The following is a 57,671-nucleotide window of genomic DNA, read 5'->3' on the forward strand; positions in this document are numbered from 1 at the left end:
CGAGACTGTCAATCCCTGACAAAGCATTTTCCAGATTATCCAGCATTCCTTTAAAATCACTTTGTTGTAGAATCTGAAATAACCGTTCGCTGGTAGATTGTATGGTTGGAATTTCCGGTACCCGTTCAGTTGATTGCCTCAGGTTCACCGTTGTATCCGGATGGAAACCTAGTTCAATCATAAGTTGACCTGTAATAAAGCTTTGCAAGGTAAGTACGCCCCTTAATCCTTTATCAATTAACTTTGGCAGCGAATCGTGTGGGTCCATACGCTCATCCCCATCCATGATCTGCACAATATCGGGCTCAATTGCAATGTAGACGGGAATCATGTACTCATAATTTTTATGATCAGCGATCATGACGATTTTTGTAACAGATCCAATCTTCACACCATTAAATAATACCGGCGCCCCAACGTTGAGTCCTTTAATAGAGGTGTCGAAATGGAGTACAAACTCTTCGGTTTGTTTGAAGAATTTGCCGGAACCAAACAGCACGATACTGATCGCTAAAAGAAAAACAGCAATCACGACAAAGCCGCCTATCATCATTGTGTTAGCTTGTTTTGCCATTATTTCCACCAAAAAATTAGGTTAGTTTTTCTCCCCGGGTCAAAAACATGTGCAAGGTCGGATCCCGACTTTCAGCAAGCAATTTGTTTGGGTCTCCTGTTGCGGTCATGGTGCGTTGAGAAACATCAAGAAAGACAGAATTGTCACCGATCGCAAAAATACTAGCCAGCTCATGTGTTACAATAACCATCGTCGTTCCCATGCTGTCGCGGAGCTCCAGAATCATGTCATCCAAACGACGCGCACTTACAGGGTCAAGCCCTGCTGATGGTTCGTCAAAGAAGAGGATTTCTGGATCAAGGGCCATTGCGCGGGCAATTCCAGCACGTTTTTGCATGCCACCGCTTATCTCAGAGGGATAGAATTCGCCAAAGCCGGCGAGTCCAACCAGTTCAAGTTTTAAATCCACCACTTCTTTTATTTCTGCTGCGCTCAAGGCTGTATAGCTCTCTAGAGGCAGTGAAACATTTTCTGCCAGGGTCATTGAGCTCCAAAGAGCTCCACTTTGGTACATAACTCCGGCCCGACGAATAATTCGGTCACGAACCTCTGGGTCAGAACCCCAGAAATCGGTTTTGTCGTAGAATACTTTTCCGCCGGTGGGACGTTTCAGGCCTGTTAGAATGGTCATCAAAGTACTTTTTCCACAACCACTGCCACCCATGATGATAAAAATATCCCCATGATTGATCGTAAAATTCAGATCGCGCATAAGGACAAAATCTCCGTACCCCATCGTAAAGTCTTGTACGGTTATGTGCGGTGGTCGGTCAATCATAGTTAATTATAGGACCTTTAACCCAGATAAGTCGGCCATGAAAGATAAGAACCGATTGTATTGAAAGACTATTCTGATGCCGGCAAGGCTTCTGTTTTTTGCGTGTTTTTTTTCTGGCTCGTGCAGCCCCTCTACAGAGTGCACCACGATCAGATACCCAGCATATTGCAGATAATAGTAATGACGGCTGTAGAGAGAATGATGCCAACAACTGCGGTTACCACTGCAGAAGTTGCCGCTTCCCCGACAGCAGACGCGCTCCGGCCACATTCCATTCCCCGCATGCACCCTGATAATGAGACGATCACACCGAAAACAATCCCACTGAAAATACCAATTCCAAGATCCCAGAGGCGTACCGCAGCAACTGTTTGGTTGTAATATTGTATGAGGCCGATGTCCAGTAAGCTTACGCCGACAACCATGCCGCCAAGAACTCCCATTATATTAGCATAGAGGCAAAGTAAGGGCATCATCAGCGCCAAGGCTAACATTCTTGGGAGGACAAGGAATTCCATGGGAGAAATTCCCATGGTTCGAAGGGCGTCAATCTCCTGGTTTACTTGCATGGTGCCAAGTTGAGCTGCAAAAGCCCCTCCAGTGCGGCCTGCCATTACAATTCCGGTCATAATGGCGGCCATCAAACGAACCATGGCTATACCTACCAGGTCTGCCACATAAATTTCAGCACCAAAAAGTTGTAATTGGATAGCACCTACAAACGCCAGAATGAGGCCGACCAGGAAGCTGATTAGCGATACGATTGGTAATGCCTGTCCACCACAACTTTCCATGGTCATAAGCATATCGCTACGTCGAAATCGGGCCTGTCCATGAAAAAGTCGCAGCAGAGCCAAGGTTGCCTCTCCTATAAATTCGAGCATTTTTCCAATGGAATGGAACAATTCGACCGTGTCGTTTCCCACGACTACCAGAAAAGGTGTTTTGCTTTCTATTTTACGAGCGTCCTTTTTTTCTGGTACGGCAGCCGCTAAGGCTAATAATTGTTGCGCCCCCTGGGGCAATCCGCTGCTGTCAAAAACATCGTTTTTCGTTTGGCAAACTGTTCGTAACCGCTTTGCAAAAATTAATAAACCAGAGTCCCACTCACTTAGTTGGCTAGAGTCAAATTTGATTTTACTCGGTGTGGGTAAAGATTGCAGGCGCTGATAGACATCTTCGGCTGATGAACCAATTCCTCCAAGCTTCCAAGAGCCGGTAAGAACGAGTGTCACAGTGCTATCGTCGCTCTCTTGAAGAATAATTTCACCAGGTTTTGTCATCAGCTATACTCCTTTAGAATTGTGTGAAATAAGCTGGTTTAAAAAGTATACATATACAACGGCAGGTGTTCAAGGTGTTGTCGTAAAAATTCCTGAACACTCTGGATGACTTGACTTCCCGACGTACTGATACAATGCTTTTCCAAGAGTCATTTCCGTCAAAATTTTCAAACCTTCCGCATCAATGCTTAAGTGTAATCTTTTATGCCCGGCAGTCCCGGAATAAGCCCGAATAAAATAAAAATATGATCCAGTGAATTAAATCGTTAACCTCTAACAACTGTTAAGGCTTCATAATATTGTCCTTTGTGTTTATCCATGAATCCCCTGCTTGGTTACCCTGGTGGCAGTGTTCCGCCGGACGCCATTGCAACCATAATTTGTACCAGGATAATCTTCAAAACCGTTCCCACTCCAGGGAAAATCATGGCATAGCAAATATCCGGCTTACCTGTGGGTGTAAGTTGATTGCCATATGCTAGAATCGCCGGGTTGCCGGTCGCGCCTGAGGCAATGCCAAGCAAGTCGTCAAAGCTCATCTTAAGAATAAAGTATCCCACCAGAATAATAGTCAATACAACCACCGCTACCTCTATAATTGCGGCCGCAAACAGACTGAGACCTGCCCCGGCAATGTTCTCTATGAACGGTGCACCAGAGGAAATTCCGACGCCGGCAAGAAAGAGCGTAAGCCCAAAGTTACGCAAAATGACGTTGGCAACAGGTGGCATGTTCCAATTAAATGGCCCAAGCCGGCCAAAATAACCCAGGATGAGAGAGATGATCAACACGCCCCCGGCAAGACCAAGCTTAACCATGCCGACTCCAGGGATAGGTATGGGAATCAGTCCGATAAGACCGCCTAAGGCCATCCCAAGTCCCATTGACACGAAGCTATACTGTGATTCCGCGTTTACAGAATCCCCAAAGAAAAGACTGACACTCTCCCTTTTACCGGACTCAATGAGTACACCGAGTTGGTCTCCGTACTCAATAAGCAGGTCGGGTTTGGAGATCAGATCTATATCACCACGGCGTACATGAATAATCTCGGCCTCGACGCCTGGCGGAATTTCGAGTTCTGTAAGCTTCATGCCTACAAATTTTTCCTTGGAAACGAAAACACGCACATAGTCCAGGTGACGTCGATCGCTACGAACATCCTCACTGTCCGCCAGATTTACTTCTCCAATCGTTTCTGGATAGCCTGCAACTGAAAGAAGGTCATCATCCTTGAGAACGAGGTCGGCATCTGGGAGCATGTTAACCCCGTCCCGCTTGATCATCAGCAACTTGAGGTCATCAGGTGCCTTTTCCAATACCTGGGCGATAGTCTTGCCCCCAAGACCGCGGTCCCCCACCCGTAATTCGCCTGTTGTCAGACGCTTCGGTGATGGTGCGACCACTTTTGGTTTGAACATCTGAAAGGTGAGATAGAAGAAAAGCATTGGTCCAAAAACCCCAAATGGATAGGCAACAGCATAACCCACTGCCGGGTCTTGATTTGAAGTTGCATCAATGGCCGCCTGAAGGCTGGCGGTACTTGTCAAGGATCCGGCAAACATCCCAGCACCGAAGTCATTCGAGAATCCCATGAGCCGTCCCAGAATAAGAGCCACAGCACAGCCGACTATCACTGCCACCGCTGAAAGAAGGTTGGCCTTTATACCGAACGAGCTTACAAGGCCGGCAAAGAAGTGTTTTCCATATTGAATGCCGATACCATAGAGAAACAGGATGAGGCCGATGAGCCCCAGGAGACCGGGGGGGGCAGACTCCGGTGCAAAAGCTCCGAACGCCAGACCGACAAACAAAACAGCGCCTATACCGAGTGAAAATCCGCCAATATTGATCCGGCCAACAGCGTAACCGATACCGATCACCAGAAAAAGCGTAATAAATGGTTGAGAATTGAGTAATAGCACTATTGCTTCCATTAGTTATTCCTCAAGAAATGTTGAAAAAAATCAAACTGTTCAAATACTGCAAGCGCCTATCATTTTATACTAGAGAAAGCACGACATGTTGCTATATTTCGTCCTCATATTTCTCTTTGTGAGGGCATCTACTCTTGAGCAAGACCGCGAGCATTCCTATGTTTTCAGGCAGGACCTCGGCATGAAACTGTTTTGTTTCTTCATCCGGAAGCAATGCAATTATATTACTTATTCCTTTCATAACATCAGTTCCATTCTCATTCCATCACTGGTAGTTGATATATTGGGGTGGTTCTTTGATTTTGGTATTGCCTACCTGCTCCATTCCCAGAACCTGTTTCGGGCTCATCATTGATGGTTTGTCTTCCTGGAAAAAAAGTTTAAAACCGCCAGCGACCCTTTCTGCAGCAACTTCTGAATAGAGGCCATTGTAAATATCTACCTTCAATTGTGGTGAGCCATGTCCGTCGAGATTCATTATCAAGTCAATATTTTCAAAGTTCTTGACTGTTTCCGGCTCCTTTACCATGCTTTTCCTGAACATATGAACGATCAATATCCTATTCCCAGCAATATTGTTCTCTTTCATGTATTCTGTCATGGCAGATTGTACTTGATTGATATCGTCTCCGGAAATGTGCCCGATTACCTTACCTGGTGGGACGTCGAGGCTTTTAACTTCGAACTCAGGGTCGATCGCCAGATGCACGTTTTCGTGTTTCAGGTAAGGTAGAACAGGCTTGACTGCTTCCAGAGGTGTTAATTTCCCCAATTGCATATCTATGATAACAGCAAACCCTTCATTGTTTGCCGCGTTAATGTATCGCATTACTTTTTCTTTTGATAAAGGAATAACATAATCTTTGTCGCTTCCAGGCTCATAGGTTGCCAGACCATATATCAAGTGAAATGCAGGGGTTATATTATTATAATCGGTAATTTTGGCGTATTCGTTTGTTTTCGCTCTGATTATAGGCACGAGGTCTTCAATCGAATGCTGACCTAGCACACCTAATGAAGGCGCATCAGGTCGACCGTAGTAACCAACCATGAGGTCGATGTCGGAGAGTATTTTTTGTTGTGCAATTGCAGGGTGGGAAATAGCCATGCTGTTAAGTAAAAGAATGAAAAGAATGAAGTTTTTCATCGTGGTGAACCGCCCTTTGAAAGGTTAATGATATCGAAGAATACTGGTACTCCGTTTGCAGAGTCCGGCATATCTATCCTATTGTCAGGGGTATTGAATAGCATGTCGTTGATTAGGTCGACACACAAGTAATCGTCGCCTGATGGTCCGACCAAATAGGTCAGCGTCCTCACCACTGTAGTCGCAACACTTCCCAGAAAAAAGAAATACAATTGAGTGCTGCTATTCATCACTAATATCGCTAGTAGCCTGTCGAGCTTTCACCCTTGCAGATTATGAGCAAGAGTAAGGGTGGGTTTAGCTGACTAATTGTAAATAAATTAAATTTGACAATGCGGCGATTTGGTATTTGTCGACATTTTTGATGTGATTTGATGATTGTAACTAGTTTATGTTCATAACATCCATGAGCACAAACTTTAACCACAGGCAGAAATACTATATTACTCTTGCCTCCTTTTCTACAGGACTGGTTGCCTGAAGATCATCTTGCCGGGTTTGTAGTTGATATCTCAGGTGCAGATATCCGCCTATAACTGAAGAATATGGTAGCAAGTGCGGTTCCTTCAGCCAATCATCAGAGAGGGTTATTAGTAACTCTTGTAAGACTGCTGAAGAAGTATCTTAGCTGGCGTACCCATATGGAACTATTCAATCCTTCTGTTTTTTTATGCAAATTTTTAAATGGAAAAGGCGAAATAATGTAATTGTCAGCGTTACCCCATTTACTCGTAAACGGGCTTATTATTATTTAATTGTTGTCAGATGACACACTACCATCTCCGACTAACTCATAATCGTTATTACGAAAAAACGTAACTAATTCATTTACACTTTCTTCTTTAATCCCAAGATTTTTAAGTAAGATTCCACCTACAACCATTGTGCTTTCAATATATGAGGTTCGAGCATGGGTTATTCCATTATTAACCAAATAGGATTGATCAGCTAACGTCTGCACCCGGGCATAAATGCTTAATTCAGGATAAAGACGATGTAAGCTAATGGCCAAAGCCTTGGTTTTTGACCGACTGGAAGCATTGACAAAGGCGGCATTTGCCTTACTGAAACCGGCTACGCTCTGGGTCTCAAAACTATTCATATCACCAAAATGAACGTTGTAGCCACTCGCTTTTCCTTGTTGGACAACGGCAAAATCTTTATCAAAAACTACATATGGGATATTGGCCTTTTCAAGCATTTTTGCTATAAGCTGACTGACCTCATCAAAGCCGATAACAACGACATGCCTTTCAAGGCCCTCGGCCGGGCCTTCTACCAGAGTTTGTAATTTGGCTAGAAAAAGATCGGCTATTTTGTTACCTGTTTTGACCATTATTGGAGTCAGAATCATACTAACGGCTATAACAAGCATTGCCAGAGTATGCCCCTCGCTACTCAACAACTCTGTCCCTGCTGCTGCAGCAAAGAGTACAAAGGAAAATTCTCCGACCTGAGATAAATAAAAGCCTGTTCTAATGGCAGGAGCGCGTTTTATACCAAACGCAAGTGCGATTACACTTATCACCATACATTTAAAACCCACAATTATTGGAACATGAACTAAAAGGGTTGACCAGTTGTTGATTAGTGAATTTACATCAATAGACATTCCAACTGTCACAAAAAAAAGACTCATAAGTGTCTCTTTAAAAGGAGCTACCGTTGCTTCGATCTGGTATCTGAAATCAGATGCCGAAAGGAGCATTCCCAGTAAAAAAGCGCCTAATGTGATCGATATTCCTGCATAATCAACCATCCATGCTGCTGTGATCACCGCCAGAAATAACACCATCGCAAAGGCATTTATTTGCCGATGTTTGGCACAATAACCGAGAACCCGTGGCAGTAGATAATGACCTGAGAGTAAAATGACTGCTATTACCCCTGCAACTTTACAAATTGTTTGCCAAAGAGGAATAGCATCGGCCTCCCCAGTACTATGGGCCAAAATAGGCACTAATGCCATAACCGGCACAACCCAGAGATCTTGCGCCATAAGCACGGCGAAAGCTGTTTGTCCGTGTTCAGTGGGGAGTTCACCTTTTTCTCCCAATGTGCCCATAACAATAGCTGTAGATGACATGCTGAGGCCAAGCCCGACAATCACTGCCGATTCCCATGGCGTATGAAAAAATATGATGAGATAACCGGTCATTATTATTGCAGTTAGAATCATCTGAGCTGAGCCTAGTCCAAATATCAATCGCCGTAGCGCCCAAACTTTCTGGGGACGAAGTTCCAGGCCGACTGTAAATAAAAAAAGCATAACACCAAGCTCTGCAATATTCTGTAACTCTGATACTGATGAGGAGAGAATAGGACCTGGGGTATTGGGTCCTATGATGATGCCTGCAGCAATGCAACCGAGTATCACTCCAAAACCAAGCCTCTCAAAGACAAGAACACAAGTTGTGGCTGCTCCGAGATAAATGATTATTGCAATAAGCATTGATGAAATATCCATATATTAATCACCTAATATTGAAACAACGTCTCAAAAAAAATATAATTTATTCGCTTGAAAATTAATTATGACTCCCAAGGTGCAACAGTTTGTTTATAAAATGCAAAGTTTTGGACTTTTAGACCTAGATGTAACTTACCAGGAATACAACATTCCTATTCCATATATCCATTGGTCTTTTGAACCGCGTTCGTCTACAATGGGACTATCGGCAGCATCACCTAGCATTCTGGAATAAAGAAGGCCTGCCCCTGCATGCCATTTTTTACTCAGATGCAATATTCCTACAGCCCATATACGAATATCACGCATGCCGCTTCCAGCGTCAAAGGCGGGTAGTCCACTGACCATTGCCCCTTCTTGAGAAACACCAAAATATGTGCTGGTATAATCATCGTTGCCCCAGGTTGTACCGGCTCCAAAACCAAGTGATACAGGAGTCGCAACTGGTACGAGACCCCATGCATTGGCACCCACTGTCCAGCCATTATCGGTGGCATCACTCACATCCCAGTAAGTCCAGCCACTAACACCAAACTGCAAGCGTGAATTATCAGGGTCCCTCCACGTGTAGCCTCCCCAAGCTCCAAGATTAAGTGCTCCGTCAATTTCTTCGAGCATCGCAACCTGTTCATCATCAACGTCTTCATCACGGCCAAATCGATAAAACAGACCTGGGCCAAATCGCCAGTTTTTATGATCTATAAGATTGACCTTAACATCATTGACCACAATTTTAATAAACCGCTCATCGCCGATCATGATTTTTCCAATTGGGGCACCGCCAAAAGTATAATCATCAGAGCCAAAATAGTCCGGGTACCCACCAATTCCTACCCCAAAGAAATTAGGCTCGCCAACTCCAGTGGTATTGCAAGATCACTGGCATGGCTTGGAGAAGCTGCACACAATATCACAATTGTTGCGATAGCAAACAAACAGTTTGCTGTCTTGACGTTCATGGTATTGTTATTGCCTTTTTTTGATCCATCTTCTCTCCATAGATATAGACATTTATCGTTTAAATATAAAAACAATCCGTTACTGTTTAATCTTTTTTAACTACCTGTTATGGCTTCTGCGTATGCCACCAAACAAGGCACTGCCAATAGCCCCTGCGGCCGCACCTTTACCCGCATCACCGGCAATACCACCAATAATGGCCCCTTTGGCAGCACCTGATACGGCATCTCCGGCAAGAGTGGTTTGAGACCCGGGACGTCTGGTCACATCACCGAAAAGAGCCCCTCCTGCCGCTCCTGCAGCCGCACCCTTGCCGGCATCGCCGGCAATACCGCCGATAATAGCCCCTTTTGCAGCACCACGGATGGTGTTATCCAAAACTTGACTACCAAAAACAGCCTCCAGCGATGTAATGAATAACAGTGATGAAATCACCATACTGAATACAATAATTTTAAATAAATGCTTCACCGATTTACCTCCCAAGTTGGGTGCACAGGCAACTACCCGTTGTTTTTAAGCCAAACGATATTTTTCCCTCATAGCCCAGGTTGTTACTTTTCAGAATAGAGAACACAAGCTCCGAAAATAGTAAATCCCTCTCCCGGGGCTGTGATCCCAAGAGTCATCAAGCCAGTCCGGTCATTGATTAACATACTCCAACCAGTATCTACGTCCGTGCCCTGAACAATTTTATAGCCATCCATACTTTGAACATTTGTAATCGGCGAGGTACGTTTTTCTCCGGCTTCGGTCAAGCTATTTACAACCTTGTTGCCAAAGTCGACTTCAAAGAATAATGGTAAATTAACCAGATCAACGGGTCCTCTGATGCATTCCTGCTGCTTATCGCAGGCTATCGCTTCAGCAGAAGAACAAATCAACTTTGGGGCTGCTGCCACTGCGTGATGACCGTAACCAGTCATTAGAACAAAAGCAGTGATCACAATGGTAAGTGCATTTACTCGTAATATTTGTTTTTTCATTACATACTCCTTTGTTTGTAACACTATAAAAAAACTCATCTATATGATATATACCCTGCAGACAAACAGTATTTTCAGCTACGATTTGTAATGGTTACAACGTTCAACAATTTTGTTTTGCAAACCTGGGTATATATCAACGCATTACATTAAAATTGCTTGAAAATTATTGCTCACTATTTGAGCTTAATTTTCAGCCCTTGACCAGCCATAGTAAGACGAACACCTTTCTGGGTTGATTTTAATTTAAGAACAACACCATTACCATTTTTAAGAGCCATTACAGATCCACCGCCAATCAAGGTGGCTCCGGCTTCACCTGCAACAAATACACCTTCGATATCTTTTGCTTCAACCAGTTTATAGACATCTCCAGTTGCCTCGATGGCAGTAATACCGACGTCAATAACACTCAGGCCGCTGATTGAGATTTCATGGGTTGATCCATCATACATGGTCAGACTACCATCGCCCCAGGTTACGCCGACACCAACGGCAACCGATTTGGACTTTATTTCTACTGTTCCTGAAACTTTTGGGGCCGGCTCAACAGCTATGGCATAGGCTGCCGCATACAGTGCCTCTACTTCCTGCCCCTTTTCAATACGGTTAATATCAATCTGGTCTCCAACCTTTAAGGCCAGTAAATGATCGGATTCCTCCAAAACCACAACCTTATTTTTCTTGTCGATTTTGGCTACAACTGCAGCCACATAGGTACTGGCCATGAACTTCATACCGGGTTTTTTACCCTCCTTTGCCCTTTCTACAGATATAACTGAACCACGTTCCTCCAACTCGCTGCCCTTAGGCTCAAGAGCTATGGCCAGGCCGGTATAATAACTGACAATGACCAAGTCGCCTCGTTTGAGCTGGTCAAAATTTTTCACCTCTGGGCCAGCGGTAAATTTGTACTCTTCATCCGCCGAGTTCTTGAGGGTGACCACTCTCGTTTCTTTGTCAATGCCCACAATAACATCTACCGCCACTGCTCCATCTGAAACAGCAACGATCCCGGTGTCCTCTGCCAGGACTTCTCCAGTATGAACAGCGAGTTGAAAAATAAAAATAAATCCAAGTATGATACCAATATGTTTAAAGTGAAATTTCATGGTGTTTATCCTTGTTGAAAGTTTGTTGTTAAAAATAAGTGAGGAAGATTCATTCTTGTCATGACCTAAAAACAAAAATGTTTACCAGATAAGTGGCTGAACCAATTCAAGCAAAAAATAAATATGTTTTACTGTTTTTTCACTAGCGTTCATCATTTCGTTCTCAAACATTAAAGCCTCAGAATTAACCCAAGAAAGTAAGACAATTACCACCACATAAAATATGCCCAAAGACACATTGGCCCTTCTTGAAAATGGCGAACGTAGAAGGGTGATAATTGGACCAACATACATGGCCAGAAACCAGGCAGTAGCGCCACAAAAGAGAATAGTTTTCTGAAAAATTATTACTTGAGTAACTTGGGACGGGAGATCGTCGCCGAACAAATTAAAAGAGACAAACAAAGGTGCAAAGAAACCGGTTATTGTATAGGCCAGGCCTAGGTACATCAGTAGATCACCTGCAATAAAAGACCAGTGATCACAATAACCGACCTCGTCATGAGAACTGGAAGCTAGAAAAGCAACGAGGGCAATAAGAGAAAGGGATAAAGCTAAATACAGAGCAATGTCAGCTCGTACGTGTACCTGATGATCTACACCTGGCAGGTTAACTCCCCCAGACATACTATATAACTGAGTAATTTGAAATGAAACAATAGCGATGTTCAAGCCAATTACTGTCAGACGTGTACGCATTACGTTAACAGCAATACGCACTACTTGTTTGTTATCTGACATATAACCTCTTCATGTAAATGATCTGGTATAAAGAATATGGATGGATATTATTCACATAAAGGGAAACCGTTGATCAAATTTCCAGCGATTCCCCTTATGAGATTGTGCGAAAACCTTAAAGCGACTATGAAAATACCATGGCTATGTACCCTAGAATAAGAACAATAGCAGAGGTAAGTGCATAAGGGACAGGGTAAGCTACAGCAGAAATGGCACTCCCAGATATATCCTGTACTCCGTTTAATGCTGGGGTACTATTTCGTCCACCGGCGCATCCGCCAGCCAGAATAATTGGGTTCATTTTTCTGATATAATAGCCATAGCACCAGGCCAGAAAAGGAGGAACCAACGCTCCAAGCAAACCAATTATAGCAATCCAGATTACAGTAGTTCCCTGGAAAGAAGACATAATCTTAGGACCAACTCCTGCACCTAAAACCGCGACAAAAAGACTCAAGCCGATATCATTTAAAAATGCTCGTGCGCCCTCACTTGTTGGACCACCAAAATCAGGGTTACGTGTTCGCAACCATGAAACCAGGATACCCATCAACATACAGCCTGCAGAAGTTCCTAGAGCAAAGGGTATACCACCAAGTTCTAAACTGGCATGACCAATAATAAAGCCCATCACCAGTGCGGCAGACATGAAGGAAATCTCAGTATAGGCGCTCTCAACTATTGGTACACTTTTGAGTGCTTTAGCAGCCTGATTCACACACCAGGAAGGTCCTGCCAAACGAAGCACATCCCCTTTTTCAACTACAGTTTTTGGAAGATGAGGAATAGCGACCCCAGCACGAAACATTGATTTAAGGTGAACACCAAACCCAATTTCAGCTCCAAGCTCCTGTAAGGTCATTCCAGCATAATCTGATTTACCTACGTGAATGTCTGCCACCTCTATATCGACCATCCTTGCTCTGGGTTCGGCAACTTCATTTCCGACTTTTTCCGAACCCGAGAGTAGAACCGAATATTCGCCCATGACCCCAATAATGTCACCCATTTGAATGGTCGGGTTATCTTGCGCATCAAGAACTTCATCACCGCGCACGACTTTCAATATTGCTGCATGGGGATATTTTTTAAACAGATCGTGCACTGATTGACCTGCCAACTCTTCATGTTCAACCAGGTAGGAGCGAATCTGTTTATCAGTAAACCCGAGAATGGAAGCCCCAGCTGTACCCGGCAACGCACCACCATCTTCACCACCACTAAACTCCTCTTCAGCCTGCTTGGCTGCTTCCACTGGATCATGACCAAACATCTTGGGTAAATATTTGATGAGCAAAATTATAAATATTGACGAAAGGACATAGCTGATAGCATATCCTGCAGCCATATTGGCGCCAACCATATCAGCAGTGATCCCTTCAGGAAGTTTAAAAGCCCCGCTACTTACAGCTGATTGTGCAACACCCATAACAGCAGTAACCGTATAACTTCCTGAGATAATACCTGCAGCGTACCCCGGTCCAAGATCGATAAGTTTTACGCCGAAAAAAACTATTAGAAAATTTGAAAAGACCACTATCAAGCCGATAACAACAAAATCAAGCCCACCACGAGCCAATCCGGAAAAGAACTGTGGGCCAACTTTCATTCCCAAAGCATACATGAAGAGCATCAGAAAAATATCTTCTACTAACCCTGGAATATCATAAGTAATGCCAAATAGGGCACTCGCAGCAAGAGCAATACCAATACTAACAACGAGCGTCCCTGCAGTTGCACCAAGATTAATACCTTTCACCGTAACGCGACCCAGTGGGTAGCCTATTGCCAGCGCTAAAAATAGATAAGCAAAAGGATTTTGGGCTAAATAGTTCAACATCCAGCCAACAGGGCCAAAAGATTTTTCGGCAACAGCCTCAGCTGCTAAACCACTTCCTATAGCTACAAGTAATAGCAGGCAGACGCTAGCGAGGACGGAGCTGCAGCGACGCAAAGTAAACATCTTTTTCATAGAAGTTTTTCTAGGAAATTTCATATTTCATCCACCATAACTCAGTTAAAAAACGATCACGTTAAAATAACGTGATCGTTTAAGGGTTAAACCAATGTAATAGATTCAGACTAATCTAGCACTTTGCTGGTGAAGTCTTAAGGGGATCATGAAGTTCTGGTGGTGTTGCATTTCCACCATGTATTTCTAAAAATTCACATGCTCTTTCAATATCACTTGCTAGAATTTCTGCAGCATCTCTGTTTAAGTGAGGACGTACAACAATTCTCAAACTATTTACCTCTTGTGCATTTGGTGGCATTGAGTAAGCAGAAAGGATCCAGCCGCGTTCTCGAACTTTGTTGGAGATATCAAATTCATTATATTTGGTAATGGATTCATCTAAAGTAAGAGCAACCACAGGAATACGTTGGGTTTCATTCATGATCTTGAATTTACCAGTTTTTACAAGCCGTTCTCTTAAATACTCGGCATTCTCAACCGTTTGCTTCATGATACGGGTATAGCCTTCTCTCCCCAAGCGTAAAATGTTGTAATACTGAGCCAAAACCGTTGCTGAGCTTTTGCTGAAGTTTAAGGTTGCGGTCGCGGCTTCTCCGCCAAGGTAATTCACATAAAAGACCAGGTCCTCATTAAACACCTTGCGATCCTTGAAAACCACCCAACCTAATCCTGGAGGAACGAGACCAAATTTATGACCAGAGGCATTGATAGATTGAACTCTGGGAAGACGAAAATCCCATTTATATTCGGGGTAGAGGAAAGGATTCACAAAACCGCCAGAAGCACCATCAATGTGCATGGGGATGGAAATACCTGTTTTTTCTTCATAGGCATCCAGCCAGTCATGGATTTCCTGGAACGCATCATCTTCGCCTGTAAAAGTCTGTCCCGCGATGGCTACAACACAAATTGTATTTTCATCAACATACTCATCCAGGTGTTCAGCAGTCAGTATATAATTTCCTGGTTTCAGCGGTACAATGCGTGGTTCTACATCAAAATATTTAAGAAACTTTTTCCACACAATTTGCACATTACCGCCAGTGACCATATTTGGTTTACTCGCATCAAGGCCAGCTTTTTCACGAGCTTCACGCCAGTTCCACTTGTGAGCAAGCCCTGCAAGCATACAAGCCTCCGATGAACCAATCGTTGCCGAACCATACGGTTCAGCATCTTTTGGACCATTCCAGAGATCATGCAGCCACCTTACACATTTATTCTCTGTATCCTTTGTATGCGGATACATATCAGGATCAGCAAAATTCCTAAATGAACCATCTTTGAAAATTTCAAGAGCTTCAGGTTCCATAAAAGTTGTTACAAAAGAAGACAGGTTGAGCATTGGATTTGCATCGGTCCAACATTCACTCCTTACCAGTGCCGCAGCAGCCCTTGCTGACATGCTCTCACTTGGAAAGTTTTCTGGTACTTCAGCGTTGAATTGTTCGTAGGGGGTCTTTTGGTGATTTTCGCTCATTTCAATTCTCCTTGGTTAAGATCAGAGGTCTGTTTACGCTAAATGGTTTTGGCTTTAAGGCCGCTAATAGTGTTTCAAAATTTATATAAACAACTTATCAGCATGCTCTATAAAGGGGGACTTCCCTTGCACCGTGGGGGGGGAATGATGAAATGACAAAGGCTCTATTTGTTAATAGTATTGGCCTATTGACAGTATAGAGAAATATTATCCTAAACATGGGGCTGGTCGCAATCACCTGGAAAGGGTGATATTTAGGGGAAGAAATTTTGCAATGTGCAGAAATTGTTAAATAACTGTTACGATCATTGCCCGTAAAAAATTTAATGTGCCAAGTAGTTCCGGCAGGTAGGGGTAGGGGTAGGGGGAGTTAATCTTACTAGTAATGACAATAGGGGAAAGGGCTTATAGTAAATGAATTGGACTCTTTAGGTAATAATGCTGTCTAGGGGTTATGCGAAAAGCATACTCTTTCTTTGGTGCAGAGATGAATATTTTTTTACAGAAACGACAAAGAACATTAAAATTCGTTAATATAAATAAAAATTTACCATGCTAAGGGCTACCGATAGATATTGCGGGATGAGTTCTTTCGCCGCCTTTCAGGTATTAGATTGCATTTTCTTGCCGTGTTGACGGCTTGGCGGCGGTTCGGGGCTTTTAGTTTTCGGTAGAGACTGGAAAGGTGCGTTTTCACGGTTTCTGCAGAAATGAACAACTTTTGAGCTATCTCCTTATTGGAAAGACGTTCTTGGAGCAAAATCAAAACATCCAGCTCGCGATTGCTCAAATCAATAAATGTACTATCAGCCGCTCCCGGAGCAGGAACCAATTGGTCGTTATCAACTGATGCTATGCCCATGCGATTTATTCCGCTTTTTTCTAACATAAACGCATCCATGAGGCGGTGCAGGTAAGGATTGTCAGGACTTTTTTTCAAAAGCACCTTCAGTAGCTCGCCGATTATTGGTCCCCGGTCTAAAAAAGATCGAACCAACCCACGTGGTTCAGCCAGATGAATTGCATCCTCAAACAACTCGAACGACTCGTCCACTCTACCTACTAATTTTAAGGCCACAGCTTTGGCAGCCTGAAATTGGACATACAAGCGGATGTGGTATTGATTTAGCCTTTGCAAGGTTTTATCGATAAAGATAAGAGCGTCACTGCTATGTTTATGATCGTCCATATGTGATAAAATATCGGCATGCAACAAAAGGGGAAACGTCAGCCAATAGAAAACATTTTCGCCCACCGAAGTATGTTTCGGCAGGTCAGCTGACACCTTTCCAGTATGCAGGGCCAGCTTGCTCTTTACCGAATCAGATATTTGCACTGAAAAGGAATCCTTCATCTCAATTGCAAATAAAAATGCCTCGTCGATATATTTTTCGGTTGTTTTCACATCCCCTTTAGCCCAAGTGATAAGCGCCAGGCTAATCATTGAATCGTGGCAAATTCGTGTGGTAACATGATCTCGCATTTTTATTACACGGCTGAAGTGGTCGGCAGCAGTACCCAACAGGTTTCGTTCATAAGCCGCGCATCCAAGAAAATAATAAGCGTATCCTAACCAGTAATTACCCTGAGGAACAGTTTCGTTAATGAGTAATAATTTCTGGGCATTTTCCTGCACCGCATTCCAATCCGCAGCAAAGGTCAATATTGCCATTTTCGTCACCAGAAGCTGACCGGCGTTCAAACTGCCTTCTGAATGGTTGGCATTTAGGGCTAGGTCCAGCTGGAACAAGGCTTCATCCTGTCTTCCGCATAAGAATTTGGCAGCTGAGTTATATATTAATCCCATATTATGTGAATAGCGATGTTTCTTCGGTACAACTTTCAGTCCCCACTCTGACCGACGGAGGCTACCCTCAAAGTCTCCTTGATAACATAAAAAGGATGCGCGCTGTATGGCAACATCTCCCAGAAGGCTTTGGCGTCTGGTTTCGGGAATCGGATAGTCATAATTTTTAAGTAACAGTTCTGCCTGGTCCATCAGCGAGGCCCAACTTATAAAATCCAAGTTAACCGCTTTAATAAAAGTGTGTGCGATCAAAAGTTCCGGGTGCGATTCTTCAGCGCCATTTGGGAACATGTCCAGCAATCGTTTCAGAGCGCGGCGGGAAATATCCTGGTCGATGATGGGGTGCATAATATCACCTACCAGTTCAGCTGCAGCATCAATATTTTCTGCGGCAATCAAATGTTTGAGAGCATCCTCGAAGTACCCATGATCGGCATACCACTCTCCGGCCATTTGGTGGGTTTTGGTTTGTCGGATACTGGGTATCGCTGATCTGATATTCAGACGCAACATCTCTTGGAATTGATGGTGATACCGATACCATCTGTTTTCATTGTCAAGCGGTACAATAAATAGATTGTTTTTAATTAAGTAGTTGATGATTCGTCGGCTATTTGTACTGTTGCCCTCCTTGGCCAGCAAGTAGTCGCAAAGCGATACACAAAAACTATCTGGAATTGCGGATATGCTGAGAAAAAGTTTGACATCGTCCGGCTGACAGGCAATGACTTCTTCAAAAATGTATTCAATGACCATGTCGTTTTCAGTGCATAGCTTTTCTGCAAAAGCTTGAGGACTGTCAACTTTTAATAGATCTAATAGTATCAACTGCAGGCCGACGGCCCATCCTTCAGTTCGTGTAACTATTTGTTCCATAGTATTGATGGTCAGCAGTTCACTCTTGACAGGATTAAAGAAGGCTTTGGCCTCTTCGTCGACAAAACGTAAATCGGCTGCATTAAGTTTAGACAGCCATTGTTTGATTTGCCATTGAATTATTGGCAATGGTGGGTCTATACGGGTTGCGATGATGAGGTGCAATCCTTTTGGCATATACTGAACCACGCGTTTAATCATCTTATGAACATCTTCAGAGGTAATAAGATGAAAGTCATCGATAGCTAGAACCAGAGGGGTATTCAGTGCAGCTAGGTGATGTATGAAAACATCGACCAAATATTCGGGAGGTGGCAGTGTCTGAGCTGACAGAAGCCTGCTTGTTTGGCTGTCGAAGTGTGGAAAAATGCCACGGATCGTAGCAATCAGAGAGTAGAGGAACCGATCTGGAGTACTGTCGCTCTTATCCAGGGACAACCAAGCGGAGTGACAAGAGATATGGTTCAGCCATTGTAATACCAATGTGGTTTTACCATAGCCGGCCGGGGCTGATATGAGGGTCAGTTTGCCTCCCAGTGATTCGTCCAGAGCCTCAAGCAGGCGGGGCCGTTCAATCCACTGTCTGCCGATAGGGGGGTGATTCAATTTGGCGGGAGGGAAAAATAAATTATTATTATCAATGCTCATTAATCAGGATTTGCTGAATAAAGATTAACCCCTTGCTGTCTTGGAGGCTATGAACTCGGCCAAAAGGTAAACTGGTTTCAAGGGCATCCACCAAACATTAACCAATCGAGTTATTAATCTGTGAAATAGTGAAGTAATGGCGATAGCCGGCTACCCCTTCAGGTTCGTTACCAGAAAACCGGCCATGATTTTGATTTCACAGGTAAATGGCAGCTTGGTCATTATCCTGGGGCACATTTGACGAGTGACCAATCAGTGCTGTCTCATAAAAACACGGGCAGGTGAATACAAACAAATAAAGGCTCGGGGGCTCTTTTGCTTATCATGAAGTTGTAAAAATAAATTAACACCAGCTACAGGACAAACCCTCTTAAGCTAAGGAGTGGTGGTAACCAGATATTTATTTTAATATTCCTTGCCACGCGCTTGTTCTTTCACGCATTTCTTTTTTTATTGCAGGCGGAAGTAAATCGACGGGATCCCTGTCTTGGCGAATTTGCCATCCCCCGCCCAAGGCTCTATACACCTGGACAAGATTTATCGCAGTATTTCCCTTAGTAGCGGCAACAAGATCCTGTTGCTGCACGTTGGAGCCTAAATTTGTAAGAAGAGTATTAAAAGGGATCTCGCCCTGTAAATATTGAATTTTAGAGGCATTAACAGCACGTTGCGAAGCTTCCGCTGCCAACTGGTATGCAGCTAATTGCTCATGAGTTTTGAGATAGGCAATAATAGAATTTTCAACATCACCCTGTGCCTGAAGAATTATATCCATATAATCAACGAGTAGCTGCTGGAATAATGCATCTTGTAATCGAACATTACTTTTAAGGCGGCCATAGTTAAAAATATTCCACTCAAAAATACCCGCTAAACTCCAGGTTTGGCTGTCACTTTTAAAGAGGTCGTTGGTATTGAATGCGCTTGTTCCTATAGAGCCGCCAATAGCAAAATGTGGGTACAATTCACTTACTGCAAAACCAATACGAGCACTTTGAGCAGCAAGCTGCCTTTCTGAAAAACGTATATCCGGGCGTTGGCGAATAAGGTTTTGCGGTATCCCAAGGGCGATCGTAGGGTTTACATCAGGAATACCATTTTGTTTTTTAAACAGATAGTTAAAACCCTGTGGAGGTGTACCCAGAAGAACGGCTAATGCGTTTTTTGCTTGTTGTAATGATATTTCCAGAGAGTACACAGAAGCCTTTGTATTGTTCAACAGACTTTCTGCCTGATCCACATCAAGTTTACTTACTTCACCAGCATTAAATTTAGCCTTTGCGATATTCAGACTGGCGACCTGGAGCTCTATGTTATATTTTGCTACCTTTAAACGGTCAGCATAGGATCGAAATAAGATATAATTTTCTGCTATTTGTGAAATCAAGGCAACCACAGCACCATCGTAGCTGGCCACACTAGCATCTAATTCAGCTGAGGCAGATTCAATTTGTCTTCTAAATCTTCCCCAAAAATCAATTTCCCAACTGACGTTAAAGCCTAGATCGTAATTGTTAAAGGTAATGCCGCTTTCTTTTTGCCTTGAAGCTGAACCGGTTACTTGCTGCTGCTGCGGGTATTGATTACCAATGGCAATGGCTAGCTGTTGTTGAGCCTGCAGAACTCGCAGGCCTGCTGAGCGAACAGTCAAGTTTTGCTGGAGGGCTTCTTCAATTAATTGATCAAGATCAGGGTCAAGGAAAGCTGCATGCCACCATTTAGGATCTGCAGGTAATTCATTCGTCAATGTTGGAGCGTCTATTTGAAGCCAATCAGACCCTAAAGTGGCTGGAGGTTGTTTATAATCAGGGCCAACGGCAGAACAGCTGCTCAGCATGAAAAGAAAAAGAAAGCCAAGAGCTATTGTGCAAAAATTTTCCTTCCGTGATATTTGGTTCTGTATCTTCGTCGGCATCGAGATTGTCTCGTTTAACAGCTTCATTGTTGGATGCCTGCATGGCTGGAACCCGTCTGGACCAACACAGAGGCTGTTGTGCCTACACGAAGTTTTACTGATTCCGGCATCTTTGTTATATGAATTCGAACCGGAATTCGTTGTGCTAATCTAATCCATTCAAAGGTTGGACTTATGGATGGAAGCAGTTCAAACCCAGTACTTCCATTTTGTTGGGCGATTCCCCACCCAAGACTATCGACATATCCTTCTAGGGGATTATCTGGATAAGTCATTAGGGTGATAACTGCCTTGTTGCCTGGAGATATTTCACCAATCAGGGTTTCTTTAAAAAAACCATATACCCAAAAGCTGTTTGTATCAATTAAAGCCAAGGCTGGTTGATTGGCAACTGCCTGTGTGCCAACCCGTAGGTTAAGATTGGTTATGTATCCATCTGTGGTGGCCTTAACCTGTGTGAACTCAAAATTTAACCTGGCTTGACGTACATTTGCCTTGGCTGAGCGAATACTGGCATTTGCTTCTCCTTGTTCGCCCAAATTAGCATTAGCTTCTGCCAAAGCCGCCTCTGCTTGACGCAGTGACGCTTTTGCCTGAGACAAGCTCGCTAACGCGCCTTTTCGTTTTTCAAGGGAAACAGCATAGCTGGCTTTGGCCCGTTCAAGTGATTTTTCAGATGTGGCCTTATGTGGCAACATTTCTTTTTGGCGCTCATATTCAGATTCATTTTTTTCAATCATGGAATCGAGCTCTTTGATTGAACTCATTCCTTTTAATACTGCAGCTTTTGAAACCTCAACGTTGGCTCTGGCAGCCTCAACTTTTTTTTCCAAGGCGACGTAATTGCTTCTGGTGTTATCGAGCTGCGCTTTTGCCTGTTCTAAAGATGCTTTAAAAGTTCTTGGATCGATTTCAAAAAGGAGATCTCCAGCTTTCACAAATTGATTGTCTTTAATCGGGAGTTTTACAATAGGCCCAGAAACCCTCGGCGCAATCTGTATCACTTCTGCACGAACTTGGCCGTCACGAGTCCACGGGTTAGTTAGGTATCTGTTATATTTAAATAAGATGAAAGCCAGTGCGATAAAGACGATACTTCCTGTGAGTAGGTATTTTTGGTATGATTTCATTCTGTTTTATATTCCTGTTAACAATATATCGATAAAAAATGTGTAGATTATCAATAATGCGACAAAAACAAGCGGCGGGTAAAAGAAATATTTAGAAAGCCGATAGCGATTGAGCAGCTTTGCCGTAAAACCGGCAGCTATCGCTCCAACAAGACTTGCAACTAATAGTGGCGGCATATAAACTCCACCGAAAGCAATTTCATGCGGGATTTGATTCATATGCACTCCTTCTGGTTTTCATGAAAATCTTTCTTCTCGCCAATGATCCCAATCAATAGCTGTGGCCAATTCAGCATAAGAGACAGTTGTGGTAGTTACACCTCGTAGTCCTCCAAGTAATCTATAAAAATTTGCAACTTCTTCTTTGCTCATATCTTTTACACCTTGCTCCTGAAGAATCTTTTCAATTTTATCTTCAAGGTACATTTGCCAACGATGGAGCCGATTTTTCAGTGTTTCAGCAGGTTCGAGTGTTTTATTGCTGGAGCAGCTTTTTAAGATTGGGGTGATACCGTCATACCATTTTTGCACATCTGCGTCTAAGCCGATGACCAACTGTTGCGCCTGATGAGCTTTTCCAGCTTCATAGAGTTCTTCAATGCGAAAAACAAGAGCCTGTAAATGTAGGACAAGATCGCTAAGTTGTTCAGGTGTGATACCTGGAAAAAGCTTATAATTTATAGCATTACCCCATCCATTGATTTTCGTGGGCAGGGTTCGTATTTCGTGCAGGTAAAATGAATTTTTCCATTGCCGGAAAGACGATGGCTTGGAGCCTGGTTTTTTTACGACCGCAGCAACCAAATATTCGGCACCGCGAAAGAATCTACTGATCATGTGTAACACAGCCTTTTCAGGACGAGGCGACCTTATTATGTAGGATATCGTAAAAATGAAAAGAAAAACAATTAGTAAAAAAATATACATGTTTGCCATGCTGGCGAAGCTAAAAACTTGCGGATTTGTGATAGAAATCAAATTAACTATGCAAACAATGCCGATAAGCCGATAAAAGCCCGAGAAAAAATAGCAGGCAATGAACATGCACGAAAAAAGCAGTAGTCCTAGTTCCCAAAAGGTCGACAGCTGGGGCAAAATTAAGACATAAACAGATAGGGCCAGGGAGGCGGCTATGGCGAATGGTTTAATTATCGTAGTTAACCTAATTTGGGGCATAGAAGCAAGCATCATCCCCAACGCACCACAGAGGTTAAGCCATAGGTTGTGTCCTGGAGGATCAAAAAATATCCATAGGCAAAACCCCAAAGCTGTGCAGACCGCAGCAAATACAGCACTCAGCATGTAGTCAACATCTGGTACGGGCCAACTCCAATCTCTCTTTTTCTTCTTTCTTTTTATCAGTGAAAGAAGTGAGGGAAAACTCGTTGATGTACTGTAGATTTCCTGGGCACAAGTAAGTATCTCTTTCGTCAGAGGATCCAGTTTCTTTAATTCGTTTCCGCACACAGCGTATAGGGCTTTGTCCAGATGCGAGAACTCGTTCACCATTGATGAATCAACGTTTAATGAGATTGGCTGAGGTACATACCTATTAGGCTGTCCTTCAAATATTTTTTTAACCTCGGCCAGGCGTTCATCGATTTCTGCTAAGTAAATATGCAACTCATCAAAACCATATGTCATCAGAGGGCGTGCATGACCAGCAAGAGATGTTTGCAATCGATTAAAAGTTGACATCAAGCTCGTTGAAAGACTGTGGAAATGACGCAAAAGGTGATACACCTCCTGCACTGAATAGCTCTCCGAGCCCTCTGCTTCAAGCGACTGGGCAAACTGGCCTAGTAATTGTACTTCTTGAGTTTGTAGCAGCTTTAGTCTTTCACCTGACTCAAGACCCAGTATAACCTTGCTTAAGCTGTTAAATAACTGAATTTGGATAGCTATTAATTCTTTACCACTTTTTTTAATTGCTCCAGCGTTGGTTTGTGGCCATAAAAATACAGAAACAAAAGTATAAACAATAATTCCCAGGCCTGTTTCCAAAACGCGAAACATTGCATGTTGAAAAATATTATTTGAAGATGTGGGATCAACAATAGCAATAATCAGACAAACAAACCCGGCAACATTCCAAAAATATGAATGCTGTTTATCCGAGAGCATCATGTATGTTGTAAAAAAAATCCAAATACAATTAAGAAGTAAAAAAAGCCAAGGTTTTTGCGCAGCAATTGACAGAATGAGCAATGCCGCCAAACACCCGGGAATGGTTCCAAATAAACGCATCAGCCCTTTGCGAATGGACTGACCGGCTGTTGGCAGGGAAATTATTCCTACTGCAAGAGCAGCCCAATTTGGATTCAACCAGTTAACTTTTAAAGCAATACCGTACACTATTACGACTGCAAGGCTTGTTTTAATCGCTTCTTTACATTGAACAGACAGTCTCATGTAAACGCCTTTTTAAAAAGTTTAAAGTCAGTGCACATTTTCGAGGAGTTAAAGATCATCTTTTTTTTTAATGCTTTTTGCAAGTGTTTTTAATACTTTTTGCAAGAACAGCGACAAGAGGGGTTGCAGAAATTCCATGGAGTGTTGCCGATAAAAAAATGGTGCAAATCGATACCATGGCGATCACACTCTCCCCCTCTAAATTATTACCGATAACTATTATTCCAAAAACAATACTAGCTAACCCCCTTGGTCCAAACCAACCTATAAAGAGTTTTTCTTTTCTGTCCATCTCGATTCCTTTCAGAGAAATCATAACTGGAATCATTCTGACAAGGGTGAGGCTTAGCAGTGAATAAACAATAATTTGCCAGCTGAAAGCACCAAGTGAAGGACCAATAACACCAGCGCCGAAAATGACCCATGTAATCAGGGCCAAAATTTCGCCAACCCCTTCAGCGGCAAGCACATATGCTGCTTTAGACTTGTGAGCAATTTTACCAAATAAGAGACCACCGATAAACGCAGCAATAAAGCCGCTGCCACCAAGCGATTGAGCAAGAGAAAAACATCCAATTGCTATTGCTACAACAGGCAGTTGCCTCCATGTTTCACCAACCCATCCTAATGAATCACATCGATTAAAGATCCAAACACAAAGAAATGTGAAAGCCACACCAACCGCAAGGCCAATACCTAATTCTTCAACGACAAGTTTTAGCGCGATCATGCCGCTATGATGAGGATCACCATTATGGCTAGTTGCCAAAGCTAGAAAAATAAAGAGAATAGGAACGCAGATACCATCGTTAAGACCGCTTTCGACATTTAATCCCTCTCTTATAGCAGGTGGTACAGCATTATCTGTAACCACAGCTTTACCCAAAGCCGCACAGTGGGGGCCAGCATAGTTGCAAGAATTGCTATTTCCAAAAAAGTTAGATTGGGCAACAATATCAATCCAGCAGCAAAACCAAACAAGATGGTAAGAGGCAAACCAATAAGAAGTAATCGGCCTGGAATATAAAAAACTTTTTTTAGTACAGAAAGATTAGCGTTTGAGGCATCTGTAAACAATACTAACGCAAGCGTTACTTCTGCTAATGTACGCAGCTCTTCTGCATCAATGTTTACATTGATAAAACCTAGACCCAAGGGGCTGGCAATCAATCCAAAAAGGATAAAGAAAAATGCTCCATTTATAGGTGTTTTTTGCAGTCTCCCTGATATCACGATGTAGAGAAAAATAAAAATGACTACAGCGGTCAGGTTTTCATACATGGTGTACTCCTTTGGTATAAGTTACTTCCAGAGTTATAGAATTACGATTTTTGAACTATCTCAAAATCAGAAGGATTGAGTTTGTAATCGTAATGTTGGCGTGTACTGGTCTTTTGCGGCCATTGTCTTCCGGTATACCAAGCCATTCCGCTCTATTTCCAACGTTAATTGCAAGATGTAGTACTGCTTGTTTCGTTCTCACTGTATAAAGGATACGGGGACACCGCTTTCAGCCTGCTTCAAAATTAACGACATTTGGTTGTCGTTGAATCTCAACTTTTTTATAGGAATTTTCCTGTGATACTTTAACGGAAAATGTCACTTATGAATGGGTATTTTTTTCGAGCGGTTTTTTCCCTGGGCATTGATTTTAAAAAGCAGAAAGCTTTATCAGCCTTTAAAAAAATGATGGGTTAAATCGCCTCTGAAATTTTCTCCAATCCTTGACATTATTCTTGGATACATTTACCAAGTTTTTCTGTTAAATAGCAATCTTAATATATTTTTACTCTCGGGTTTCCAAGTACCGTATTTTTACAAATTTCAAAAGAGTCAGCTTCATTCTTCGATTTTACACTGCTACTGTTATACTGTTACATCAGCAATCAGAACTTCAATCAATATGACTCCTGTACATCATGATTTGAGACTCGGAATTTAACTTCAGGGATGTTTCCAGAAAATCAATACTCCTGATACCCACTGGGCTATCGATTGCACTATTCCCACCCCTTTTTATGATTGGCCAAGAGTGGCTCCATCAAGTCGATATGTCAGCATTTTACCTGCATACCGAAAAATATTTGAATCAAAAGGGCACGGTAATGATTAGTAGCTTGATTTTTTTGTGCAAGTAGTTGTAGTGCCGCAATTTGGTAGGTCGGTTAGTGGCGCCTTCGGTGACAATGCATGGTCTTGCTCTGCTTTCCTGAAGTCTTTAAAAGGACCTGAGAACTATGGTATAAGGGGGAGAGAGGTTTTGCCAATTCGTCATTGATAAAAATTTCCTTTTTTACAACCTGCAACCGGCCTTGTTTATTATTTTAAACTTGAGGCAATGGGGAGATAAAAAAATATAATGCATACTCAATATTGGGCAGACAGTTATGTGGAAAAATCCGTCACTCCTCAAAAAGCAATATCACATATACGATCTGGTCAAATGGTTTTTATAGGCTCGGGATGTGGTGAACCTCAAAAACTGGTTCAGACCCTTGCCGAAAGTACGTCTCGGCTCAATGGACTTGAGATTGTCCGCCTGTTCGGACGAGAAACAGCCTCATTAACAGCCATTGCGGACAAAACATCGGATACGAGTATAAATATTCGTTCAATCTATCTCGGCTCAGCGGAAACACCTCGCATTGCGAAGCATAAACGTTTTATCACACCAATGAATATGTCCGATGTTCCCGCCCTTTTTACAACCCGCAAGATGCCTTTAAATGTTGCGCTGGTTCAGGTGTCTCCTCCGGATGATTTTGGTTGGATGAGCCTAGGGATTTCCGTTGATGTGACTCTTGCAGCCGCCCAATCTGCTGATTTCGTGATTGCCCAGGTGAATCCCCGGATGCCACGCATTATGGGACAAAGTTTTATTCACGTAAACGACGTTGATGCAATTGTCCATCATGAAGAAGAACTTCTTGCTGTACCTCCGGCAAAATTTTCACCGGAGGCTGCCATTACCATGGGTAAACTTATCGCCCGTCAGATAGAGGATGGCTCAACGCTGCAAATAAATATTGATGCCGCTTCCCATGCAACGGTACAGGCGCTGGTCGACAAAAATGATCTCGGGATTCACTCCCAGTTTTTAACAGATGACGTCATGCACCTCTATGCCAGAGGAAATGTCAATAATCGGAAAAAAGGTTTTAACGAAGGCAAAATGGTGGCTTCCATGGCCATTGGCAGTCATAACCTCTATGAATTCCTCAATGACAATCCTGCCGTCGATTTTCATCCTTCCGATTATGTGAATAATCCCTTCAATATTGCCCGAAACAATCGAATGGTATCCTTGAATGTTGCTCAAACCATTGACCTGACCGGACAGGTTTCGGCCGAGGCATCATCAACGACACGGTACGCCGGTGTTTCAGGCACTCCTGATTTTGTGAGAGGGGCTCGCCAATCACCTGGCGGCAAATCGATTATCATGATTTTTTCAACCACCCCTGGAGAAGAGGGCCATGTCTCCAATATCGTACCTCATATCGGCAAAAAAGCTGTTGTAGTCCCACGGGGAGATGTGCACTATGTGGTTTCCGAGTACGGAGCAGTGAACCTCTTTGGGAAAAGCCTACAGGAACGTGTGGTAGCTATGATCAGTCTGGCGCACCCAGACTTTCGAGAAGAGCTTTTCGAGCATGCCAAGGAACAGGGGCTGATAGGAGCACAACGCAGTCTCGGCGAGGCGGAAAAGGCTGTTTACCCAGTTCGCCTGGAAGAAACAATGACAATAGATGGTAATGAAGTCATTATCCGTCCCTCTAAACCCGTGGATGGACGACGCATTCAGGAACATTTTTACAACCTGGCAAAAGCGGACATATTTACACGTTTTTTCCACGAAAAAACAGTTTTTGGTATCTCGGAAGTGGAAAGTCGCTCCCATGTCGATTATATGCAAGATCTTGCTCTGGTGGCCGTTGTCGGTGAATTTGGCTTTGGTCGTGTTGTCGCTATCGGGGAAAGCATGAGACTGAAAAACTCCAATATGGCAGAAGTGGCTTTTTCGGTGAGTAAAGACTATCAAGGTAAGGGACTGGGGAAGATTTTCCTCAAGAAGTTGGCTCTTTCGGCCAGGGAGAACGGTATTGCAGGCCTGATGGCCACCACCTTTCCCAGCAATACGGCCATGATTAAACTTTTTAAAACTCTTCCTTATAAGGTGCACACAAAGTATGAAGATGGAGATGTTGTCCTGAGTTGTCGTTTTGATGAACTTGCTGAATAGGGGAGAGGAAAGGTGCTGACAAACCAGCAGGATTACCGGCCGATGGATTGTTCCTCTGTCTCCCTAGTGATCGGGAACCAGTAACCGGGGCAGGACAAAACCAACCCAGCAAAAAAAGTGTCCGAACTCTTTTATAAAGTCAAAACAATCCCTCCTGTCAACTGTGTTCATAAAACAAGAACTTCTCATTGAAAACCAATTTTCGGCAATCAGGATCAATGTCGGAATCGTACAAGCTCCAGATATATTTTTCTCTTTTGGAAATGCGCGTAACTCATTTCAGTTGATGAGGTTGTACCAAGCAAAATACCTCAACGGAGCCAATGAGAAGTATTTTGTAATGTTTAAAAACAACTATAAATACGCTAAAGAAGCTTTTCATAACCTGAACACAGCTTTGGTGAAAGTTTCTGATAGTGCTCGTATTAGTGCTAATGCTTTCAAAGCAAACCAAGAGTTACAGGTTTATTATGAGACCTTTTTGAAAATTCGTTCTGCCAGCATTGATTTAAAAAAAGCATCCCGTAAATTAGATCAACATGAACTTCAAATCACCCGGACGGTCTCTGATATTGCATCGGAAATCGAAAGTGAGTACCAGAGTCAAAATAAGGTAATGCAATCATTAGTTCTCAGGACACAATTTGAGATAGTTGTTGCTGTTATTATCTCTATTTCACTTAGTTTAGGCCTGATCTTAGTTGTGTCACGAAAAATAACGACACCCATATTTCTTGAAATGCAAAAAAGGGCAGATGAACTTGAGCGGTTAGCAAAACTTGATGGACTCACTGGAATTGCTAATAGGCGACTTGTGGATGAACGATTGACACTGGAATGGCAGAGGTTGAAAAGAGCTAAAGAAACTTTGTCCATTATCATGGTGGATGTTGACATGTTCAAAGCATATAATGACTATTATGGTCATCAGAAAGGAGATAATTGTTTATTTAGAGTAGCCCATGTCATCGATAGTTGTCTAAAACGCCCTGGTGATTTGGCTGGGAGGTATGGGGGAGAGGAATTCATAGTTATTTTACCAAATACTAATACTCCTGGTGCAATAGAGGTAGCCGAGCATATAAAGAAACATCTTTTGAAGTGAATATCGAACATGCTCAATCAGATGTTGCACCCCACCTTACTCTTTCTTTTGGCATTGCTGCCTGTGTTCCCTGTGAAGAAAGTTCTCCTGATAGACTTATTCTATTAGCTGATGAGGCTCTTTATAAAGCGAAAAGACAAGGGCGAAATCGAATATCTGTCTAATCGGATCCAATCTGGAAATCTCTCAGCTGAAGCAAAACAATTGAGCCTTTAAACTGGAGCTGACCACCATCCCACAACTTAAAATTGAAGTGTGGGATGGTGGTTGGTTTGCTAGCCCGAAGGGGGAACTTTTTGATTGAAAACGAAAAACAGACTGTTCATTGTGCAATTACTCTTTGAGCAATAAAATCAATTAATTGAGTTTAAAATCAAAGAGTTCATGAGAAAATCGGGCTAGTCAATATTTCCCTTTTTATGTTGGTCGTGCAGATAACCTCCTACCGCTCCAACACCTGCTCCAATGGCAGCTCCTGTACCGAAATTTCCGGACATTGAACCTATTACCCCACCTGCGGCTGCTCCCATACCCGCCCCGCTGAGAGAGCGGCTGCCGGTTGTTTCGCCACAACCAGTTAAAAACAGAAGAATTAAAGCTGAACCAATAGCTACTTTTTTCATGACAATACTCCCTGGTTGCAAGAAAATATAAGAAAGTTGCTGTTGTAAAAATCAAGCAAACCTTCCTGTTAATCTGTACAGGGATACTTGGCGGCCAGAGCTTTTACCAGTCCGAGCACAGCCTGTTCCCGCATAATTGCAGTGTCGCTTTCTCTGTCCTTAGCCCACGCGACAAATGCTTCCCTCCCTTCCTTTAACGTAGTGTCTGGGGGGTAACAAATTAAACGCTTCATATCTTTACGGTTACTGATACCATCATGATAATCAACAGCACCGGCAATGTATCCTTTGCAAGAATATATGGCTGCAACAAAATCAGGATCGTCAAGCGGTGCTGAACAGAGTGAATATAGATCCTCTGTTGTGAGAAAATTGAAGTCATCCTTATCAACTTCTACAGCGCTAATTGTCAAGGGCAGACTTATCAGCAGCGTAATCGCCAAGGAGATAAGTCCTTTTTGGATTTGCGTACCCATTAAAACTCTCCTTTCTGTTATGTTGTTAAATCTGTTTTCATCTCTTGAAACTAATATTCATGGGGGGCGTGTTCAGGTGAGACAATTGGTCTTCGGAACATACCCCTTTCTAAATTTTGTAAACAGATCTTCTCTGTTTACTTACCCGATCGAGGGTCCCTGCAAGAAGATAGGGCAGTGAGCCACAAACAGCTCTGCTGCTATGTTGTAAACTTTCCGACATGATCCATTTCATCCTCCTTTTTTCTGATTTTAATGCTATTGCATGAAATGTTATTTGCAAGTTTGACATTATGTGCTTGGGTTATCATCATCTCCCCCTAACAAAAGGAAAGTGTGTGTACATAAGCATCTACGCCGATTTTTTTATAATACCATAAATAAAAAAAGCGGGACTGCCTCAATAAAGTAAAGGCAGCCCGGCTATCTCTTGGACCCGTGGCTTTCCGTCCCTGCCTTTCGGAAGGTTTGGCTTTGTCTATTAAATCGAAACCCGTCTAGTTCAATATTAAGGCAAAGCCAGACCAAAAAGCAAGTTAACAAAGATGTTAAGTTCATTTTTTCTACAACAGAATAAAAGGAAGATGGATGTGATTTGAAAGAGTTAACCATATTACACGGAACGTAACTCATTCTCCTCAGCCAAAATCAATTTTTCTCCTGTAAATATTGACTTCGAGAATAGAAGACAGGTTCTAGTTGCATCGATTTGTTAACTGAGTAACGAATATTTGTGGCTAATAATCGGCAATCGAAAAGGTTGCACCGACAGCTAGAGTGGTAGCAGGCAGCGCTGATATTCTCCAGGGGTGAGTGTGGTCATTGCTTTAAAATGGCGGTGGAAGTGGCTCTGGTCGTAAAATCCGCAGGCAAGGGCGGTGTCGGCAATCTCTTCGCCCTGTTGCAGCAGTCTGCGTGCTTTTTCGATTCGGCAGTTCATGCGATAGGCGTGGGGAGTGATGCCGGTGTTTTTACGGAATTGACGGAGGAGTGTGTAAGGGTTGACATGTAACCGTTCGGCTGCAGCAGCCATGATGAATTCCCGCTCCAGATCACTTTCCAGGAGTTGTTTCAAATCATCCACCTTGCTTTGCTGCTTTTGTTCTACCAATCGCTGCGGGTTGCACCCATGTAGAAAAAGCACTTCTGCCAGCTGCACCAGGGCCTGCTCTTTTTCCAGCAGCTCATACCGATCATCCATGAGCTGCTCCATGGTTTGGATATAGAGATCGTAGAGCCTCCACTTTTCCAATATAGGATTTAGCAGAGGGACAAAGGTCTCAACCTGCCACAGCATCTGCTGTACGTGTAGGCACCATGTTGTGTCAAGATAGAGCATGTAGTAGCTGCGGGCAGATATCGGCTGAGGATTGCAGCTATGGAGTATTTCAGGGTTAATCACGGCAAGTGTGCCCTGGGTTAAGGGGACCTGCTCGCTACCGATTCTGAAATAGAGGGAACCTTTGCTGACCGCGCCAACCGAGAAACGACGATGCATGTGCGGCTTGAAGAGGCGGGAGCTGTGTTGGGCATGACGCCCTTCGACAAAGGGAAGGTTTTGGTTTTTAAAAAAACGTTCGTTGTTCATTTTCTGGAACCGCAGCAGAACGTATCAACTTTTATCAAGGACTAGTGATTATACTATTTACACTCGTCTCAAAGCCCTAATTCGTCAAGCAACTGGATCACTTTCAGTCCTTCACCAACGCCTGTGGTTCCACTCATTGCCATGTTGACACTGATGGTCTCCATGATTTCCGCCCTGGTTGCCCCGGCATCAATCGCATGCATGGTCTGGGCAATGATGCAGTTTTCACAGCCGGCCCGTAACCCTATGGCCAGTGCCATAAGTCTTTTCGTTTTTCTACTCAGCGCACCGTCTTGGTAGGTTGTGTCCCACTTGGCTGCATCGAGCTCCATTATTTGAGGGAGTTCCTTGCGCAGTTTTTCTATAAGGGCGAGCCGGGTGTTGTTTTTTGCAGTAAGTGTTTCCATCGGGATTCTTGGTTAATAGTGGTCAGATTAACGCCTGTTGTCAAATTGGTCGTAGCTCACCTGGTTGTAGAGAAGGGAGTCGGCAGGGTGACCGGCTTTCTCCTCCATCGGGTGGCCAATGCCGATAACGGCCACCGGCAGGATGTTTTGCGGCAAGTTGAGGATGTTGCCCAGATACTCCTGGGATGATTGCTGCTCGTTATGTTCACGGAGTCGAATTTGCACCCAGCAGGAGCCAAGGCCCATGTCTGCAGCTGCTAGGTGAACGATAAGCGAAGCAATGGAAGCGTCTTCCACCCACACATCCGTTTTAGAGCTATCAGCACAGACAACAATGGCTAAAGGGGCATTTTTTAAAAAGGTGGCACCATGAGGCTTTGCCACGGCCAGCTTCTGGATCAATTCCTTATCCTGGACCACGACAAATTCCCAGGGATTAATTCCTTTGGAAGAAGGGGAACGAAGCGCAGCTTCAAGCAGCAGGTCAATGTCCTCCTGACTGACAGGTTTGTCCTGGAAACGACGAATGCTTCTTCTTTTTTTCAGTAAATCGATAAACATGAAATACCTCACAAAAAAATGAAAAGGGAAGGGGAGTGGTAATGTGAGTGGAGGAGTCTGATTATATTTTTTTTACAAAGGCAGACTTCAATTTCATTGCGCCAATACCGCTAATCTTACAGTCAATATCGTGATCGCCATCCACAAGGCGGATGTTTTTTACCTTGGTGCCGACTTTAACTACGGTAGATGACCCTTTGACCTTAAGATCTTTGATCACCGTTACCGTGTCACCATCCTGCAGGATGTTACCGTTGGCATCTTTGATAACCGAAGACTTTTCGTCTTCAATGGTGGTGTCCAGGGACCATTCGTGTCCGCATTCAGGGCAGACATAAAGACTGCCGTCGTTGTAGGTGTATTCCGAGTTACATTGCGGACAGTTGGGGAGTTCACTCATGATGTTCCTTATGGATAAGAGGTATGTTGTTATAGGAAAAATTGTGCAGTAGAAAGATTTTGATGGATAGGATGATACTCAAAATTTTTGCGTACAGCCAAGTGTGTTCTCTATTCAAACACTTATTGTATCATAGATCTGCCTAGTTTTGCGCCCAGTTTTTCAGCCTGGAGCATCACCTCTTCATATTCTTTGACCTTCTTTTTATCAAAGACGCTTAGCACAGGTAACTCATCAATGATATCATAGCCCAATGCTTCAAGAGGGAGGCGCATGGCCTCCAGGGTAAATCCCATGTCTTTTTTGTTTTCCTGTTCACAAATGGCTGCAATTATTGCCTTGCGGCCCTGGCCTGCCAAACGACTCGACCAGTTTCTGGGGCGGTCATTGGTGAAATTGTAAAAACAGTAAAGTCTATCAATAAATGCTTTCATCCAGGATGTAATATTGTAGTTGTGAGTAGGACAGACAAGGACCAGACCCTGGGATTTCAGAATGTCTGGATAGAGAAAGGACATGCCGTCTTGCAGGCCTGTGCAGATTTTATCTTTTCTGCATCGCTCACAGCCAATACAGCCTTGATACTGCATATCCCGTAGATGAATATTTTCTGTGGAGAGCTGTTGCTTGGCTGCACCGGCAAGTATTTGCTGGAGGATAGCATCGGAGTTGCCACCCTTTCTGGGACTGCCACCAATACCCAATACCTGCGGTTGGGGAGGAGCGATCGTCGCACTTTGTTGAATCAGGCTGTCAAAAATAGTCATGGTCGATTTGTATCCTGCTTTTTGAAGGGTTTCAAATTGTATGAGAGAGTAAAAAAAGTGCTCTCTATTGAGCTTGGATTACCTTCACTCTACCGACAAGTCCGCTTTGCAAACGAACTTTGATACCATGTGGATGGGTGGCGGATTTTGTTAGAATATCTTTCACTATGCCATTGGTAAGCTTTCCCGATCGCTGGTCTTGCTTTAAGACAATGGAAACTTTTGCACCGGCTGTAATTTCAGCTCTTTTGGTTCCGTCGGTCATTTCTTTTATACCTTTTCTTGTTTTTGGGAGAGGTCTTTGCCTTTGCTCTTACAGTGCTACCAGCTGGTTTCTGCGTAGGCGTTTTCGTTTTTTTGGGCCGCGCTTTTGCCAGACGGGTTAAGGGCACGCTATGTTTCGGGATAAAGCCTTTCTCCACTTCACGTATCAGCGTTTGCCCAAGAAGAGCCTCAATGGCGGAGAGCACTTTCACCTCATCAGCACTTACCAGTGATATTGCAACGCCCTTTGCACCTGCTCGACCCGTACGGCCAATACTGTGAATATAGTCTTCTGCGACTTGAGGTAAATCGAAATTAATCACAGCGGCAAGTTCATTGATATCGAGCCCGCGTGATGCAATACCGGTGGCTACCAGAATACGAATCTTCTTTGCTTTGAAATCTGCAAGGACCCTGTTGCGGTTTTCTTGGCTCTTGTCTCCGTGGATTGCCTCACTGGAAATCCCATCACCTGCAAGTTGCTGAACCAGGCGATTGGCTCCTTTCCTGGTGCGAGTAAAGACCAACACCTGCTCCCAGCTGTTTTTTTGCAGCAGGTAGCGCAGCAAAGCCGGTTTCCTGCTTTTATCCACCTCAATTGCCCATTGCTTGACACCTTTTGCTGCGGAGCTTCTAGGATTGACCTCGATCACCACAGGATTTCGGAACAAATATTTCGTGAGAGACCGGATCTCAGGGGAAAAGGTTGCTGAAAAAAGCAGATTTTGTCGTTTACTTGGCAGCAGATTCATGACGTTTTTAATGTCTTCGATAAAGCCCATGCCAAGCATTCGGTCAGCTTCATCCAGGATTAGTGTTTCTACCTGCCCAAATTTAACAGCACCCTGTCGGAAGAGATCCAGCAGCCGGCCTGGTGTTGCCACCAATATATCGAGCCCACCGCGCAGTTGCATCATTTGGGGATTAATCTTCACTCCACCATAAGCTACGCCAAACGTAAGAGGCAGGTGCTTGCCATAGGTTGCCAGGCTCTCCCCAACCTGGTCTGCAAGTTCACGGGTTGGTGCAAGCACAAGCGCTCGAATATGGTTGGATTTCACTCTCGGTCCTTGGGCTAGTCGCTGCAGCAGTGGCAGGGTAAAACCAGCTGTTTTACCTGTCCCTGTCTGAGCCGCAGCTATTACATCCTTACCGGAAAGAATAACAGGAATAGCCTTTGTTTGGATTGGAAAAGGTGTCGTGTACCCCTTTTCATCGATAGCGCGGAGAAGGGCTTTTGAGAGTCCGAGCGAAGAAAATGACATAGAGTGATGTGTCTGCAAAAGGTTGGTTATCAGGAAAAAGGGGAAATCAGCGTCCTGTCAACACTATCCGGCTCGATTTTTCCAGTTTTTTCTATGGTCGCTTTTGCATAAGTCGAATTTTTATGGGAACCCCTACACGCTCACTTAATATCTCTTCCGTGCGGTACATCAGCCTTTCCAGGTCTTTTATTTCATCTGAGAAAAGTTGGTTGTCTACCACAAGAGATATCTTAAGGATCTCTATACCACCTTGGCATATTTTTTCCATTTCGCAATCTGGAGAAGGTATATTCAGAGCCTTTTTGAGATCGATTTTTACCTGATCCAAGGAGACCTTGATGCCGGAGATGATAATATAATTGTCAGCCCGTTTTCTATGCCAGACCATTTTTGTAAAATGTGAACAACAGGAACAGGTTTCGGTTAAAAAGTGAGCCATATCACCGGTGCGAAACCGAATAAGGGGAAAGGCCCGTGCCGAGAGAGTGGTTAGCACCAATTCCCCTTTTTCTCCAGGGAGTACAGGGCGGCCTGTATTCGGATCAATGATTTCAGGAAGGATATGGTCATCATTGATGCGGAGTCCGCAGTGATTTTCGGATTCATGGGCAATGGCGGGTCCGGGAATCTCGCTGAGGCCGTAATTGAGCCAGACATCAACATGAAGCCGGTCTTCAATATCTTTCGCAACGTCTCTTGCCACAGGCTCACCCACCAGGATGATCCGTTTCAGATTCAGCTCGTTGGGATTGTGCTCCTGTTCAAACATATGCTCCATGAGTTGTTGGGCAAAGGCCAAGGTGGTCACCAGGGTGCTGGTTTTGTAGTCCCTCAGCACCATGAGCGTTTTTGACAGGGAGAGAGGGGAGTTGGGGATAACGCTCGCACCGACAGTTTCCCCGCCGTCTTTATAGTCTCGGCCCCAGTTTGCCAACCCCGGCGGCAGGTGGATCTGGATAATATCCATTTCAGTCACTCCGGCAGCTTCAAGGCTCCTGGCGACAAGCTTTTTCCAGATTAATAAGTCTGCCTTGGTGTAGCCGCTGATGGAGGGGCTGTCGCCTGTTCCCGGTGCGGTGTGGATACGAACGATATCCCTTAAAGGAACGGCAAACAGGCCATAAGGATAGTGGGTGGCCAGGTGGCCCCGATCCATAAAGGGCAGTTTTTCAATATCCTTGAGGGAAATTATATCCTGGGGGGAAAGTTCCCTTTCCAGGAAACGATTACGGTGGAAGGGTACATTTTTATATGCTCGATTTAATGTGCTTTGCAGTCTTTCCAGTTTGAGCTGTTCTCTTTCTTCAATGCTGCATTCAGACATTTGCATTTCCACCATTACTGGTTCCTCCCATCGTAAAAATCACCGTAATCTTGCCCCAGGTAGGCCCGTTTGACATCGTCGTCCACCAGGAGTTCGTCCGAACTTCCCTGGAGAACCATTTTACCGGTTTCCAACACATACCCCCGGTCGGCAATTTTTAACGCGGCCCGGGCATTCTGTTCTACCAGCAGGATGGTTACCCCCTGTTCTCTCAAGGTTACTATGGTATTAAAAATCTGATCCACTATCTTGGGTGCCAGCCCCATGGAAGGCTCGTCAAGAATCAACAGTTTCGGCCTGGCCATGAGGGCCCGGCCAATGGCCAGCATTTGCTGTTCTCCACCAGACAACGTTCCTGCGAGTTGCTCCACCCTTTCATGCAGGATGGGAAACATGTCCAGGATCATCTCCAGATCTTTTTCTACCTCGGTTTTCATCCCCCTCCGGTAAATCGTGTAAGCACCCATCTTCAAATTATCCATAACACTGAGAGGGGCAAAAATTTGCCTGCCCTCGGGTACCATGCTGATACCGGAGCGGACAATAGCCGGGGGGGACATGCCTTTTAAGGGGGTTTCCTGGAAAAGGATCTCCCCTGACCAGTTCTTCAGCAGGCCTGAAATGGCTAGCAGCAAAGAGCTTTTCCCGGCGCCGTTGGCACCGATAATGGAAATCAGCTCTCCCTCCTTTACGGAAAGGCTGACCCCGTGAACCGCAGTAATACTGCCATAACTGCATTTTAAGTTTTGTATTCTCAGCATTCTTTAACCCGGATTTCTCATCAGTTCAGGCGGCGTCAGGTTCAACGTTTTTGGCTGTAAACTATAATGATTTATGTTTACTGCCAAAATACTGAAGAAGATGGCGTCGCCTGGGCTGACCTTTGGTGAACGTTGTGGAAAATTGATATCTTTTTAAATTGAATCCAACCACTTGTTAGGAAACAATATGTATGAATTTGGCAAAATGTTCATGAGAAGTACGGGTTAGCCCTGTCCCAGGTAAGCCGCCATGACCGCTTCATTGTTCTGGATTTCCCTGGGAGTGCCTTCGGCCAGTTTACTGCCCTGATCAAGAACAATCATTTTGTCGCAAATACCCATAGCAAGGCTCATGTCATGCTCAACCAGCATCATGGTCACGCCTCTTTTTTTGACCTGTTCAATGAGTTTGCCAAGAGCCTCTGTCTCCACTGCATTCAACCCCGCAGCCGGTTCATCGAGAAGCAGAAGCAGAGGGTCCGATGCCAGAGCCCTGGCGATTTCAGCTGTCTTCTGCCTTCCTACGGGCAGGTCTCCTGCCGGGTGGTGGGCATAGTCCATAAGGCCGGTAAATTCAAGAAGAGCTTCGGCCTTTTCAACCGCTTCTTTTTCCTCTCGTATGACCCAGGGGAGGCGGGTTACTGCACCCCAGAATCCGGATCTGGTCCGCACATGCATACCAACCAGCACATTTTCGAGTAGGGTCATGGATCCGAACAGTTCTACATGCTGGAAGGTTCTGGCAATACCGGCCCTCACCCGTTGGTCAACGGTCATCCTCCGGGTGTCTTTACCGTTGAAAACCACCTGGCCCTCGTCAGGGGAATAGATGCCTGTTATCAGGTTGAAGAGGGTGGTCTTTCCCGCCCCGTTGGGTCCTATAAGGCCGCAAACAATACCGGGTTGAATGGAAAAGGAGATATTGTCCTGGGCCTTGACACCCCCGAACATCTTAGTCAGGGAGCTTACCGCCAGTATCGGCTTGTTGTTGTGTCCGGGTTCAGGGGATATCATTGCCTTTTTTTCCTTGCCTTTTCATACATATCCAGAAATCCACGGGTGAGCCCTTGGGGCATAAAAATCATCACCACCATAAGGATCAGGCCGAATACAATCATCTCGTATTCGGCAAATCCGTGGAGAACCTCCGGCAGCAAGGTGAGCAGAGAGGCACCAAGCAGAGCCCCCCACACACTTGCCATGCCACCGATAACCACCATGGTCACCATTTTCACAGACACCATGAAACCAAATGATTCAGGACTTATGAAGAGGACGAAATGGGCGTAGAGAAATCCAGCAACGGCTCCCAGTGAGGCTGAAAACATGAAAATTTGTAGTTTGAGATAGTGGGTGTTGACTCCCACTGCCAGTGAGGCTTTTTCCCCATCGTGGATGGAGCGTAACGCCCTGCCCATGCGTGAGGCAAGAATCCTCCGGCACATCAGGATGGCTCCAAGTACCACCCCCCACACCAGGAAAAAATAATTTTGTCCGGACATAAATGAAACCTTTCCTGCCTCCAGAACAGGAATGCCGACAAAACCCGAGGAGCCGCCCGTGACACTGCTCCACTCTCTGAACAAAATATTGACGATCATACCGAATCCCAGGGTTCCCATGCCCAGGTAATAACCAGATAGGCGCAGGGTGGGGAGCCCAACCACAAAGGCAATGAGTACAGCCACACCAATGGCGCAGAGCAGGGACAACCAAGGGGATATTCCAAAGGTCCCGGAAAGGATGGCCGTAGTATATGCCCCTATACCGTAGAATGCCGCATGCCCTAAAGAAATCTGACCAGCATACCCTATCAGCATATTGAGCCCTAAGGCCAGCAGGGTGTTAATACCGATAAAGGTCATTATTTGGAGATAATAGGTGTTTTGGGTAAACAGGCCCAACACAAGTATTATGCAGATAAAAACAGCATGTTCTATTCTGTTTTTAATTTTGTTGTCATCCATATCAGAACCGTTTTGCCTCTTTAGCCGAAAACAGTCCGCCAGGGCGTACATAGAGAATCAGGAGCAGGAGGATAAATGCAATTGCATCCTTGAGTCCCGAAGAAATAAGGCCTGCCCCCAGGGATTCCAAAACTCCCAAAAGGATGCCGCCGGCAAAAGCTCCCCACAGGCTGCCGAGACCTCCGATCATGGCCGCACAAAAACCTTTCAGTCCCAGGATGGTGCCCATGTCATAGGAGCTCATGGTGACGGGCGCAATAAAAATACCGGCAACCGCACCGCAACCTGTGCTGATGGCAAAGGCGAGCACTGCCATTCTTTCCGGGGGAATCCCGCTGAGCCAGGCAGCTTTTTGATTCACGGCACTGGCGACCATGGCCTTTCCGGTTAAAGTCCGTTTCAGGAAAAAATGAATGCCACCGGCAAGAAGCAGGGCCGCGACAACGATCCAGATGGACTGGGGCAGCAGGGCGGCGCCGAAAATCTCTAAGGACTCGTGGTTGGAAAACGGTGGCACGCTGAAGGGATCTTTTCCCCACACGATCATTCCCGTTCCCCTTAGAAAGATCGAAGCTCCGACTGTGATGATGACCAGGACAATGGGTTGGGGATTTCTGGCAGTCCGGATGGCAAACCGTTCAAACAAAAGTCCCAGGGCACAACCCAGGGCAAGAGTGCAACCAATAGCTACGGGCAGGGGAAGAGCCATATGCACCCAGAATGTCACCATGGACATCGCGCCGATCATGACGAACTCTCCGTGGGCAAAGTTGATGAGTTCTGTTGAACTATACAGCATGGACAACCCTACGGCGATTACAGCATAAATAGCCCCGGTGGTGATGCCTGAAAAGAGATATTGAATGATTTCCTGCATGGACCTGCCTTGAATTGGATTAATTCAGGGGAAATGCAGGCGAGGGCACCAGATGGTGCCCTCGCAGCAAATCCCCTTGTCTCTACTTAGCGATACCCTAATCGATGAGTTTCCAGGTACCGTTTTTTATTTCCACCATGACAAAAGCCTCTGGTGACAAACCGTTGTGATCCTTGTCGGAAAAATTGAATTCGCCTGTGGCTCCCACGTGATTTCGGGTGTTTTCCAGTGCCAGGCGAATTTTATTTTTATCGCCGTTACTTCCTTTTAAGGCGTTGGCTAGCATATTCACGGCATCAAAGGCATATCCGCCAAACCCCGATACGTTGCTATTGAATTTGGCGCTGTAGTCTGTCTGGTATCCTTCCAGGATCTTTTTCTGGCTGTCCTTGTCGTCAAGAAGTTCGGTTACAAGAATTTTGCCGGTGGGAAGGATGATGCCTTCTGCCGCATCCCCGGCAAGTTCAATGAACTTGGGAGAAGCAACCCCATGGCTTTGGTACAGAGGAATGTCAATTTTCAGTTGTTTGACGTTTTTGGCAACCACGGCCGGGCCTGGGTTTGTTCCCCAGCAAACAATGGCATCCGGGGAGGCAGCCTTGATTTTGGTGAGTTGGGTGGTTGTGTCCGTATCTTTTGCACCAAAGCTCTCTACCTGAACGACCTCAATACCAAAGTCTTGTGCCTGGTCTAAGAGCTGCATTTTACCGCTCTCGCCAAATGAGTTGGACACGGTGAGAATACCGATTTTTTTGATGCCTGCGTTCTTCATGTGCTGATACACCGCTGCCACAGCCAACAGGTCGCTTTGGGCGGTTTTAAATACCCATGGCTTAACCGGGGTGGTAATTTTGACCCCAGCAGCGCAGCTGATCAGGGGAACCTGGGCCCGCTCTACGAAATTGACAATGGCCAGGGTGGTAGGGGTGGTGGATGGACCAACAATGGCGAGGACCTTGTCTTTGTGGATTAATTTATTAACGGCGCTGACAGCCTTGGCAGGATCACCTTCAGAGTCGTAAATCACCGCCTCGAGCATATGGCCGTCAATACCGCCCTCCGCATTGATTTTTTCCACCATCATTTCCATGGTTTTCTTTTCCGGATCACCAAGGAAAGAGGCTCTTCCTGTGGAGGAGAAGATTCCCCCCACCTTGTACACGGAAGCCGCCATCAGGCTCGATGCCGGTAGTAAAATTAGAACAAGGAACAATGCTGCGATTACGGATTTTTTCATACCCATTTCCATACACTCCTTTATTAAAAATTGTTGAATTAACCAAAGAACCTTATTGACCTGTGTCTTTTTGCAGTCCGAATGATCCAAAAAAAAGGCTGACGGTTCTCCATGCTGTCTTTTGATATGACAAAAAGGTTCCTGTTCCGGCCTGCCCATGGTGTGCCAGATTTCCAATATGTTGCGCTATTTCTCTTGGCCCTTCCACTGTCATGTTTTTTATACCGAGAAAGAACATATCATATTAATTAAAATTTGCAATCCGGCTAATAAGGTTAATAAAGAAAGTGAGTTGCTTGTTAATTTCTACTTTTGTTAAGTTTGATGGCGTCGTAAAAAGTCCGATCTACCGTGTTGCAGGTTTTGCCCGAGGCTTTGGCATACCATATGTGTAGTCAAAGCCTCGGGCAAAACACTGCGCCTTGTATATCGAACTTGTGTACTTAGCTATCTTTAGTGTGTGATGGACTTTTTACGAGAGTCCATCAAGTTTTAGTTGTTGGTGTAAAATTCCTTATTCGAAATAAGGAAAGCAAAAAGCCGGAAGCATAAAAATGATTTCTCTTCGGCAACTGTTTAATATTACGACTATATAGTTGTGATGTAATACTGAATTCGGGAAAGGGTTTTGATTTCGGGCGGGAACAAAGGGAAATAGAGAAAATAACCGGCAAAAGTTAGTTCGCTTGATGGTAGAACATTTGACCTAACCCGCATTTCTCATCAGTGAAGTTTTTCGCAGATCGAGGCGCAGGACATGCAGCAGGTAAGCGTAGACTCCGATAGTAAGCTACCGCAAATGGCCTGCAACAAAGAGTCTGCGGAAAAATCCGCTGACCCGGAGGGTGAGTTTTTTTGATTATCGACGAAAAAAACAGTCTGTTTATTTAGCGCTACCGTATTTTCTTTAAATATCAAAAGTTAAGTCGAAAATCAAAAAACTCATGAGAAATCCGGGCTAACCTCAATCCGTGAAAGATTTTAGTAATCGATTGTCACGGATTGAGGAAGTTGAGAAAGTTGAAATAGTCTTGTTATGCCTTGTTTTCAGATTCAAACCATCGGTAGACAAGGCCGGCCAAAATGGCACCCACTATAGGAGCAATCCAAAAGAGCCATAACTGAGAGATTGCCCAGCCTCCCTGGAAGAGAGCAACGCCAGTGCTTCGTGCTGGATTGACTGATGTGTTGGTCACGGGAATGCTGATAAGATGAATAAGAGTAAGGCCAAGGCCAATAGCGATAGGAGCAAATCCTTGCGGTGCCCGTTTATCGGTTGCGCCTAAAATAATAATGAGAAACATGAAGGTCATAACCACCTCACAGACCAGTGCCGCCATCAGGCTGTATCCACCAGGTGAGTGTTCTCCATACCCATTGGATGCAAAGCCGGTAGCAGCTGCATCAAATCCTGCCTGGCCAGTAGCAATAACGTACAATATTGCCGCTCCAGTAAGCCCACCTGCCACTTGTGCAATGATGTAAGGGCCAAGTTCAGCCGTTGAAAATCTGCCGCCGGACCAAAGACCAAACGAAACAGCAGGATTAAGATGGCAACCGGATATATGACCAATCGCAAACGCCATCGTTAGCACCGTAAGCCCGAAAGCAAAGGAAACACCCAGTAAGCCAATACCAACATTGGGAAATGCTGCAGCAAGAACAGCGCTCCCGCAACCTCCAAGAACGAGCCATAATGTACCAATAAATTCTGCGCCTAATTTTTTGGTTAATGTCATCTTTCTACTCCTTTAGTTGAGTGATTAAAGGTTGGATGAATGAGATGGCGAGTGTAGATTTATCTGATTTATAATCAGAGTGTTATTTTACTTTTCATTTGTAACTGTAAATAGATGGCTGACCTTTCGCAAGGTGCCACTTACACGTAGTTACGTGATGATCATGTCGATCATTCCGCGCTGCTCTTTAACTTGTTGTGTGTTAACAAGGCCTCTGGATAACTCCTTGTAAGGGATGATGGCGCTGTCTTTTTAATAATAAAAAGATAATTTTTCAGTGTATACTGGGAAAGGTTCTCTTCGATAAGCAAAACCATTTTTTTTTTGTTTTCCGTGACAATTAAGTGTCTGTTTACCCGTAGCATTTTTTGATACTATGTATATTGAGAATGTTGATATGACTAAGCCCAAAAAAATGTACTGCGAAGGCTGCGGGATAGAAATCGACCCTGATGTAGAGCAAATGGTAGTGGAAGACGATCAGTTATTTTGTATCTGGTGCTGGAGCAATGATTGCTGTCGGGTCAGCAGGGATGCTGCTGAGGCAAAACAAAAGGAAGGAGACAACTAAAAAAGGCTAAAAGTAATGGACAGCATCCGGATGAAACCCAAAGTAAACCTGCTCGCCGATGGTTAAACCCTTGTCTCTAATGTTTCCTTTATCGCCGTGAACAAGGAAAGTGCTGTCTTCAAAGCCAATGGTCATTTCACAGCCAAAACCCTGCAGCGTCATCGATTGCAGGATTCCCCTGCCGACCATAAACCCGTCGGGAAAAGAATGAGTGGTACCGACGGTGATGTCCTCGGGACGCAGACCAACATTCCTGCTCTCTGATGTCTTTTCTGCATCTATTCTAAGCCCTGCAAAACATAAACTCCTCCCCTCCCGTTGCGGGGTGAAAATATTTTGCATGCCCACAAACTCGCCGACTGCCTTATTTTTGGGGCGTTGAAAGACTTCTTCAATCGTGCCGGTCTGCTCCAGTATGCCCTTGCTTATCACTCCAACTGTATCAGCTAAATAAAATGCCTCGTTAAAATCATGGGTAACCATAAGAAAGGTGGTTGGAAGGGTTTCATGGAGCTGTCTGAGCACCCGCTGGATCTCGCTGCGGAAACAGGGGTCTATTGCTGAGAGTGGTTCATCCAGCAAAAGCACCTGCGGCTGAATGGCCAGTGCGCGAGCAAGCGCCACCCGTTGTTTTTCTCCTCCAGAGAGTTTGGTGGTTGATTTTTTGAGGTGGCCGGCCAATCCAAGGGTATCGATAATTCCGGCCAGCACCGCCTTGCTTGCTTTGGTGTTGTTTTTTTGATAGCGAAGGCCGAACTCAATGTTTTCCTGGACAGTCAAGTGTGGGAAAAGTGCCTGGTCCTGGTACACGATGCCGACTTGGCGATTTTCAGGAGCCACTCGGGTGACATCTTTACCAAATAAAAAGATATCTCCGCTATGCGGTTTCTGCAGGCCGGCGATTGACTCCAGGATGACGGTTTTGCCGGAACCGGTAGGGCCAAGAAGAATAAAAAATTCCTGTTGCTCTATGTGGAGGTCGATCGGTCCCAGGGTAAAATTGGGAAATTGGTATGTGAGCTGGTTAATTCGAATCAATTTTTCTTTCCAATCGGTGAGGAGACTACTCGTAAAAGCAAGAACAAGACAAGGCAGATCAGGATAAGCCAAACCGCAACAGGCTGGGAGTATTTAAGGCCGTAGGCTGTAAATCGTTCATACATGAGAACCGGTGCAATCATAGGGTGATAAGCGACAATAACCACGGCACCGAATTCGCTGATTGCTCTGGCCATGCTCATGATAAAGCCGGTTATCATATGCCGCCAGGTAAGTGGTACGGTAATCCGAAAAAAAGTAGCACTTTGTCCGGCACCAAGGCTTCTGGCTACCTGTTCCAGGCGGCAAGGGACTGCCTGGAAACCTGCCTTGGCCGTATTGATGTAGAACGGCAGAGCAACAAAGGTAAGTACGGTGATGATGCCGGTTTTTGTGCCAAGGAGCTGGATGCCGATATCCTGAAAAATTTGTCCCAACCAGTGGTTTCTTCCGGAAAGGCTTAAAATAGCAATGCCGATCACCGGGTGGGGAATCATTATTGGCAGGTCAATCATGGATTCAACAACCTTTTTGCCGGTAAAGTCGGTGCGGGCAAGCAGGTAGGCCATGGGGGTGCCGAAAATGAAAGAGATTGCTGCTGCAGAGGCAGAGCAGGTAAGCGACAAAAAGATTGCCGACCTGACCTCTTCATCGGCAATGGTTTCTCGTAGGTCATTCCAGGAAGGTTGGGAAACCATTTCAAACAGTGGCAGCAGGATAAAAAGCAGAACCATCGTCCCTGCTGCTATACAAAGCGGGGTAAAAAGGCGTAAGTTGTACTTTTGGGTCAAAATTGTTCTCCGATCGACCTGCCGGGAAATTTATCTCCCCGGCAGGTCTGCTCGTACATTCGGATAGAAAGTGATGGATTTTTACGACGTCATCAATTCTTCACTTCTACTAATGCCTGCATTCCCTCAGAAAGTTTGCCTTTCATTTCCTCGGAAGCAATTCGAGCTGGAATAAAAGGAGGCTGTCCCATTTCCTTGAGTACTGCCATGCCACCGTTGGGGTCCAAAAGGTACTGGAGAAACATATCTGCTGCTTGTGGATTTGGTGCATTTTTCAACAGGGTGATGCCATAGGTGATGGACTTGCCTTTTCTTTCGATGGTTGTTCCAGGCTTTTTACCACTAACTTCGACGGTTGCATTTTTGTAAAAATCGTTATGGCTGTAATCGCTGAGGTTTATCTGGTTATCCAGGGTTACATATTTCAAGTTATGCTGTACTGCAACAGAGAGGTATTCCCAGGCATAGTCCATGTTGCCGGACTGGAGCAGGGAAATCAGTTCTACTGATTTGGGACGAACCCACTGTTTTTTACGTTGCTCGATCAAGGTATTGTAGAGCCCTTCTTTTTTGTAATATTTCTCAGCAAGCTGGAGAACCATCAGGCTTCGGTAGCCGCATGGATCAAGATTGGGATCTGAGTGGCCCCAGACCACATCAGGTTTGGTAAGAATTTCTGTCCAGTTTTTGCTGTTGATTTCATCAGCATATTTACTTTTGTCAGTATAGCAGAGGACCATCTGATTGGTGGCAAATCGGATGTTGACATCGGCAAATTTCGGAATCAGGTTTTTGTTAATAACCACATAGTCAGCAGAAGCCATGATATCGGCTGGTTTGCCCAGTTCGGAAATCATGCGGGCCATCTTGGTGCTGCCGCCAAATTCGCGGAGGACATCAATGGTCGGATGCTGTGCTTCAAATTGTTTTTCGATCTTTTTGAACGGAACAGAAAGGCTGCCGGCATGGAAAATAATCAGTTTTTCTTTGTCTGCGGCAAGTGAGGGCTGGACAAGCAAAAGTGTTACGGCCAATGCAAGGCAGTAGTGGAAGATGGTGTTTTGTTTCGGCATACTATACTCCATTAAATAGATATGGTGGATGGGGGTATCTGTTAATTCGAAGCACGGTATAATTGAAGGAACTCAGGGGTCAAGTAAAAAGAGTATATGCACATAAAAAAGGAAAACTGTTACCATCGTTAACTAGTAATAACAGGTTAACCGGAGGCCGCCGTTTACAGCTTAAGGGTACATTGAAAAAATCAGTTTTTCGATCAGGCCTGGTATGTGTAGGTTTACCATGTTGGAAATGGGGCCTTTTCTAAGGCAAATTTGAACGAACATTCTACCCGGTCAATAGGCTTAATTATCGGTCTCTATAAAAGGCGTGCGGAAATAACCCACAGTGCATTCAACGGCCCATGGCTCAAAGGAGACAGTGGTGGTCGGGGAATGTTGCACGAAGACTGTGCAGGTATTTTGGCCTACGATGATGGTATATTGTGACTAAGAGTGGTTAGGTGTGGCTAAGGGGAAAGTTTTTGTTGAAATTCGTTGCCACAACGAAAAAAATGCTATGGAGAAGGTGCGTAGAACTTTTCCAATCCCGTACAAGGGGATGGACATGGTCAGCCAAGGCTGTCGGCCAAGACTGGCCATGTTTTTCTCAGTCGTTAGCGATGCATCCAGCTGGGCACGAAGCAATAGCCTCTTCAACGCAATCTGCGCTTGTGTCAGCGCCTTCAATTATGAATGCTTTGGTTTCATCATCGTCAAAACCGAAAACTTCGGGACATGCTTCAACGCATGCTTCACAACCGATACATTCTTCTTGGTCAAGCTGTAATTCTGCCATGGATAATACCTCCGATAGAGTTTAATAAGTTCCATTCAACACGTGTTGGATGGAGAAAATTTTATAAATACGATAAACGTATACATCAACCTTTATCCAAATGCCAACAGTCTTTTATCTTGTCCGGTATGTATAACGTATTTTGGAGTTTATCAAGTGGGTGGTTTCGAGTTTACTCCCAAGGCTGGTCCTTCATTAACGGCTGTTGGTGGAGCATGAAAAAATATCGGCCCTTGTTTGCTTTTCACCCCGACTTTTCATCACTTTAGGCGGCGTCAGGTTCAAAGTTTTTGGTTGATCCGCCGGCAGGATTATACCACGACGACGAGGTTCAAAACCCGCACCGTGGCGGACTGTACATCTATCGGAGATGGTTAGTCTGTGCTTTTGGCGGGAGCTTTTATTCGTCGAAAAAGAGGTGTATGTTTTGGTTGTAAAGTGAATAAAATAAGGTGATATTGGTCATAGTCTTAATAAAATTAAATTTAGCCTGTGTTGCTTGGTACGGGGATTATGGCCTTTGATAAAATAGATATCCAAATTTTGAACATATTGCAGCAAGATGGGCGGATCACCAATACAAAATTAGCAAAGGAAATTGGCATTTCCCCTCCTGCAATGCTGGAACGGGTCAGGAGACTGGAATCTTCCGGAGTAATAGATAGATATGCTGCCATTCTGGATCGTGAAAAGGCAGGGTTTGGCCTGCTGGCAATCATTATTGTCAGCCTGAGCCTGCACCAGATATCTTCTTTGCAGGTTGTGAAGGAGCGGCTGATTGAACTGGAGGAGGTACTTGAGTGTCTACAGCTGACAGGTGATGTGGATTTTTTGCTGAAAGTGGCCATCAAGGACATGAAAACCTACACGGCATTTATCAACGACAAGCTCTCCCATATCCCTGGTATTCAAAATATCAAAACGTCCTTTGTGCTCGATACGCTGAAATCGGAAACCATGCTCCACATGCATCTGGAAGGTTAAAAAAAGCATGCTGCTTATAAGGCAGCATGCTTTTACTTGTATAGGCGAATAAGTTACGGAAGGCTGGTAATGCTACCAGCGCTCAGTACCTACAGTTTGATCCACATTGGAACAGGATTTTTTTTCAGATGCGGAAAGGTTTTCAAATCTCTTTCCGTTGCTTCTTTTTGTTAAATTATGGAGGTAGTAGTTTGTTGCAAGTGTTGTGTTTTGCACTTTTTCGCATATGCTTAGAATTGTTTCGTTTTTTTGTGGAAGTTTTCGTTACGCACCACGGAGAAGAGGAGGATGAGGGCAGGGCTTTTGTCGCGAGCGGTGATTTTTTCTTCTTGACGCAGCCCGGCAAGCTTGGTATCGATAATTTTCACATACAGTAACAATAATCCATATACAAAGGCGTTTTCGCATGTCCCACAACCTGTTTTCCACTCTCAACATAGCTGATTTTACTAAGCTGTTTGTAGTGGTAGCAGTGGTCGTCGTGGTGATTATTAATGTGAGGAGCGAGGCGCCGTAGCGGTTACTGAAAATAGTTTTTTAACCCCTGTCGGCGCCAGCCGGCGGGGGTTTTTTTTTGCTCCCGCAAAGGCAGCCGACAGCCAAACATGGAAAAAGAGGAGGTGTGTCATGGAGCAGTTAACAGGAGCAGAACTGACCATAAGGCTGTTGGAGGAGTATGGAGTCGAGACCATTGCAGGTATTCCCGGTGGTGCTAACCTGCCCTTATATGATGCCCTTTCGCGTTCTTCGCGGATTCGGCATGTACTGGCAAGGCATGAGCAGGGTGCAGGATTTATCGCTCAGGGAATGGCCAGGTCAAGCGGGAAGCCGGCTGTCTGTTTTGCGACCTCCGGTCCCGGAGCAACCAATATCGTCACTGCCCTTGCCGATGCCAATCTGGATTCGATTCCGGTGATCTGTATAACCGGTCAGGTTCCATTGTCCATGATTGGTACAGATGCCTTTCAGGAGGTGGATGTTTATGGGTTGACCATTCCCATTACCAAGCATAATTTCCTTGTTCGCTCAGCTCAGGATCTGTTGCGGATTATCCCTGAAGCATTCCATATTGCAACTACCGGTCGGCCAGGTCCTGTGCTTATTGATATCCCAAAAGATGTACAGCTCGATACCGTTGACATAGAAGAACTGCCCATCCCTGCATCTGCTGTTGTCTCTGTTGTTCACAGCCAGGATGATCTGACCCTGGCTGCTGCGATGATTAACAACGCCAAAAGGCCCGTGTTCTATGTGGGGGGAGGGATTGTACATAGTGATGCGGGTGCTGTTGCCCGTTTTTTTGCAGAGAAGAACAGCTTGCCGACCACTATGACGCTGATGGGGCTTGGTGTTATTCCACCTGAGCATGATCTGTTTATGGGAATGCTAGGTATGCATGCCGCCCGTTCCACCAATATGATGCTTGACGAGTGCGATCTTCTGATAGCTGCCGGAGTCAGATTTGATGATCGGGCGACAGGGAAAATCGGCGAGTTTTGCCCTGAGGCAAGGATTATCCATATTGATATTGACCCCTGTGAAATCTGTAAGCTCAAAGAGGCGCATGTCGGCTTGGTTGGCGACATCCGTGACACTCTCGACCGTTTGCTGCCCCTTGTCGAGAGTAGAGCGAGATCATCGTGGAATCAACACATACAACTGCTCCGCGCCAGGCATCCGTTTTTCTGTTCTGAAAATTTTGATTTCAGCAGTCCCTATGGAATCATTATGCGGATCGCCGAGATTGTAGGTGAGGATGCCATTGTGGCAACAGATGTGGGCAAGCATCAGATGTGGACCGCCCAGGTGTATCCCTTTAATCGAACGCGCCGGTTCTTGACCTCTGGTGGTCTCGGCACCATGGGATTCGGCTTGCCGACAGCCATAGGTGCGGCTTTGGAAAATCCCGATAAAACTGTGGTTTGTATTACCGGCGACGGTAGTATTATGATGAATATTCAGGAACTGGCGACCGCTGTAGAGCATGATGTGAATGTCAAGGTGATTGTCCTCAACAATCAATCGCTTGGTCTGGTTCGTCAGCAGCAGAAATTATTTTATAACGAACATATCTTTGCGTCAGAGTATGAGCACCAGGTTGATTTAGCTACCATTGCCAAGGGATTTGGAATGAAGTCATTTGATGCGCGCGACACCCTGGTTCTCGACGAATTACTCACCGTTGCCCTGCAGACGCCTGGACCCAGTCTGATAAATATTCCGATAAGTATAGATGAAGAGGTCTACCCCATTGTCCCACCGGGTGCAGCCAACTCTGTTATGATTGGAGGGAATTATGAGTGCGCATAACAATCAGCCCATTGCCGTTTTGGAACTGCTTGTCCGTAATCACCCCGGCGTGATGTCTCATGTATGCGGCTTGTTTTCCAGGCGCGCCTATAATGTGGAGGGGATTGTCTGTTTACCGGTTGCTACCGGCGAAACCAGCAAGATCTACTTGCAGGTGAGGGAGGAAGAACGGCTGGACCAGATAATGAAACAGATACAAAAACTTTCAGATGTGGAAGGAGTGGTTCGATACACCGGCGATCATCCTGTATTTACAGGTTTAGCAACGTACTTTACCTGTTAGCACTTACCGTTTATTGAAGCAGGTTGATGTTGCTGCTGAGTGCACTCGTTATCTGTCTGCCACCGGTGAAGAGTATTTTACCGGTGGCAGCAGAGCGTGAAATGGATGACCGCTTTGTCATATATCAGTGAGCATATAATCTACCGTGGTGACAACCCTGATTATTTTACGGTAAGGACTGTTTCGGTCACGGTCGACGATTGAGAAAATGCCTTGGCGAGCATTTCTGATTTTGCCGACAGCACTTCCAGAATCACGGGCAAATTGTTCTGCAGCTTTACGGGCACCCTCAGTTGCCTCCCGAATCATATCCGGTTTGATGCTGTTGAGGGTGGTATACAGGAATTCCGGCCGCATCTGATATTGGTCTCCGGTCAAAACGATCCCCTGTTTGATCAGCTCGCTTGATGTACCCATCAGCTGACGAACCAGCTCAACATTTTCAGAGCGTACCGTCAAGGTAGCCCGGGCAAGGTAGCGATACTGACGCTGCTGGTTGGCAGGGTTGTATTTTCTTGCCTGAAAGTCGGTGATGTCCGGAGGGTTGGCGGTGATATTGGTCGGCTGAATGCCGCGCGAGGTCAGAAAAGTGGTCACTGCGGCCTGTCTTTTCTGCATTATTTCATAAAGTCCGGCCAGCTCGTTGCCTGCTTCGGCAAAGGAAAGCGGCCAGATTACCAGGTTGGCATCGACCTCCCTTTCTGCCAGGCCTTTAACCGTGACATAGCGGTCAGCATCCTTAAAGGAAAGGAGAGCTTTACCGCTGACAAAAGCAGCACCGATAAGGCCAAGTGCAATGAAGAGGCCGAGGATAAAAGCAGCTGTCGGACTGTTGGTGCGCATGAGGACGCTTCTCCTTACTATTACAATGTACCCTAAAAGATTATATTGCTTGTCAGGCTACATGGCTGTGCCAATTTCTTGCTGCATCGCAGCGATAACCTGCTGTGGATTATCGGCATCTCGGATAGGTCGGCCAACGACCAGGTAATCGGCACCGTCTGCGATGGCCTTGCCTGGAGTGGCAATGCGCTGCTGGTCATTGGCGGCAGAACCGGCAGGGCGTATACCCGGCGTGACCATAATGAAATCCTGCCCCAGTTTTTTCCTGAGTGCTGCTGCTTCCCTGGCGGAACAGACAATACCGTGGCTACCGCAGGCAAGCACTGCTGCTGAGCGTTGTGCAACCAACTGGTCAACCGTTCCCTGAAAATGAAGCTCTTTCAGGTGTTCCTCTCCCATGCTGGTCAACACAGTCACTGCAAGAATGTTTATATCGGTGCCGGCTGCTAGAGCGGCTTCCACAACCGGAGTGTAACCATGCACCGTGGTCAGGGCGACCCCTCTGTCCGCAAACTGTTTTACAGCGAGAGTGACAGTGGCAGGTATGTCGTAGAGTTTGAGATCGAGCATCACCTTGTTGCCCCGGCCTACAATATGATCAACGACCGACCAGCCCCCGGCAAAAAAAAGTTGCAGTCCAACCTTGAAAAACTTGATTTGATCATCAAGCTGTTCAACCAGGGCAGCCGCTTGTGTCGGATCAGCCACATCCAGCGCAAAAATGATCCTTTCATTGAGTGGAATGTGCTGATTTTTCATGCAGCGATCATCTCCTCTGTGAGCATACGATCAGCAAAGTCGAGAACAAACTGTCGTTGGGCCGGCGTTGCCTGGGCGATACAGGAGCAATGCATATTGCTTGCACTGCGAACGAGCAATTCAAATTTTATAGAGCCTTCTTCCAAAATGACTGAAAAGTAGAAAGGGCCGCAGTCATCATGACCGATCTGCTTTTCGCCCAAGAGATCCGGCGGTACCTCCAGGAAGAATACCCCTTCCAGGGAACCGGGTTTAAGAGATCGTTTGAGATAACTGTCAAGGTTGTCTTTCTCAAGAAAAGAAAGTTCATCAATCATGAAATAGCGCATGGTTTTCCTTAAAGCTTTTTTATATTTGAAAAAAGTCGTCCGCAAGTGATAAAGGGTGCGAATTACGTCACGGCTTTTTGTCAGAGTTGGTCATTGTTCTTCTTGAATTTGTCCTGCTCTTCTATCACTGTCATGGAGTAGTACGTTGGTGTCTAGAGCAAAGCGTTTTGCAGGCATAGAGCGGTTGCTGATCAGATTGGCTTCTAGAGATCAAGAAAGGTCGTGTCTTTGTTGAGCAGTTCATAGCCGTTCTTTTTGACGATAACCATGTTTTCCAAGCGGATACCGCCCCACTCCGGCAGATAGATTCCAGGCTCAACCGTCACTACCATGCCTGTCTTGAGTTTTTTGCGGCTCATGGGGGAGAGTCGCGGCTCTTCATGAACGGCAATGCCTACACCGTGACCAAGACTATGCTGAAAGGCCTTGCCGTAACCTGCGTCCTTGATGACCTGCCGTGCCGCCTGGTCAACATCTTTGCAGCTTGCACCACTGCGGATAGCCTTCATGCCGGCAAGTTGAGCCTTGCGTACAATTCGCACTCTATTTTTGAAGGTGGAATCCGGCTTGCCGGCGATAAAGGTACGGGTCATGTCTGAACAGTACCCCTTGTAAATCAGGCCCATGTCAATCAGTACCAGCTGCCCTGTTTCAAGGACTTTGTCTGTTGGGACGGCATGGGGTTTGGCCGCGTTGGTTCCAAAGGCGACAATGGTGTCAAAACTCGGTTTTTCCGCACCCAATTCGTGCATGGTCAGATCAATTGCCAAGGCAACTTCCCGTTCGCTCATACCCGGTTCAATACTATTGAACACCATTTTGAAAACCTGTTCATTCAACCGGGTGGATTCGCGAAGTAGTTCCAGCTCTTCTTCGGATTTGATGATCCGCATCCGCTCGATCATCTCGCTAACCGGCTTGAGAGTGATGCCGGTTTTTTCAGCCATTTTCGAAAGGCGGGCTGCTGTGGAATGAAGCGTGTAGTTGCTCTCAAAGCCAAGGGTCGCAACATCCAGTGAAGGCAGTAGTTTTTTAAGCAGCTTAATAGGGCCTTTGGGATAATTTTGTACCTGGTAGCCTTGAGCCTCCTCTTCAGCCTGCAAGGTAAAACGGGAATCTGTGAGCAGGTGGGGTTTACCGCTGCTGGGGATGAGCAATATGCCGGATGTCTCCTGGATGCCATGGTCACCGGCCGTGTATCCACTGAGGTAGCGTCTGTTTTCCGGTTGGGTGACAAGCAGAGCGTCTATCTTTTCTTTTTTTAAGGTCTTCTGGAGTTTTTCTACCCGTTGAAGATGAGATCGTTTGTCCATTATCACACACCGAGTCGTTGTTTGAGTTGCTCGCGGTATTGGTTCAGGGCCTGCTCGTATTGCCCGTTGAGATCGCCCTCAATGCGTGCCCACTCTTCTTTGAATTGGGGCTCAAGGGTTGGGTCGATTTGCAACCCCTCTGATGACATTCCTTTTTGGGCCAGCATTTGTTCGATCTGCATCTGTACCTGTCCCTTGAGTTGCTCGTAATATTGCTCTCTGTGTTTTCCGTACTGGCCGGTAATACTTTGCAGCTCACCGCACATTGCTGCAAGGTCACTTGCCCCGCCTCCTAGTTCGATGATGCCTTTGAGGGCAGTGTCGATACGCTTGGTTGCCTCTTCATCGCGGGCAAGGAAAACGTTACGCAGCAGCACCTCAAGCATACCCTTGCGGATGGGGTTTTGTTGTGGTCCTGGCTGCTGATCAAGGGTTTCGGTCAATGGTGCTGCCTGTGTGTTGAGAAATTCGGCAGCCAGTTGCATCCCTTTTTTATGGGAAGCATCCTGCTCCATTTCGTCGGATGTGGCCATGCCCATACGGGCGGCTCTTTCCATTACCAGGTCCATGGTGGATTTAATTTCAGCCATTATGTATAAACTCCTTGTTTAAGTAGAGGGAATTTCTGAGTCTGTTGATTTACTAGGATCTTCGTTCAAGGTCAGGTAAGCGAAGCCTCCGAGGCATGATGAAAAAATTGCCGCAGGCATGTAACTGATATTCCAGTGATTGTTTTTCATTATACGAGCTAAACGCTAGACTCCGAGAAATTGGGCGGAAAGACAGTAAGTCAACGGGGTCATGTCTGGCGAACGATTATAAGCATTGTTGGCCTAAACTACAAGGCAGGAGCGTACAGGAGAGCCGCTGCAAAAAAACCGTCGTTGGTGGGTGTTGGCAGTGGTTTGAAAAGGCCTTGTGCATCAACAAAGCAATGAGCGGTTGCAGGGAGCAAAGTACGTGCATCCACGATGGAATAGTTTGGTGTGGCAGCCAGGAAACGGGCGATGTTTTCCTCATCCTCCTCCGGCTCCATTGAACAGGTCGCATAGACCAAGATACCGCCAGGGTTGAGCAGTGATGCACCAATGGTAAGCAGCTGTATTTGATTTTTTTGGAGCTCAGCAATGTCTGATGGGCATCGATTCCAGCGGATGTCGGGGTGGCGGCGAATCACACCGGTACCGGAGCAGGGGACATCGAGCAAAATGGCGTCAAACCCCTGCGGGCGAGTTGCCGCAAATGCCTCCAGGCTTGATTGGACAATGGTCGTTTGTTGATTGAGCTGCAAGCGAGTGAGGTTCTCAAGGAGCAGGTTTGCACGTCGTTGGTCTGGTTCAACGGCTATTATTTCCCCATGGTCAGCTACCAGTTGTGCAAGGTGACTGGTTTTTCCTCCTAAACCTGCACAACCATCCAATATTCGATTTTTATCATGGAGTGAGCCTAGCAATACCGTGGCGAGTTGCGCTGATTCATCCTGTACCTGGAAGGCGCCTTGCGCGAATCCGGGCAGGTCGGTCACCATTCCTGTGTAGGAAGGCAGGTGTATCCCCAGGTTACTGTGGGTACAGTTGACAGCTTCTATGTTTTGTTGGGTAAAAGCTGTTACAAGTTCGCCTCTTGGCATAACCCGGGTGTTTACCCGCAGAGTCAGCAGTGGTTCGGTATTGTTGAGGCGACAGATATCTTCGCTTTTTTTCTTGCCGAATTGGCGTTGCCATCTATCAATCATCCAACCAGGGTGGTTGAGGATTGGGTGCCCTTTTGTTTGCGCTTGTTCAGGCGTGGGCAGAAAGTCTTTTTTGCGGGTCACGTTTCGCAGGATGCCGTTGGCAAAACCCTGCAGCCAGCGAGGTTGTCCCGCATCTTTTAAGGTGTCGATTGTTGCATGCACAGCGGCGGATGGTGGAATACGGTCCAGAAACAGGAGCTGATACACTCCGATTTCAAGGGTAACCAGCGTCCTTGGCTTCATTTTTTTCAAGGGATGTTTGGAGAATTGCTCAATGATGAAGTCTAGGTATTGTTTTTGGCGCAAAACGCCGTAGACAAGTGTTTTTGCAAAGCCTCTATCCCGCGGGGAAAGCTGTGTAGTCAGTTTGTTGAAAAAGCCATCAACCGGCGTATTCGCAGCCTGCCGGCCAAGGAGAATGTCAATGGCTGTTGCTCTTGCAGAGCTGTTTTTTGCTGTTTGAGTTTGTTGCTTACTGGATGGAGATTTGCTTTTTCGGGGTTTGGATGTCACGAAATTTCTACTCTTTGTTTGCTTATGGTGAGCGCTCCAATAAACGGCTTGTTGAAGGGCGAGTTAACTAAATTTGATACTTGCTTGAGTTATCTAGTTTGAGATGCCGGTAAGTGCGTCAGTGATTTGTGAATCGTAGGCTAAGGCATCCCAGGGGGTAAAATTTTGATTCTAATCGGCGGCATAGATGGGTCTGTTGATTTGCTGGAATTTTCGTTCAAGATCAGGTAAGCGAAGCCTCCGAGGTATGATGAAAAAATAACCGCAGGCATATAGTTGATACCGGAGTCTACGCTTCCCTTTGAGGATTGTTTTTTTAACATAACCAAGAGATTGGGGAAAAGGCAGTAAATCAAATGGCTCACAGATGGGACAGGTATTATTAGACCTATGACCTACTGGTCTAAAACCTCCCTGACGGCAATAGCTATTTTTTTTCTCGTAACCGGTTTCATCATAAATTTTTTAATCCCTATTTCTTGGGCTTTTTTTTCTGAAAGTATAGAACTA

At 45.2% G+C, this 57,671-nt stretch carries 57 protein-coding genes and 1 riboswitch (2 of these 58 running past the window's edge); of the genes, 8 read left to right on the forward strand and 49 right to left on the reverse strand.

From position 1 onward, the window contains the following. From ACHZCY_RS12980 to ACHZCY_RS13080, 21 genes are all read right to left on the reverse strand, one after another. Positions 1-574, reverse strand: the 5' portion of a protein-coding gene (locus tag ACHZCY_RS12980; RefSeq protein WP_319549183.1) for an MlaD family protein. It extends 431 nt beyond the left edge of the window; 574 of the gene's 1,005 nt are visible here — the first part of the coding sequence; the start codon lies at positions 572-574; its stop codon lies beyond the left edge, outside the window. A gap of 16 nt (positions 575-590) precedes the next feature. Beyond that, positions 591-1,352, reverse strand: coding sequence for an ABC transporter ATP-binding protein (locus tag ACHZCY_RS12985; RefSeq protein ID WP_394713402.1), 762 nt, complete (start codon positions 1,350-1,352; stop codon positions 591-593). 149 nt (positions 1,353-1,501) lie between these two features. Beyond that, positions 1,502-2,635 carry an MlaE family ABC transporter permease gene (locus ACHZCY_RS12990; protein ID WP_319549185.1) on the reverse strand — a complete coding sequence of 378 codons (1,134 nt, stop codon included), beginning with the start codon at positions 2,633-2,635 and terminating at the stop codon, positions 1,502-1,504. 335 nt (positions 2,636-2,970) lie between these two features. Beyond that, the gene (locus ACHZCY_RS12995) at positions 2,971-4,572 is read right to left on the reverse strand and encodes an aspartate:alanine exchanger family transporter (protein ID WP_319549186.1); all 1,602 of its coding nucleotides are present in this window, start codon (positions 4,570-4,572) and stop codon (positions 2,971-2,973) included. A gap of 91 nt (positions 4,573-4,663) precedes the next feature. Next, entirely contained in the window at positions 4,664-4,813 is a 150-nt protein-coding gene (locus tag ACHZCY_RS13000; RefSeq protein ID WP_319549187.1) for a hypothetical protein, read from the reverse strand. 24 nt (positions 4,814-4,837) lie between these two features. Then, the gene (locus ACHZCY_RS13005; RefSeq protein ID WP_205222191.1) at positions 4,838-5,719 is read right to left on the reverse strand and encodes a hypothetical protein; all 882 of its coding nucleotides are present in this window, start codon (positions 5,717-5,719) and stop codon (positions 4,838-4,840) included. A 751-nt stretch (positions 5,720-6,470) separates the two neighbouring features. Continuing rightward, on the reverse strand, positions 6,471-8,186 hold the full coding sequence (locus tag ACHZCY_RS13010; protein ID WP_319549188.1) for a cation:proton antiporter domain-containing protein: 1,716 nt from the start codon (positions 8,184-8,186) through the stop codon (positions 6,471-6,473). Between the two features lie 135 nt (positions 8,187-8,321). Then, the gene (locus tag ACHZCY_RS13015; RefSeq protein ID WP_319550219.1) at positions 8,322-9,017 is read right to left on the reverse strand and encodes a MipA/OmpV family protein; all 696 of its coding nucleotides are present in this window, start codon (positions 9,015-9,017) and stop codon (positions 8,322-8,324) included. Positions 9,018-9,248: 231 nt separating this feature from the next. After that, entirely contained in the window at positions 9,249-9,620 is a 372-nt protein-coding gene (locus ACHZCY_RS13020; RefSeq protein WP_205222194.1) for a glycine zipper family protein, read from the reverse strand. An 83-nt stretch (positions 9,621-9,703) separates the two neighbouring features. Further along, the gene (locus ACHZCY_RS13025) at positions 9,704-10,135 is read right to left on the reverse strand and encodes a hypothetical protein (RefSeq protein ID WP_205222195.1); all 432 of its coding nucleotides are present in this window, start codon (positions 10,133-10,135) and stop codon (positions 9,704-9,706) included. 176 nt (positions 10,136-10,311) lie between these two features. Beyond that, positions 10,312-11,247, reverse strand: coding sequence for an EipA family protein (locus ACHZCY_RS13030; protein ID WP_319549189.1), 936 nt, complete (start codon positions 11,245-11,247; stop codon positions 10,312-10,314). A gap of 81 nt (positions 11,248-11,328) precedes the next feature. Further along, on the reverse strand, positions 11,329-11,988 hold the full coding sequence (locus ACHZCY_RS13035) for a hypothetical protein (protein ID WP_319549190.1): 660 nt from the start codon (positions 11,986-11,988) through the stop codon (positions 11,329-11,331). Between the two features lie 124 nt (positions 11,989-12,112). Next, positions 12,113-13,828, reverse strand: a complete 1,716-nt coding sequence (locus ACHZCY_RS13040; protein WP_394713437.1) for an aspartate:alanine exchanger family transporter — start codon at positions 13,826-13,828, stop codon at positions 12,113-12,115. A gap of 247 nt (positions 13,829-14,075) precedes the next feature. After that, positions 14,076-15,443, reverse strand: a complete 1,368-nt coding sequence (locus ACHZCY_RS13045) for a glutamate decarboxylase (RefSeq protein ID WP_205222199.1) — start codon at positions 15,441-15,443, stop codon at positions 14,076-14,078. A 562-nt stretch (positions 15,444-16,005) separates the two neighbouring features. After that, the gene (locus tag ACHZCY_RS13050) at positions 16,006-18,774 is read right to left on the reverse strand and encodes a LuxR C-terminal-related transcriptional regulator (RefSeq protein ID WP_319549192.1); all 2,769 of its coding nucleotides are present in this window, start codon (positions 18,772-18,774) and stop codon (positions 16,006-16,008) included. A gap of 400 nt (positions 18,775-19,174) precedes the next feature. Further along, positions 19,175-20,689 (reverse strand): efflux transporter outer membrane subunit, encoded by a 1,515-nt coding sequence (locus ACHZCY_RS13055; protein WP_319549193.1) that lies wholly within the window; start codon positions 20,687-20,689, stop codon positions 19,175-19,177. 23 nt (positions 20,690-20,712) lie between these two features. Then, positions 20,713-21,819, reverse strand: coding sequence for an HlyD family secretion protein (locus ACHZCY_RS13060; RefSeq protein ID WP_319549194.1), 1,107 nt, complete (start codon positions 21,817-21,819; stop codon positions 20,713-20,715). Positions 21,820-21,825: 6 nt separating this feature from the next. Beyond that, positions 21,826-22,038 carry a DUF1656 domain-containing protein gene (locus ACHZCY_RS13065; protein WP_205222203.1) on the reverse strand — a complete coding sequence of 71 codons (213 nt, stop codon included), beginning with the start codon at positions 22,036-22,038 and terminating at the stop codon, positions 21,826-21,828. An 18-nt stretch (positions 22,039-22,056) separates the two neighbouring features. Further along, a complete protein-coding gene (locus ACHZCY_RS13070) occupies positions 22,057-24,231 on the reverse strand; it encodes an FUSC family protein (RefSeq protein WP_319549195.1) in 2,175 nt (724 codons plus the stop codon). 67 nt (positions 24,232-24,298) lie between these two features. Then, complete coding sequence (locus tag ACHZCY_RS13075) at positions 24,299-25,105, reverse strand: cation:proton antiporter domain-containing protein (protein WP_319549196.1); 807 nt, start codon at positions 25,103-25,105, stop codon at positions 24,299-24,301. Continuing rightward, positions 25,072-25,512 (reverse strand): cation:proton antiporter domain-containing protein, encoded by a 441-nt coding sequence (locus ACHZCY_RS13080; protein ID WP_319549197.1) that lies wholly within the window; start codon positions 25,510-25,512, stop codon positions 25,072-25,074. Before ACHZCY_RS13080 ends, ACHZCY_RS13075 begins: the two co-directional genes overlap by 34 nt. Positions 25,513-26,590: 1,078 nt before the next feature. Between ACHZCY_RS13080 and ACHZCY_RS13085 the strand changes: the two genes are divergently transcribed. The 3 genes from ACHZCY_RS13085 to ACHZCY_RS13095 all read left to right on the forward strand — a co-directional run bounded on the left by ACHZCY_RS13085 (position 26,591) and on the right by ACHZCY_RS13095 (position 29,743). Continuing rightward, complete coding sequence (locus ACHZCY_RS13085) at positions 26,591-28,474, forward strand: GNAT family N-acetyltransferase (protein ID WP_319549198.1); 1,884 nt, start codon at positions 26,591-26,593, stop codon at positions 28,472-28,474. A gap of 163 nt (positions 28,475-28,637) precedes the next feature. After that, positions 28,638-29,579: a diguanylate cyclase gene (locus ACHZCY_RS13090; RefSeq protein ID WP_319549199.1), complete on the forward strand. Its 942-nt coding sequence runs from the start codon at positions 28,638-28,640 to the stop codon at positions 29,577-29,579. After that, on the forward strand, positions 29,576-29,743 hold the full coding sequence (locus ACHZCY_RS13095; protein ID WP_394713403.1) for a diguanylate cyclase domain-containing protein: 168 nt from the start codon (positions 29,576-29,578) through the stop codon (positions 29,741-29,743). The genes ACHZCY_RS13090 and ACHZCY_RS13095 overlap by 4 nt, the downstream gene beginning before the upstream one ends. A gap of 234 nt (positions 29,744-29,977) precedes the next feature. Here the strand turns inward: ACHZCY_RS13095 and ACHZCY_RS13100 are convergent, their stop codons facing one another. The 16 genes from ACHZCY_RS13100 to aqpZ form a co-directional block, all read right to left on the reverse strand. Beyond that, positions 29,978-30,202 carry a YMGG-like glycine zipper-containing protein gene (locus ACHZCY_RS13100; RefSeq protein ID WP_205222207.1) on the reverse strand — a complete coding sequence of 75 codons (225 nt, stop codon included), beginning with the start codon at positions 30,200-30,202 and terminating at the stop codon, positions 29,978-29,980. A 68-nt stretch (positions 30,203-30,270) separates the two neighbouring features. Beyond that, the gene (locus tag ACHZCY_RS13105) at positions 30,271-30,678 is read right to left on the reverse strand and encodes a Rap1a/Tai family immunity protein (protein ID WP_205222208.1); all 408 of its coding nucleotides are present in this window, start codon (positions 30,676-30,678) and stop codon (positions 30,271-30,273) included. Positions 30,679-31,088: 410 nt separating this feature from the next. Further along, a riboswitch (cyclic di-GMP riboswitch) is annotated at positions 31,089-31,161 on the reverse strand. A 289-nt stretch (positions 31,162-31,450) separates the two neighbouring features. After that, positions 31,451-32,266 (reverse strand): helix-turn-helix transcriptional regulator, encoded by an 816-nt coding sequence (locus tag ACHZCY_RS13110; RefSeq protein WP_319549200.1) that lies wholly within the window; start codon positions 32,264-32,266, stop codon positions 31,451-31,453. A 68-nt stretch (positions 32,267-32,334) separates the two neighbouring features. Next, positions 32,335-32,673 (reverse strand): carboxymuconolactone decarboxylase family protein, encoded by a 339-nt coding sequence (locus ACHZCY_RS13115; protein WP_319549201.1) that lies wholly within the window; start codon positions 32,671-32,673, stop codon positions 32,335-32,337. A 27-nt stretch (positions 32,674-32,700) separates the two neighbouring features. Continuing rightward, positions 32,701-33,234: a nitroreductase family protein gene (locus ACHZCY_RS13120; protein WP_205222210.1), complete on the reverse strand. Its 534-nt coding sequence runs from the start codon at positions 33,232-33,234 to the stop codon at positions 32,701-32,703. 61 nt (positions 33,235-33,295) lie between these two features. Further along, on the reverse strand, positions 33,296-33,634 hold the full coding sequence (locus tag ACHZCY_RS13125; RefSeq protein WP_319549202.1) for a zinc ribbon domain-containing protein YjdM: 339 nt from the start codon (positions 33,632-33,634) through the stop codon (positions 33,296-33,298). A gap of 122 nt (positions 33,635-33,756) precedes the next feature. After that, complete coding sequence (locus ACHZCY_RS13130; RefSeq protein ID WP_319549203.1) at positions 33,757-34,401, reverse strand: flavodoxin family protein; 645 nt, start codon at positions 34,399-34,401, stop codon at positions 33,757-33,759. A gap of 64 nt (positions 34,402-34,465) precedes the next feature. Then, positions 34,466-34,666, reverse strand: coding sequence for a YwbE family protein (locus ACHZCY_RS13135; protein WP_319549204.1), 201 nt, complete (start codon positions 34,664-34,666; stop codon positions 34,466-34,468). Further along, positions 34,641-35,930, reverse strand: a complete 1,290-nt coding sequence (locus ACHZCY_RS13140; RefSeq protein ID WP_319549205.1) for a DEAD/DEAH box helicase — start codon at positions 35,928-35,930, stop codon at positions 34,641-34,643. The genes ACHZCY_RS13135 and ACHZCY_RS13140 overlap by 26 nt, the downstream gene beginning before the upstream one ends. Positions 35,931-36,021: 91 nt before the next feature. Next, entirely contained in the window at positions 36,022-37,269 is a 1,248-nt protein-coding gene (locus ACHZCY_RS13145; RefSeq protein ID WP_319549206.1) for a phenylacetate--CoA ligase family protein, read from the reverse strand. After that, positions 37,269-38,015: an ABC transporter ATP-binding protein gene (locus tag ACHZCY_RS13150; protein ID WP_319549207.1), complete on the reverse strand. Its 747-nt coding sequence runs from the start codon at positions 38,013-38,015 to the stop codon at positions 37,269-37,271. The genes ACHZCY_RS13145 and ACHZCY_RS13150 overlap by 1 nt, the downstream gene beginning before the upstream one ends. Before the next feature lie 225 nt (positions 38,016-38,240). Further along, on the reverse strand, positions 38,241-39,029 hold the full coding sequence (locus ACHZCY_RS13155; RefSeq protein ID WP_319549208.1) for an ABC transporter ATP-binding protein: 789 nt from the start codon (positions 39,027-39,029) through the stop codon (positions 38,241-38,243). Further along, on the reverse strand, positions 39,026-39,982 hold the full coding sequence (locus ACHZCY_RS13160; RefSeq protein ID WP_205222218.1) for a branched-chain amino acid ABC transporter permease: 957 nt from the start codon (positions 39,980-39,982) through the stop codon (positions 39,026-39,028). The genes ACHZCY_RS13155 and ACHZCY_RS13160 overlap by 4 nt, the downstream gene beginning before the upstream one ends. Position 39,983: 1 nt before the next feature. Further along, positions 39,984-40,859 carry a branched-chain amino acid ABC transporter permease gene (locus ACHZCY_RS13165; RefSeq protein WP_319549209.1) on the reverse strand — a complete coding sequence of 292 codons (876 nt, stop codon included), beginning with the start codon at positions 40,857-40,859 and terminating at the stop codon, positions 39,984-39,986. A gap of 97 nt (positions 40,860-40,956) precedes the next feature. Next, positions 40,957-42,102, reverse strand: coding sequence for an ABC transporter substrate-binding protein (locus tag ACHZCY_RS13170; protein ID WP_394713404.1), 1,146 nt, complete (start codon positions 42,100-42,102; stop codon positions 40,957-40,959). 1,028 nt (positions 42,103-43,130) lie between these two features. After that, the gene (gene aqpZ, locus ACHZCY_RS13175) at positions 43,131-43,835 is read right to left on the reverse strand and encodes an aquaporin Z (protein ID WP_319549211.1); all 705 of its coding nucleotides are present in this window, start codon (positions 43,833-43,835) and stop codon (positions 43,131-43,133) included. Between the two features lie 397 nt (positions 43,836-44,232). Between aqpZ and ACHZCY_RS13180 the strand changes: the two genes are divergently transcribed. Then, positions 44,233-44,406, forward strand: coding sequence for a hypothetical protein (locus ACHZCY_RS13180; RefSeq protein ID WP_319549212.1), 174 nt, complete (start codon positions 44,233-44,235; stop codon positions 44,404-44,406). 6 nt (positions 44,407-44,412) lie between these two features. Here ACHZCY_RS13180 and ACHZCY_RS13185 read toward each other — a convergent pair whose 3' ends face one another. The 3 genes from ACHZCY_RS13185 to wtpA form a co-directional block, all read right to left on the reverse strand. Continuing rightward, complete coding sequence (locus ACHZCY_RS13185) at positions 44,413-45,444, reverse strand: ABC transporter ATP-binding protein (protein ID WP_319549213.1); 1,032 nt, start codon at positions 45,442-45,444, stop codon at positions 44,413-44,415. Next, the gene (locus tag ACHZCY_RS13190; protein WP_394713438.1) at positions 45,441-46,178 is read right to left on the reverse strand and encodes an ABC transporter permease; all 738 of its coding nucleotides are present in this window, start codon (positions 46,176-46,178) and stop codon (positions 45,441-45,443) included. Before ACHZCY_RS13190 ends, ACHZCY_RS13185 begins: the two co-directional genes overlap by 4 nt. A 149-nt stretch (positions 46,179-46,327) precedes the next feature. Further along, positions 46,328-47,308, reverse strand: a complete 981-nt coding sequence (gene wtpA / locus ACHZCY_RS13195) for a tungstate ABC transporter substrate-binding protein WtpA (protein WP_319549215.1) — start codon at positions 47,306-47,308, stop codon at positions 46,328-46,330. Positions 47,309-47,569: 261 nt separating this feature from the next. Between wtpA and ACHZCY_RS13200 the strand changes: the two genes are divergently transcribed. Beyond that, positions 47,570-47,743, forward strand: a complete 174-nt coding sequence (locus tag ACHZCY_RS13200; protein WP_319549216.1) for a hypothetical protein — start codon at positions 47,570-47,572, stop codon at positions 47,741-47,743. A gap of 160 nt (positions 47,744-47,903) precedes the next feature. Here ACHZCY_RS13200 and ACHZCY_RS13205 read toward each other — a convergent pair whose 3' ends face one another. Then, entirely contained in the window at positions 47,904-48,092 is a 189-nt protein-coding gene (locus ACHZCY_RS13205) for a ferredoxin (protein ID WP_319549217.1), read from the reverse strand. Between the two features lie 513 nt (positions 48,093-48,605). Between ACHZCY_RS13205 and ACHZCY_RS13210 the strand changes: the two genes are divergently transcribed. Further along, a complete protein-coding gene (locus ACHZCY_RS13210; protein ID WP_319549218.1) occupies positions 48,606-49,076 on the forward strand; it encodes an Lrp/AsnC family transcriptional regulator in 471 nt (156 codons plus the stop codon). A gap of 230 nt (positions 49,077-49,306) precedes the next feature. On the opposite strand, the gene ACHZCY_RS13215 is transcribed toward ACHZCY_RS13210, so the two are convergent. Further along, complete coding sequence (locus ACHZCY_RS13215; protein WP_319549219.1) at positions 49,307-49,444, reverse strand: hypothetical protein; 138 nt, start codon at positions 49,442-49,444, stop codon at positions 49,307-49,309. Positions 49,445-49,703: 259 nt separating this feature from the next. On the opposite strand from ACHZCY_RS13215, the gene ilvB reads away from it, so the two are divergent. Further along, the gene (gene ilvB / locus ACHZCY_RS13220) at positions 49,704-51,386 is read left to right on the forward strand and encodes an acetolactate synthase large subunit (RefSeq protein ID WP_319549220.1); all 1,683 of its coding nucleotides are present in this window, start codon (positions 49,704-49,706) and stop codon (positions 51,384-51,386) included. Then, positions 51,373-51,669, forward strand: coding sequence for an acetolactate synthase small subunit (ilvN, locus tag ACHZCY_RS13225; RefSeq protein ID WP_205222229.1), 297 nt, complete (start codon positions 51,373-51,375; stop codon positions 51,667-51,669). Before ilvB ends, ilvN begins: the two co-directional genes overlap by 14 nt. A gap of 117 nt (positions 51,670-51,786) precedes the next feature. On the opposite strand, the gene ACHZCY_RS13230 is transcribed toward ilvN, so the two are convergent. The 7 genes from ACHZCY_RS13230 to ACHZCY_RS13260 form a co-directional block, all read right to left on the reverse strand. Beyond that, positions 51,787-52,512 (reverse strand): SIMPL domain-containing protein, encoded by a 726-nt coding sequence (locus ACHZCY_RS13230; RefSeq protein ID WP_319549221.1) that lies wholly within the window; start codon positions 52,510-52,512, stop codon positions 51,787-51,789. 57 nt (positions 52,513-52,569) lie between these two features. After that, on the reverse strand, positions 52,570-53,271 hold the full coding sequence (pyrF, locus tag ACHZCY_RS13235) for an orotidine-5'-phosphate decarboxylase (RefSeq protein ID WP_319549222.1): 702 nt from the start codon (positions 53,269-53,271) through the stop codon (positions 52,570-52,572). Beyond that, positions 53,268-53,600 (reverse strand): hypothetical protein, encoded by a 333-nt coding sequence (locus ACHZCY_RS13240; RefSeq protein ID WP_205222232.1) that lies wholly within the window; start codon positions 53,598-53,600, stop codon positions 53,268-53,270. Before ACHZCY_RS13240 ends, pyrF begins: the two co-directional genes overlap by 4 nt. Positions 53,601-53,803: 203 nt before the next feature. Next, entirely contained in the window at positions 53,804-54,913 is a 1,110-nt protein-coding gene (locus ACHZCY_RS13245; protein WP_319549223.1) for an aminopeptidase P family protein, read from the reverse strand. 2 nt (positions 54,914-54,915) lie between these two features. Beyond that, positions 54,916-55,503, reverse strand: coding sequence for a DUF6657 family protein (locus ACHZCY_RS13250; protein ID WP_319549224.1), 588 nt, complete (start codon positions 55,501-55,503; stop codon positions 54,916-54,918). Positions 55,504-55,751: 248 nt separating this feature from the next. Then, positions 55,752-57,161 (reverse strand): 16S rRNA (cytosine(967)-C(5))-methyltransferase RsmB, encoded by a 1,410-nt coding sequence (gene rsmB, locus ACHZCY_RS13255; RefSeq protein ID WP_319549225.1) that lies wholly within the window; start codon positions 57,159-57,161, stop codon positions 55,752-55,754. 395 nt (positions 57,162-57,556) lie between these two features. Further along, on the reverse strand, positions 57,557-57,671 hold the 3' end of the coding sequence (locus tag ACHZCY_RS13260) for an ATP-binding protein (RefSeq protein WP_319549226.1). 1,478 nt of this gene lie beyond the right edge of the window; 115 of the gene's 1,593 nt are visible here — the last part of the coding sequence; its start codon lies beyond the right edge, outside the window; it ends in the stop codon at positions 57,557-57,559.

It is taken from the genome of Desulfogranum marinum, assembly GCF_963675105.2.
GTDB lineage: Bacteria > Desulfobacterota > Desulfobulbia > Desulfobulbales > Desulfobulbaceae > Desulfogranum > Desulfogranum marinum.

Bases quoted from the DNA above. Each gene is read 5' to 3' on its own strand.
- ACHZCY_RS13110 (WP_319549200.1), bottom strand. From the start codon at position 32,266: ATGAACAACGAACGTTTTTTTAAAAACCAAAACCTTCCCTTTGTCGAA.
- ACHZCY_RS13010 (WP_319549188.1), bottom strand. From the start codon at position 8,186: ATGGATATTTCATCAATGCTTATTGCAATAATCATTTATCTCGGAGCA.
- ACHZCY_RS13250 (WP_319549224.1), bottom strand. From the start codon at position 55,503: ATGGCTGAAATTAAATCCACCATGGACCTGGTAATGGAAAGAGCCGCC.
- ACHZCY_RS13035 (WP_319549190.1), bottom strand. From the start codon at position 11,988: ATGTCAGATAACAAACAAGTAGTGCGTATTGCTGTTAACGTAATGCGT.
- ilvN (WP_205222229.1), top strand. From the start codon at position 51,373: ATGAGTGCGCATAACAATCAGCCCATTGCCGTTTTGGAACTGCTTGTC.
- ACHZCY_RS13040 (WP_394713437.1), bottom strand. From the start codon at position 13,828: ATGTTGAACTATTTAGCCCAAAATCCTTTTGCTTATCTATTTTTAGCG.
- wtpA (WP_319549215.1), bottom strand. From the start codon at position 47,308: ATGCCGAAACAAAACACCATCTTCCACTACTGCCTTGCATTGGCCGTA.
- ACHZCY_RS13065 (WP_205222203.1), bottom strand. From the start codon at position 22,038: ATGAATCAAATCCCGCATGAAATTGCTTTCGGTGGAGTTTATATGCCG.
- ACHZCY_RS12985 (WP_394713402.1), bottom strand. From the start codon at position 1,352: ATGATTGACCGACCACCGCACATAACCGTACAAGACTTTACGATGGGG.
- ACHZCY_RS13045 (WP_205222199.1), bottom strand. From the start codon at position 15,443: ATGAGCGAAAATCACCAAAAGACCCCCTACGAACAATTCAACGCTGAA.
- ACHZCY_RS13160 (WP_205222218.1), bottom strand. From the start codon at position 39,982: ATGGATGACAACAAAATTAAAAACAGAATAGAACATGCTGTTTTTATC.
- ACHZCY_RS13230 (WP_319549221.1), bottom strand. From the start codon at position 52,512: ATGCGCACCAACAGTCCGACAGCTGCTTTTATCCTCGGCCTCTTCATT.
- ACHZCY_RS13000 (WP_319549187.1), bottom strand. From the start codon at position 4,813: ATGAAAGGAATAAGTAATATAATTGCATTGCTTCCGGATGAAGAAACA.
- ACHZCY_RS13135 (WP_319549204.1), bottom strand. From the start codon at position 34,666: ATGACCGACGGAACCAAAAGAGCTGAAATTACAGCCGGTGCAAAAGTT.
- ACHZCY_RS13100 (WP_205222207.1), bottom strand. From the start codon at position 30,202: ATGAAAAAAGTAGCTATTGGTTCAGCTTTAATTCTTCTGTTTTTAACT.
- ACHZCY_RS13070 (WP_319549195.1), bottom strand. From the start codon at position 24,231: ATGAGACTGTCTGTTCAATGTAAAGAAGCGATTAAAACAAGCCTTGCA.
- pyrF (WP_319549222.1), bottom strand. From the start codon at position 53,271: ATGAAAAATCAGCACATTCCACTCAATGAAAGGATCATTTTTGCGCTG.
- ACHZCY_RS13210 (WP_319549218.1), top strand. From the start codon at position 48,606: ATGGCCTTTGATAAAATAGATATCCAAATTTTGAACATATTGCAGCAA.
- ACHZCY_RS13165 (WP_319549209.1), bottom strand. From the start codon at position 40,859: ATGCAGGAAATCATTCAATATCTCTTTTCAGGCATCACCACCGGGGCT.
- ACHZCY_RS13170 (WP_394713404.1), bottom strand. From the start codon at position 42,102: ATGGGTATGAAAAAATCCGTAATCGCAGCATTGTTCCTTGTTCTAATT.
- ACHZCY_RS13050 (WP_319549192.1), bottom strand. From the start codon at position 18,774: ATGAGCATTGATAATAATAATTTATTTTTCCCTCCCGCCAAATTGAAT.
- ACHZCY_RS13005 (WP_205222191.1), bottom strand. From the start codon at position 5,719: ATGAAAAACTTCATTCTTTTCATTCTTTTACTTAACAGCATGGCTATT.
- ACHZCY_RS13180 (WP_319549212.1), top strand. From the start codon at position 44,233: ATGACTAAGCCCAAAAAAATGTACTGCGAAGGCTGCGGGATAGAAATC.
- ACHZCY_RS13030 (WP_319549189.1), bottom strand. From the start codon at position 11,247: ATGAAATTTCACTTTAAACATATTGGTATCATACTTGGATTTATTTTT.
- ACHZCY_RS13240 (WP_205222232.1), bottom strand. From the start codon at position 53,600: ATGCGCTATTTCATGATTGATGAACTTTCTTTTCTTGAGAAAGACAAC.
- ACHZCY_RS13205 (WP_319549217.1), bottom strand. From the start codon at position 48,092: ATGGCAGAATTACAGCTTGACCAAGAAGAATGTATCGGTTGTGAAGCA.
- ACHZCY_RS13055 (WP_319549193.1), bottom strand. From the start codon at position 20,689: ATGCCGACGAAGATACAGAACCAAATATCACGGAAGGAAAATTTTTGC.
- ilvB (WP_319549220.1), top strand. From the start codon at position 49,704: ATGGAGCAGTTAACAGGAGCAGAACTGACCATAAGGCTGTTGGAGGAG.
- ACHZCY_RS13125 (WP_319549202.1), bottom strand. From the start codon at position 33,634: ATGAGTGAACTCCCCAACTGTCCGCAATGTAACTCGGAATACACCTAC.
- ACHZCY_RS13025 (WP_205222195.1), bottom strand. From the start codon at position 10,135: ATGAAAAAACAAATATTACGAGTAAATGCACTTACCATTGTGATCACT.
- aqpZ (WP_319549211.1), bottom strand. From the start codon at position 43,835: ATGACATTAACCAAAAAATTAGGCGCAGAATTTATTGGTACATTATGG.
- ACHZCY_RS12990 (WP_319549185.1), bottom strand. From the start codon at position 2,635: ATGACAAAACCTGGTGAAATTATTCTTCAAGAGAGCGACGATAGCACT.
- ACHZCY_RS13190 (WP_394713438.1), bottom strand. From the start codon at position 46,178: ATGGTTCTGCTTTTTATCCTGCTGCCACTGTTTGAAATGGTTTCCCAA.
- ACHZCY_RS13085 (WP_319549198.1), top strand. From the start codon at position 26,591: ATGCATACTCAATATTGGGCAGACAGTTATGTGGAAAAATCCGTCACT.
- ACHZCY_RS12995 (WP_319549186.1), bottom strand. From the start codon at position 4,572: ATGGAAGCAATAGTGCTATTACTCAATTCTCAACCATTTATTACGCTT.
- ACHZCY_RS13155 (WP_319549208.1), bottom strand. From the start codon at position 39,029: ATGATATCCCCTGAACCCGGACACAACAACAAGCCGATACTGGCGGTA.
- ACHZCY_RS13130 (WP_319549203.1), bottom strand. From the start codon at position 34,401: ATGACTATTTTTGACAGCCTGATTCAACAAAGTGCGACGATCGCTCCT.
- ACHZCY_RS13150 (WP_319549207.1), bottom strand. From the start codon at position 38,015: ATGCTGAGAATACAAAACTTAAAATGCAGTTATGGCAGTATTACTGCG.
- ACHZCY_RS13060 (WP_319549194.1), bottom strand. From the start codon at position 21,819: ATGAAATCATACCAAAAATACCTACTCACAGGAAGTATCGTCTTTATC.
- ACHZCY_RS13245 (WP_319549223.1), bottom strand. From the start codon at position 54,913: ATGGACAAACGATCTCATCTTCAACGGGTAGAAAAACTCCAGAAGACC.
- ACHZCY_RS13120 (WP_205222210.1), bottom strand. From the start codon at position 33,234: ATGTTTATCGATTTACTGAAAAAAAGAAGAAGCATTCGTCGTTTCCAG.
- ACHZCY_RS13140 (WP_319549205.1), bottom strand. From the start codon at position 35,930: ATGTCATTTTCTTCGCTCGGACTCTCAAAAGCCCTTCTCCGCGCTATC.
- ACHZCY_RS13145 (WP_319549206.1), bottom strand. From the start codon at position 37,269: ATGGTGGAAATGCAAATGTCTGAATGCAGCATTGAAGAAAGAGAACAG.
- ACHZCY_RS13115 (WP_319549201.1), bottom strand. From the start codon at position 32,673: ATGGAAACACTTACTGCAAAAAACAACACCCGGCTCGCCCTTATAGAA.
- ACHZCY_RS13080 (WP_319549197.1), bottom strand. From the start codon at position 25,512: ATGTATGAAAACCTGACCGCTGTAGTCATTTTTATTTTTCTCTACATC.
- ACHZCY_RS13105 (WP_205222208.1), bottom strand. From the start codon at position 30,678: ATGGGTACGCAAATCCAAAAAGGACTTATCTCCTTGGCGATTACGCTG.